Origin of the sequence: Kerstersia sp., from assembly GCF_052103615.1 — a bacterium.
Taxonomy (GTDB): domain Bacteria; phylum Pseudomonadota; class Gammaproteobacteria; order Burkholderiales; family Burkholderiaceae_B; genus Kerstersia.
On record NZ_JBQEKA010000002.1, the window covers coordinates 56,327 to 111,497 of the forward strand.

At 62.6% G+C, this 55,171-nt stretch carries 50 protein-coding genes and 1 pseudogene (1 of these 51 only partly in view); 27 read left to right on the forward strand and 24 right to left on the reverse strand.

Translation table 11 applies throughout. The annotated features are described in order from the left end of the window. Together tsaB and ACTJGZ_RS00980 are read left to right on the forward strand one after the other, a co-directional pair. On the forward strand, positions 1-908 hold the 3' portion of the coding sequence (gene tsaB / locus ACTJGZ_RS00975) for a tRNA (adenosine(37)-N6)-threonylcarbamoyltransferase complex dimerization subunit type 1 TsaB (RefSeq protein ID WP_441661087.1). The gene continues 325 nt to the left of window position 1, outside the view; only the last 908 of its 1,233 coding nucleotides appear in the window; the start codon falls outside the window, past its left edge; it ends in the stop codon at positions 906-908. Next, positions 908-1,876, forward strand: coding sequence for a uracil-DNA glycosylase (locus ACTJGZ_RS00980; protein ID WP_441661088.1), 969 nt, complete (start codon positions 908-910; stop codon positions 1,874-1,876). Before tsaB ends, ACTJGZ_RS00980 begins: the two co-directional genes overlap by 1 nt. A gap of 183 nt (positions 1,877-2,059) precedes the next feature. On the opposite strand, the gene lplT is transcribed toward ACTJGZ_RS00980, so the two are convergent. Further along, positions 2,060-3,364: a lysophospholipid transporter LplT gene (lplT, locus tag ACTJGZ_RS00985; protein WP_441661089.1), complete on the reverse strand. Its 1,305-nt coding sequence runs from the start codon at positions 3,362-3,364 to the stop codon at positions 2,060-2,062. A gap of 489 nt (positions 3,365-3,853) precedes the next feature. On the opposite strand from lplT, the gene smc reads away from it, so the two are divergent. From smc to ACTJGZ_RS01015, 6 genes are all read left to right on the forward strand, one after another. Beyond that, on the forward strand, positions 3,854-7,384 hold the full coding sequence (gene smc, locus ACTJGZ_RS00990; RefSeq protein ID WP_441661090.1) for a chromosome segregation protein SMC: 3,531 nt from the start codon (positions 3,854-3,856) through the stop codon (positions 7,382-7,384). Between the two features lie 97 nt (positions 7,385-7,481). Beyond that, positions 7,482-8,621: a cell division protein ZipA C-terminal FtsZ-binding domain-containing protein gene (locus tag ACTJGZ_RS00995; protein ID WP_441661091.1), complete on the forward strand. Its 1,140-nt coding sequence runs from the start codon at positions 7,482-7,484 to the stop codon at positions 8,619-8,621. Further along, complete coding sequence (gene ligA / locus ACTJGZ_RS01000; protein WP_441661092.1) at positions 8,618-10,777, forward strand: NAD-dependent DNA ligase LigA; 2,160 nt, start codon at positions 8,618-8,620, stop codon at positions 10,775-10,777. Before ACTJGZ_RS00995 ends, ligA begins: the two co-directional genes overlap by 4 nt. Before the next feature lie 121 nt (positions 10,778-10,898). Beyond that, the gene (locus tag ACTJGZ_RS01005; RefSeq protein ID WP_441661093.1) at positions 10,899-11,528 is read left to right on the forward strand and encodes a LemA family protein; all 630 of its coding nucleotides are present in this window, start codon (positions 10,899-10,901) and stop codon (positions 11,526-11,528) included. Between the two features lie 2 nt (positions 11,529-11,530). Continuing rightward, on the forward strand, positions 11,531-12,430 hold the full coding sequence (locus ACTJGZ_RS01010; protein WP_441661094.1) for a TPM domain-containing protein: 900 nt from the start codon (positions 11,531-11,533) through the stop codon (positions 12,428-12,430). After that, entirely contained in the window at positions 12,411-12,911 is a 501-nt protein-coding gene (locus ACTJGZ_RS01015) for a TPM domain-containing protein (RefSeq protein ID WP_441661095.1), read from the forward strand. The genes ACTJGZ_RS01010 and ACTJGZ_RS01015 overlap by 20 nt, the downstream gene beginning before the upstream one ends. 98 nt (positions 12,912-13,009) lie before the next feature. Here the strand turns inward: ACTJGZ_RS01015 and ACTJGZ_RS01020 are convergent, their stop codons facing one another. Genes ACTJGZ_RS01020 through msrB form a run of 4 tightly spaced genes read right to left on the reverse strand, consistent with a single transcriptional unit; the run spans position 13,010 to position 15,068 of the window. Continuing rightward, entirely contained in the window at positions 13,010-13,786 is a 777-nt protein-coding gene (locus tag ACTJGZ_RS01020) for a peptidylprolyl isomerase (protein WP_441661096.1), read from the reverse strand. A 10-nt stretch (positions 13,787-13,796) separates the two neighbouring features. Next, positions 13,797-14,081 carry a BolA family protein gene (locus ACTJGZ_RS01025; protein WP_441661097.1) on the reverse strand — a complete coding sequence of 95 codons (285 nt, stop codon included), beginning with the start codon at positions 14,079-14,081 and terminating at the stop codon, positions 13,797-13,799. Then, positions 14,065-14,646 (reverse strand): septation protein A, encoded by a 582-nt coding sequence (locus ACTJGZ_RS01030; protein ID WP_441661098.1) that lies wholly within the window; start codon positions 14,644-14,646, stop codon positions 14,065-14,067. Before ACTJGZ_RS01030 ends, ACTJGZ_RS01025 begins: the two co-directional genes overlap by 17 nt. 17 nt (positions 14,647-14,663) lie before the next feature. Next, the gene (msrB, locus tag ACTJGZ_RS01035) at positions 14,664-15,068 is read right to left on the reverse strand and encodes a peptide-methionine (R)-S-oxide reductase MsrB (protein ID WP_441661099.1); all 405 of its coding nucleotides are present in this window, start codon (positions 15,066-15,068) and stop codon (positions 14,664-14,666) included. A 76-nt stretch (positions 15,069-15,144) separates the two neighbouring features. On the opposite strand from msrB, the gene ACTJGZ_RS01040 reads away from it, so the two are divergent. The 3 genes from ACTJGZ_RS01040 (at position 15,145) to ACTJGZ_RS01050 (ending at position 17,238) form a co-directional block, all read left to right on the forward strand. Further along, positions 15,145-15,822 (forward strand): energy-coupling factor ABC transporter ATP-binding protein, encoded by a 678-nt coding sequence (locus ACTJGZ_RS01040; protein WP_441661100.1) that lies wholly within the window; start codon positions 15,145-15,147, stop codon positions 15,820-15,822. 64 nt (positions 15,823-15,886) lie between these two features. Further along, positions 15,887-16,498 (forward strand): energy-coupling factor transporter transmembrane component T family protein, encoded by a 612-nt coding sequence (locus ACTJGZ_RS01045; protein WP_441661101.1) that lies wholly within the window; start codon positions 15,887-15,889, stop codon positions 16,496-16,498. Between the two features lie 191 nt (positions 16,499-16,689). After that, positions 16,690-17,238 carry a biotin transporter BioY gene (locus ACTJGZ_RS01050; RefSeq protein ID WP_441661155.1) on the forward strand — a complete coding sequence of 183 codons (549 nt, stop codon included), beginning with the start codon at positions 16,690-16,692 and terminating at the stop codon, positions 17,236-17,238. 47 nt (positions 17,239-17,285) lie between these two features. On the opposite strand, the gene ACTJGZ_RS01055 is transcribed toward ACTJGZ_RS01050, so the two are convergent. From ACTJGZ_RS01055 to fdxA, 5 genes are all read right to left on the reverse strand, one after another. Beyond that, a complete protein-coding gene (locus ACTJGZ_RS01055; protein ID WP_441661102.1) occupies positions 17,286-18,002 on the reverse strand; it encodes an ABC transporter ATP-binding protein in 717 nt (238 codons plus the stop codon). A 113-nt stretch (positions 18,003-18,115) separates the two neighbouring features. Continuing rightward, a complete protein-coding gene (gene nth, locus ACTJGZ_RS01060; protein WP_441661103.1) occupies positions 18,116-18,751 on the reverse strand; it encodes an endonuclease III in 636 nt (211 codons plus the stop codon). Continuing rightward, entirely contained in the window at positions 18,748-19,419 is a 672-nt protein-coding gene (gene rsxB / locus ACTJGZ_RS01065) for an electron transport complex subunit RsxB (RefSeq protein WP_441661156.1), read from the reverse strand. Before rsxB ends, nth begins: the two co-directional genes overlap by 4 nt. A gap of 53 nt (positions 19,420-19,472) precedes the next feature. Beyond that, the gene (locus ACTJGZ_RS01070) at positions 19,473-20,249 is read right to left on the reverse strand and encodes a ferredoxin--NADP reductase (protein ID WP_441661104.1); all 777 of its coding nucleotides are present in this window, start codon (positions 20,247-20,249) and stop codon (positions 19,473-19,475) included. Positions 20,250-20,287: 38 nt separating this feature from the next. After that, positions 20,288-20,611: a ferredoxin FdxA gene (fdxA, locus tag ACTJGZ_RS01075; RefSeq protein WP_441661105.1), complete on the reverse strand. Its 324-nt coding sequence runs from the start codon at positions 20,609-20,611 to the stop codon at positions 20,288-20,290. Positions 20,612-20,742: 131 nt separating this feature from the next. Here fdxA and pncB point away from each other — a divergent pair. Beyond that, positions 20,743-21,924, forward strand: a pseudogene (gene pncB / locus ACTJGZ_RS01080) (nicotinate phosphoribosyltransferase); the annotation flags it as partial. 35 nt (positions 21,925-21,959) lie between these two features. Further along, positions 21,960-22,313, forward strand: a complete 354-nt coding sequence (locus ACTJGZ_RS01085) for a RidA family protein (protein WP_441661106.1) — start codon at positions 21,960-21,962, stop codon at positions 22,311-22,313. On the opposite strand, the gene ACTJGZ_RS01090 is transcribed toward ACTJGZ_RS01085, so the two are convergent. After that, a complete protein-coding gene (locus tag ACTJGZ_RS01090; RefSeq protein WP_441661107.1) occupies positions 22,276-23,142 on the reverse strand; it encodes a zinc-dependent peptidase in 867 nt (288 codons plus the stop codon). The two genes, ACTJGZ_RS01085 and ACTJGZ_RS01090, sit on opposite strands and share 38 nt — an antisense overlap. A 269-nt stretch (positions 23,143-23,411) precedes the next feature. On the opposite strand from ACTJGZ_RS01090, the gene ACTJGZ_RS01095 reads away from it, so the two are divergent. After that, the gene (locus ACTJGZ_RS01095; RefSeq protein WP_441661108.1) at positions 23,412-25,613 is read left to right on the forward strand and encodes a RelA/SpoT family protein; all 2,202 of its coding nucleotides are present in this window, start codon (positions 23,412-23,414) and stop codon (positions 25,611-25,613) included. A gap of 79 nt (positions 25,614-25,692) precedes the next feature. Here the strand turns inward: ACTJGZ_RS01095 and ACTJGZ_RS01100 are convergent, their stop codons facing one another. Further along, positions 25,693-26,469, reverse strand: coding sequence for a coniferyl-alcohol dehydrogenase (locus ACTJGZ_RS01100; RefSeq protein ID WP_441661109.1), 777 nt, complete (start codon positions 26,467-26,469; stop codon positions 25,693-25,695). Positions 26,470-26,636: 167 nt separating this feature from the next. Further along, the gene (locus ACTJGZ_RS01105) at positions 26,637-28,091 is read right to left on the reverse strand and encodes an aldehyde dehydrogenase (protein ID WP_441661110.1); all 1,455 of its coding nucleotides are present in this window, start codon (positions 28,089-28,091) and stop codon (positions 26,637-26,639) included. 442 nt (positions 28,092-28,533) lie between these two features. Between ACTJGZ_RS01105 and ACTJGZ_RS01110 the strand changes: the two genes are divergently transcribed. From ACTJGZ_RS01110 to ACTJGZ_RS01130, 5 genes are all read left to right on the forward strand, one after another. Continuing rightward, positions 28,534-29,508 (forward strand): helix-turn-helix domain-containing protein, encoded by a 975-nt coding sequence (locus ACTJGZ_RS01110; RefSeq protein ID WP_441661157.1) that lies wholly within the window; start codon positions 28,534-28,536, stop codon positions 29,506-29,508. Between the two features lie 282 nt (positions 29,509-29,790). Next, positions 29,791-30,990 (forward strand): tryptophan synthase subunit beta, encoded by a 1,200-nt coding sequence (gene trpB / locus ACTJGZ_RS01115; RefSeq protein ID WP_441661111.1) that lies wholly within the window; start codon positions 29,791-29,793, stop codon positions 30,988-30,990. Positions 30,991-31,001: 11 nt separating this feature from the next. Beyond that, positions 31,002-31,835 (forward strand): tryptophan synthase subunit alpha, encoded by an 834-nt coding sequence (gene trpA / locus ACTJGZ_RS01120; protein WP_441661112.1) that lies wholly within the window; start codon positions 31,002-31,004, stop codon positions 31,833-31,835. 25 nt (positions 31,836-31,860) lie between these two features. Beyond that, on the forward strand, positions 31,861-32,733 hold the full coding sequence (gene accD / locus ACTJGZ_RS01125) for an acetyl-CoA carboxylase, carboxyltransferase subunit beta (protein ID WP_441661113.1): 873 nt from the start codon (positions 31,861-31,863) through the stop codon (positions 32,731-32,733). 258 nt (positions 32,734-32,991) lie between these two features. Then, complete coding sequence (locus ACTJGZ_RS01130) at positions 32,992-33,540, forward strand: acyloxyacyl hydrolase (protein ID WP_441661114.1); 549 nt, start codon at positions 32,992-32,994, stop codon at positions 33,538-33,540. Between the two features lie 272 nt (positions 33,541-33,812). Here the strand turns inward: ACTJGZ_RS01130 and ACTJGZ_RS01135 are convergent, their stop codons facing one another. Then, on the reverse strand, positions 33,813-34,718 hold the full coding sequence (locus tag ACTJGZ_RS01135) for a LysR family transcriptional regulator (protein WP_441661115.1): 906 nt from the start codon (positions 34,716-34,718) through the stop codon (positions 33,813-33,815). A 97-nt stretch (positions 34,719-34,815) separates the two neighbouring features. On the opposite strand from ACTJGZ_RS01135, the gene ACTJGZ_RS01140 reads away from it, so the two are divergent. Genes ACTJGZ_RS01140 through ACTJGZ_RS01150 form a run of 3 tightly spaced genes read left to right on the forward strand, consistent with a single transcriptional unit; the run spans position 34,816 to position 37,402 of the window. Next, positions 34,816-35,799, forward strand: a complete 984-nt coding sequence (locus tag ACTJGZ_RS01140) for an aldo/keto reductase (protein WP_441661116.1) — start codon at positions 34,816-34,818, stop codon at positions 35,797-35,799. After that, complete coding sequence (locus ACTJGZ_RS01145; RefSeq protein ID WP_441661117.1) at positions 35,796-36,215, forward strand: carboxymuconolactone decarboxylase family protein; 420 nt, start codon at positions 35,796-35,798, stop codon at positions 36,213-36,215. Before ACTJGZ_RS01140 ends, ACTJGZ_RS01145 begins: the two co-directional genes overlap by 4 nt. Beyond that, positions 36,212-37,402, forward strand: a complete 1,191-nt coding sequence (locus ACTJGZ_RS01150; protein WP_441661118.1) for an MFS transporter — start codon at positions 36,212-36,214, stop codon at positions 37,400-37,402. The genes ACTJGZ_RS01145 and ACTJGZ_RS01150 overlap by 4 nt, the downstream gene beginning before the upstream one ends. Before the next feature lie 472 nt (positions 37,403-37,874). Here ACTJGZ_RS01150 and ACTJGZ_RS01155 read toward each other — a convergent pair whose 3' ends face one another. After that, on the reverse strand, positions 37,875-41,243 hold the full coding sequence (locus ACTJGZ_RS01155) for an Rne/Rng family ribonuclease (protein WP_441661119.1): 3,369 nt from the start codon (positions 41,241-41,243) through the stop codon (positions 37,875-37,877). A gap of 525 nt (positions 41,244-41,768) precedes the next feature. Here ACTJGZ_RS01155 and ACTJGZ_RS01160 point away from each other — a divergent pair. The 4 genes from ACTJGZ_RS01160 (at position 41,769) to ACTJGZ_RS01175 (ending at position 45,700) form a co-directional block, all read left to right on the forward strand. Continuing rightward, positions 41,769-42,758: an RluA family pseudouridine synthase gene (locus ACTJGZ_RS01160; RefSeq protein ID WP_441661120.1), complete on the forward strand. Its 990-nt coding sequence runs from the start codon at positions 41,769-41,771 to the stop codon at positions 42,756-42,758. 11 nt (positions 42,759-42,769) lie between these two features. Beyond that, the gene (locus tag ACTJGZ_RS01165; RefSeq protein WP_441661121.1) at positions 42,770-43,426 is read left to right on the forward strand and encodes an HAD-IA family hydrolase; all 657 of its coding nucleotides are present in this window, start codon (positions 42,770-42,772) and stop codon (positions 43,424-43,426) included. Between the two features lie 41 nt (positions 43,427-43,467). Then, a complete protein-coding gene (locus ACTJGZ_RS01170) occupies positions 43,468-44,400 on the forward strand; it encodes a DMT family transporter (RefSeq protein ID WP_441661122.1) in 933 nt (310 codons plus the stop codon). 91 nt (positions 44,401-44,491) lie between these two features. After that, entirely contained in the window at positions 44,492-45,700 is a 1,209-nt protein-coding gene (locus ACTJGZ_RS01175) for a benzoate/H(+) symporter BenE family transporter (RefSeq protein WP_441661123.1), read from the forward strand. A 25-nt stretch (positions 45,701-45,725) separates the two neighbouring features. Here ACTJGZ_RS01175 and ACTJGZ_RS01180 read toward each other — a convergent pair whose 3' ends face one another. From ACTJGZ_RS01180 to ACTJGZ_RS01205, 6 genes are all read right to left on the reverse strand, one after another. Further along, positions 45,726-47,183 (reverse strand): amidase, encoded by a 1,458-nt coding sequence (locus tag ACTJGZ_RS01180; protein ID WP_441661124.1) that lies wholly within the window; start codon positions 47,181-47,183, stop codon positions 45,726-45,728. Positions 47,184-47,249: 66 nt separating this feature from the next. Beyond that, positions 47,250-48,434 carry an ABC transporter substrate-binding protein gene (locus ACTJGZ_RS01185; RefSeq protein ID WP_441661125.1) on the reverse strand — a complete coding sequence of 395 codons (1,185 nt, stop codon included), beginning with the start codon at positions 48,432-48,434 and terminating at the stop codon, positions 47,250-47,252. 75 nt (positions 48,435-48,509) lie between these two features. Further along, positions 48,510-49,223 carry an ABC transporter ATP-binding protein gene (locus ACTJGZ_RS01190; protein ID WP_441661126.1) on the reverse strand — a complete coding sequence of 238 codons (714 nt, stop codon included), beginning with the start codon at positions 49,221-49,223 and terminating at the stop codon, positions 48,510-48,512. Beyond that, positions 49,217-49,984 carry an ABC transporter ATP-binding protein gene (locus tag ACTJGZ_RS01195; RefSeq protein ID WP_441661127.1) on the reverse strand — a complete coding sequence of 256 codons (768 nt, stop codon included), beginning with the start codon at positions 49,982-49,984 and terminating at the stop codon, positions 49,217-49,219. Before ACTJGZ_RS01195 ends, ACTJGZ_RS01190 begins: the two co-directional genes overlap by 7 nt. 1 nt (position 49,985) lies before the next feature. Beyond that, positions 49,986-50,912 carry a branched-chain amino acid ABC transporter permease gene (locus ACTJGZ_RS01200; protein ID WP_441661128.1) on the reverse strand — a complete coding sequence of 309 codons (927 nt, stop codon included), beginning with the start codon at positions 50,910-50,912 and terminating at the stop codon, positions 49,986-49,988. A gap of 15 nt (positions 50,913-50,927) precedes the next feature. Further along, entirely contained in the window at positions 50,928-51,800 is an 873-nt protein-coding gene (locus ACTJGZ_RS01205; protein ID WP_441661129.1) for a branched-chain amino acid ABC transporter permease, read from the reverse strand. Between the two features lie 155 nt (positions 51,801-51,955). On the opposite strand from ACTJGZ_RS01205, the gene ACTJGZ_RS01210 reads away from it, so the two are divergent. After that, positions 51,956-52,882 (forward strand): LysR family transcriptional regulator, encoded by a 927-nt coding sequence (locus tag ACTJGZ_RS01210; protein ID WP_441661130.1) that lies wholly within the window; start codon positions 51,956-51,958, stop codon positions 52,880-52,882. Here the strand turns inward: ACTJGZ_RS01210 and ACTJGZ_RS01215 are convergent. From ACTJGZ_RS01215 to ACTJGZ_RS01225, 3 genes are read right to left on the reverse strand one after another with little or no spacing between them, the layout of a single operon-like run. Next, positions 52,879-53,724: an N-acetylmuramoyl-L-alanine amidase gene (locus ACTJGZ_RS01215; RefSeq protein WP_441661158.1), complete on the reverse strand. Its 846-nt coding sequence runs from the start codon at positions 53,722-53,724 to the stop codon at positions 52,879-52,881. The genes ACTJGZ_RS01210 and ACTJGZ_RS01215 overlap by 4 nt on opposite strands. Before the next feature lie 9 nt (positions 53,725-53,733). Further along, positions 53,734-54,459, reverse strand: coding sequence for an SAM-dependent methyltransferase (locus tag ACTJGZ_RS01220; protein ID WP_441661131.1), 726 nt, complete (start codon positions 54,457-54,459; stop codon positions 53,734-53,736). Beyond that, entirely contained in the window at positions 54,456-55,073 is a 618-nt protein-coding gene (locus ACTJGZ_RS01225) for a Maf family nucleotide pyrophosphatase (protein ID WP_441661132.1), read from the reverse strand. Before ACTJGZ_RS01225 ends, ACTJGZ_RS01220 begins: the two co-directional genes overlap by 4 nt. Between the last annotated feature and the right edge of the window lie 98 nt (positions 55,074-55,171).

Genomic DNA, 55,171 nt, shown 5'->3' on the forward strand with positions numbered 1-55,171 from the left:
GCGGCGCGGCGCCAGGGCAACTGGTCATAACGGCGCTGGATGCGCGCATGGAAGAAGTCTATCTGGCGGTTTACCGGGCGCCGGGGCAGGCGGGCGCCGCCTGGCAGGAACTGCTGGCGCCCCAACTGGTGGCGGGCCGGGATGCCTTGCCCTGGGTGGAAAGCCTGTTGCCGGGTTGGCAACTGGATGACGCTGACCCGGTACCGCCGCTCTGGGCCGGTGACGGCTGGTTGCTGGCCGGGGAAGATGCGCGCTTTCAGCCGACATTGCTGGCCTTGCGTCCAGATGCCGATGTCGTGGCGCGCCTGGGCCTGGAAGCCCTCTGGCGCGGCGAAGGCAAGCCCGCGCAGGAAGCGATGCCGCTCTATGTACGTGACAAGGTGGCGTTCACGACCGCTGAGCGCGCCAAGGGCGATGGCGGCAATCCCAGGGCGACTGTGCCGATTTATGCGCAGGCTATGACAGCCGGGCACCTGGAAAGTGTGGTGGATCTTGAGGCGCAGGTGCAGAAGCATCCCTGGACACGCCGTAATTTCGAGGATGCGCTGGCTGCTGGTTATGACGCCTGGGTGCTCTGCGAAGGCGAAGCGGTGGTGGGCTTTTATATCGCCATGCTGGCGCCGGATGTGTCGCATTTGCTGGCGGTTGCTGTGGCGCCGGAACGTCAGCGGCAGGGCTGGGGCTGGCGGTTGCTGGAGCATTTCGCGCAGCGCGCCGCCGAGGCCGGGCTGGAAGGGCTGTTGCTGGAAGTCCGGCCCTCCAATGCGGGCGCGCTAGCGCTGTACCGCCGTTTTGGTTTTGAACAGATTGGCGTGCGCAAGGAGTATTACGAAGCTGGCGCGCAGCGGGAAGATGCGTGGGTGTTTCAGAAACGCCTGCCTGCCGCTGCGCCAGGGAGTGTGGCGTGATGGCGGAACGGACAGCGCCGGTATCGGCCATGCAGCGGCTCTGGCTCAAGGAAATGGGCGTGGGCCGCGCGCTGTTGCCGGAACCGCCGCGGCCTTTGGCACGGGCGGTAGCCGCGGATGATCAGGCCGCGCCTGCGGCGGATTTGCCCAAGCGGGCAGCTGGCGCGGAGGATGTCTCGCCGCGCAGCGCAGTTAGCGATGCGCTCGCGGCATTGGCGGCAGGGCGGCCCGGGCAGGCCTCGGCAGGCCGGCGCCCGTCAGCCGGGGCTCAGCCCGCAGTGCGGCCCGTGCCTGGCGCTGCCGCCTTGCCGCCGGCGCAGACTGGGGGCGCCGCTGCCCAGATAGCGGCGCCGCCTGAAGCGGCGGCGCCAGTTGCGGTGGCCGTGCGCGGGCCATTGGCCCAGGATATGGCGGGCTTGCGCGAGCAGGTGCTGGCCTGTACGGCATGTGATCTGTGCCAGACGCGCCGGCAAGCGGTCTTCGGCGATGGCGCTTTCCCGGCACGCTGGATGGTGATAGGCGAAGCGCCGGGTGAGCAGGAAGACCGCCAGGGCTCGCCTTTTGTCGGCCGTGCCGGGCAATTGCTGGATGCCATGCTGGCTGCGGTCAATCTGCAACGCGGCCGGGAAGTGTTTATCGCCAATGTAATCAAGTGCAGGCCGCCGGCCAACCGGAATCCCCGGCCGGAAGAATTGGCTGCCTGCAGCCCATATCTGATGAAGCAGATCGAACTGATCCAGCCCGAGGGCATTCTGGTACTGGGCCGTTTTGCGGCGCATACCTTGCTGCAGACAGAGGCTTCGATTGGCAATTTGCGCGGCCGCATCCACAGCTGGCGCGATGGCCAGGGCAGGGAAATTCCGCTGGTGGTCAGCTATCACCCGGCCTATTTGCTGCGCAGCCCGCATGCCAAGGCAGCGGCTTGGCAGGATCTGCGTTTGGCCGCTGCCCAGACGCAAGCGGTTTAAACAGGGCAGTTGAAACACTAGGCTGGGCGTATGCCCGCCTGAACGCGGGGCCGCTGCTGACGCCGCTCAGGCTGGCAGGGCATGCTGATGCCCTTGCGGCTCTGGGGGCCCCAGGGCCCGGTTAGGGCGGCGGCAGCGGGCGCGTTGGCGGCCTTATCGTTGGCAGCCGTATCGTTGGTGGCCTTATTTCAGGGCCTGGCCGTGGCCGGTCTGGCCGATCTGGGCTTCCAGCGTCGGGTCGCGGCGCAGCATCAGCTTGCAAGTCACGATAATCAGCGTCATCAGGCCGAAGACGGCCAGGCCGAAGATGGTGATGATGGTGTTGATGTGCAGCTGCAGTTTCAGCAGCAGGGTATAGAGCGCCACCATGCAGAGAATATTGATCTGCTCGTTGAAGTTCTGGACGGCGATGGAATGCCCGGCAGACAGCAGCACATGGCCGCGGTGTTGCAGCAGGGCATTCATGGGCACTACGAAATAGCCGGCAGCCGCGCCGATCAGGAACAGCAAGGTATAGACGGTGTAGGGGGCGCTGACCATGGGCATGCACAGCACCAGCAGTCCCATGATGGCGCCCAGCGGCAGCACGACCAGCGATTTCTGCAGCGGCAGGCGGCCCGCCAGAATGGCGCCCACTACGGTGCCAAAGGCGGAAACCCCCATCAGAATGGATGCCTGATCCAGGCGCATGCCCAGGTGGGCCGCGCCCCATTCGATCACGATCAGTTGCAGGGTGGCGCCGGCGCCCCAGAATAAGGTGGTGATGGCCAGCGAAATCCGCCCCAGTTTGTCACGCCAGAGAATGCCCACATAACCGAAAAAGGTGCGCAACAGCACGGAAACCTGGCGCGGCTGCTTGGGGTAGTAATAGCCGGTGTGCGGGATCATCATGTTGCAGCAGGCGGCGCCGATATAGATGAAGACGATACAGAAAATGGCCGCTTCGGCAGGCGTGGAAAGAAAGCTGCCCAGCGGCGTCTGTGCCAGCAGCAGGCTGGAAACATGAGGGGAAATCAGGGCGCCGCCGAGAACCGTGCCAATGATGATGGACGTGACGGTCAGGCCTTCGATCCAGCTATTGCCTTTGACCAGCAGCGAAGGGGGCAGCATTTCGGTGACGATGCCGTATTTGGCCGGCGAATAGGCGGCAGCGCCTATGCCTACCAGCGCATACGCGCCGCAGATCAGCCAGGTTTGCTGCACCGAGGACAGGCCGAAACAGGTATAGGCCAGCATGATGATGCAGCCGACTGTTTTGAGCGCATTGGTCAACAGCATGACCCGGCCCTTGGGAATGGAGTCGGCGAAAGCGCCGACGAAAGCGGCCAGCAGAACGTAAGCCAGGGCGAACCACCATTTCAGCATGGGGGCCATCCAGTCTGGGCCGGACAGTTCCTGAATCAGGGCAAGGGCGGCAATGAAAAGCGCGTTGTCGGCCAGCGATGACAAAGCCTGTGCGGCCATGACCAGATAAAAGCCTCTTTTCAAGCAACTGCTCCCAGATGTGTAAAGTAGTGGTGCCAACGAACGTCAAAGTGTAAACAAATGCTGGTTTGCCCGTCGCTGGTTTTTACGGTAGCGGGACATTTTCGCTGGCTTGCCTCGGGAAGAAAATGCGTCCGGGCGGGCAGGCCGCCGCGCTGGCATCAGGAATTTTTCTGTTCTTTCGGTGAGGGAGTATAGCCCCCATAAAGCGTACGGGTTTTGTCCTTAGGGTCATCCGCAGGCAGGGGCGGCAGACAGGCGGGGCAGCCGTTTTTCAGCCGTCTGGGGCTGGCGGGCTGGGGAGCAGAACGCGCCTGTGTTTCCGGTGGCGTAATAATCCGGTAAAAGAGCGTAAATGTAAGGGGGCGTGTGAGATTTGACGCGGGGGCATGAGGGGCTGCGTTATCATTGCAGATTGGTTCCAATCCCCCTGTGCCACTGCGTGGCGCCGGGCGCTGGAGAACACTATGACCTGCTCCTGGCTTTCATAACGTGCGTCTTACGCAGATCAAGCTCGCCGGCTTCAAATCCTTCGTTGATCCGACGGTGATTCCGGTGCCCAGCCAACTGGTGGGCGTCGTCGGGCCGAATGGCTGTGGCAAATCCAATATCATCGACGCCGTGCGTTGGGTGTTGGGCGAGACTCGCGCCTCTGAATTGCGCGGTGAGTCCATGCAGGACGTCATCTTCAATGGTTCGGGGCAACGCCGCCCGGCCGGCCGCGCCTCGGTTGAACTGGTTTTCAGCAACGATGCGGGCCGAGCGGCCGGGCAATGGAGCACCTACGCCGAGATTGCCGTGCGCCGTGTGCTGACACGCGACGGGGCCAGCAGCTATTTCATCAATAACCAGCAGGTGCGGCGGCGCGACATTCATGATCTGTTCCTCGGGACAGGCCTGGGCGCGCGGGGTTACGCCATCATCGGCCAGGGCATGATTAACCGGCTGATTGAAGCCAAGCCCGAAGAGCTGCGGGTGTATCTGGAAGAGGCCGCCGGGGTGTCGCGCTATAAAGAGCGCCGCCGGGAAACGGAAAACCGTTTGTCCGATACCCGCGAGAATCTGACGCGGGTGGAGGATATCCGCCGCGAACTGGATACCCAGCTGGAAAAGCTGGAGGCGCAGGCCGAGGTGGCGCGCCATTACCGCGCTTTGCAGGAAGAAGGGGAGCGCAAGCAGACCTTTCTTTGGTATGTGCGCGAACAGGCGGCGCGGGAAGAGCAGCGCGGCAGGGCCCGTGAGACCGAGCAGGCCCAGAATGAGCTGGAAGCCGCCATCGCGGCATTGCGCGCGGGTGAAACCGACCTGGAAAGCCGGCGTCAGGCGCATTATGCCGCCAGTGATGCCGTGCATACGGCGCAGGGCAAAATGTATGAAGCCAATGCGCAGGTCAGCACCTTGGAGGCGGAAATCCGCCATGTTGTCGATTCCCGCAATCGTTTGCAGGCCCGTCAGGCGCAATTGCAGGCCCAGATGGGGGAATGGCAAGCGCAGCACGAACATTGCCAAAGCCAGATAGCGGCCACGGAAGACGAGCTGGAAACCGGGGCTGCGCTGGCGGAAGAGGCGCAGATCGCTGCGGTGCAGGCGCAGGATGAATTGCCCGATATCGAGCGCCAGGTGCGTGAAGCGGCTGTCCGCCGTGACGGGCTGCGCGTTGAATTGTCCAAGCTGGAGCAGCAACTGGCCTTGTCGGCGCAGGCGCAGCGCGACGCTGACCGCCAATTGCAGGATCTTGCGGTCCGCCGTGAGCGGCTGGAGCAGGAGTCACGCGGCCTGGAACGGCCTGACCCGCAGCGGCTGGAACAGTTGCGCGGCGAGTGCGAGGTGCTGGAGGCTAGCCTAGAAGAAGCCCAGGCGGTGCTGGCTGAGCTGGAAGTGCGCTTGCCCGAAGCGGATGGGGCGCGTATTCAGGCGCAGGCGGGGGCGCAGCATGAAGCCCAGGCGCTGGCGCGTCTGGAGGCGCGTCATGCCGCCCTGGGCAAACTGCAGGAAGATGTCGAAAAGCAGGGGGCGCTGGCGCCCTGGCTGGCCAAACACGAACTCGATAGCCTGCCGCGCCTGTGGCGCGACCTGAAGGTGGCGCCAGGGTGGGAAACCGCGCTGGAGGCCAGTTTGCGCGAACGCATGGCAGCCTTGCCTGTCAGCCGTCTGGATTGGGTGCGGGCATTTGTGAACGACCCGCCGCCTGCCCGGCTGGCTTTCTATCAGTTGCCAGCCTCGCCGTCGGTCCCGGCCGCCGCAGCAGGGCTGACGCCTTTGGCTTCTTTGTTGCAACTGTCAGACCCGCTGCTGCGGGCCTTGCTGCAGGACTGGCTGCAAGGGGTATTTACGGCAGAGGATATGGAGCAGGCGCTGGCCCGGCGTGGCTCTTTGCCGCCGGGCAGCGTGCTGGTGCTGCGTAGCGGCCATATCGTCGATGCCCATGGTGTGCGTTTCTACGCGGCCGATTCCGAGCAGGCCGGCATGCTGGCGCGGCGCCAGGAATTGGAAAACCTGCAGAAGGAAGCGCGGGCGCAGCGTTTGCTGGCCGATGCCGCTAAAGATCGTGTGGCGCAGGCAGAAGCGGTCTGGCGTCAGGTGGGCGAATCCATGGGGCCGGCGCGGCAGCGCGCCGCGGAAGTGACGCGCCGTCTGCATGACGTGCAGCTCGAATACACGCGCATGCAGCAACTGGCAGCCCAATCGGGCGAGCGGGCCGCGCGTTTGCAGGAAGATTTGGAAGAATTGGCTGCGCTGCAGGAAGAATGGCGCGGCGCGCGGGCGCAAGCCGAAGAGCGTTTCGAGAGTCTGGACGAGGCGCTTGGAGAGCAGCAGTCGCGTTATGCCGACCTGGAAATTGCGGATGAGGGCTTGGCCGCGCGGGCTGACGCGGCGCGCGCGCGGCTGCGCGAGCTCGATAGGCGGGCCCAGGAAGCCCAGTTTGCCGAGAAGGGCCTGAAGGCCCGTCTGGACGAATTGCGCCGCAATTTGCAACTGGCGGTCGAGCAGGTGCGGCGGGCAGGGATAGAACAGGAACAATTGCAACAGGATCTGGCCGTGCTGGATGCGTCCGCGGCCCAGGCCGGTCTGCAGGATGCGCTGGAAGCGCGCGCCGCTGCCGAGGAGGAACTCACCCGGGCGCGGATTGAACTGGACAACCTGGCGGGCATGCTGCGCTCTGCCGATGAACAGCGCATGGTGCGCGAGCGGGCGCTGGACCCTTTGCGCGAAAAAATCACGGCCTTGCAGTTGCAGGAGCAGGCGGCGCGGCTGGCGGTCGAACAATTTGCCGAACAGCTGGATGCGCGCCAACTGGTGCGTGAAGCGCTGGCGCGAGAACTCGATGCGCTGCCGCCGGATTGGCGTAAGGGCAACTGGCTGCAAAGCGAGGTACAGCGCATTTCGCGTCAGGTCGAAAGCCTGGGGGCAGTCAATCTGGCCGCGCTGGAAGAATTGACGACGGCACGTGAGCGCAAGACCTTCCTGGATTCACAGCATGCGGATCTGCTGGAGGCCATCGACACCCTGGAAGATGCCATTCGCCGCATTGACCGCGAGACGCGGCAACTGCTGCAGGAAACTTTCAATATCGTGAATGGTCACTTTGGAGAGCTGTTCCCGCGCCTGTTCGGCGGCGGCGAAGCCAAACTGACCATGACCGGCGATGAAATCCTGGATGCCGGCATTCAGGTGATGGCGCAGCCGCCGGGTAAGCGCAACAGCACGATTCATCTGCTGTCCGGCGGGGAAAAGGCCTTGACGGCGACGGCGCTGGTGTTTGCGCTCTTCAAGCTGAATCCCGCGCCGTTCTGTCTGCTTGATGAAGTGGATGCGCCGCTGGATGACGCCAATACCGAGCGTTATGCCAATCTGGTCAGCAGCATGAGTGATCAAACGCAGTTTCTTTTTATTTCACACAATAAGATTGCAATGCAGATGGCAAAGCAGTTGGTCGGCGTTACCATGCAAGAACAAGGGGTATCGCGTATTGTGGCGGTAGATATCGACTTGGCGGCCAAGTGGGCCGATGGGTCGGCATAGCATACGGACGCAGCCCGGCGGTGCGGGGCGGGAATGAATCAGGTCCGGTATCGGTACCGGATGCGGGATAGACGCCGGAACAGGCGTGGAGTTTGGAATGAGTGATTTACAGATTGGTTTGATTATCCTGGGGCTGCTGTTGATCGGCGTGCTGCTGGCGTTCAACTGGTGGCAGGATCGCCGTGTGCGCCGCCGTATGCAGCAGCAGTTTCAGCCGCCTGCGCACGATCCTTTGCTGGATGCTGAGCAGGGCGCGCGGCTGTCACAGACGGCCGAGCCAGGCATGGGCCAATCTGCCGCAGCGCCAGGCGCCGAGCGGCGTGAACCGGGCATGGGCGGCGAAGCGCCTGCCGGAGAGCAGGCCGCGCCGGCAGCCCCCGCAACGGCGGCGGTGACAGAAGCCGCGGCTGCCGCAGTCATGGCGCGCGGCGCGGCCGATGTGCCGGCAGATAGCGCGACGGAAGCCTTGATTTCCATCAGCTTTGCCACGCCGGTGCCGGGCGCCGATTTGCTGGGGGCCGTGCATCCGCTGCGTCAGCAGGCGCGCAAGCCGCTGCGTTTCTTTGCTTTTTCGGCGCAAGGCACCTTGCGTCAGCATCTGACCACTCAGGATACCTATGCGTCGCTGCACATAGCCGTGCAGCTGGCCAACCGGACGGGCGCCATCAGCCCGGCGGAATGGCTGCAGATCTGGTCGCGTGCCCAGGATGTGGCCAAGCGCTGCAATGGCAAGGCGACCGGGCCTGAGCAGGTGGCGGTACTGGAGCAGGCGGCGCAATTGGACCGTGTGGCGGCCGCGCTGGATGCGGAGCTTAGCGTGACTCTGGCGCTGGCCGAACCGCGCCCGGCGGCAGAAGTGCTGGCCGTAGCGCATGAATTGGGGTTCCAGTCCGCAGGCGGCGTGCTGGCCTGGATGTCAGAGCAAGGCCTGGTGCGTTTCACACTCGCGCGCGGCGATGGCGCCATGTTTGAAATGGGGCAGGCGCCGCTGGCGCATTTGAGCCTGCTGCTGGATGTGCCGCGCAGCCCGGCGGATGAACACGCCTTTGGCCGCATGGTGAAAGTGGGCCGTGACCTGGCGGCGCGTCTGGATGCGCACCTGATCGACGATAATGGCCGGCCGCTGGCGGAAGGCGCCGAGCAGGTGATAGACCAGCAATTGGTGCGTTTGTATATGCAATTGGATAAGGCCGGCCTGACGGCAGGAAGTGCGCGGGCGCTGCGGGTGTTTTCGTGAGTCTGGGTTTGACCTTGGAAGCAGCGCGTGAGCGTGCTGCGGTATTACGCAGGGAAATCGAAGGGCACAATTACCGTTACTACGTTCTGGATGATCCCAGTGTGCCGGATGCCGTCTATGACGGCCAGATGCGTGAACTCGAAGCCCTGGAGGCCGAGTGGGAAGCGCTGCGCACCCCGGATTCTCCGACCCAGCGCGTGGGCGCCACGCCTTCGTCGGCTTTCGGCAGCGTGCGTCATGCGCTGCCTATGCTGTCGCTGGGCAATGCGTTCAATCAGGCAGAGGTCGAGGCTTTTGACCGGCGTGTCACCGATACGCTGCGCGATGCCGGGCAATTGGGCCTGGCGGAAGAACCCGAATATTTCTGTGAAATGAAGTTCGATGGCCTGGCCATCAGCCTGCGCTATGAGAAAGGCGTGCTGACGCAGGCGGCGACGCGCGGCGACGGCTATGAAGGCGAGGATGTGACGCACAATGTGCGCACCATACGCGCCATTCCCTTGCGCCTGCGCGCCAAGGATCAGCCGGTACCCGACGTGCTGGAAGTGCGTGGTGAAGTCCTGATGTTCAGAGAGGATTTCGAGCGCCTGAACCAGGCGCAGCAGGCCCGCAATGAAAAAATCTTCGTCAACCCGCGCAATGCGGCCGCAGGCAGTTTGCGCCAGCTGGATTCCAGCATTACCGCCAAACGCAATCTGCGGTTCTATGCGTACGGTTGGGGCGAGTATCGTGGCGCTGCGAGCGCGGCGGCTATGCCGCCGCAGGGGGATGGGGCGCCTGCCGGCCACAATGGGGATTTGTTTGGCGCCGTGCCGGCCGCGGTGGCCGCGCCCGGACAGGAAACCCTGCCGGCCAGCACGCATAGCGGCATGCTGACCTGGCTGGCTGAACTGGGCTTGCCGGTCAATCAGCGTTACAACCGCACGGCGCGCGGCGTGGCTGGCCTGATGGCGTTCTATGAAGAGATCGGAAACCAGCGCGCTGGGTTGAAATACGATATCGACGGCGTGGTTTACAAGGTTGACAGCCTGCGCAGCCAGCAGACTCTTGGTTTCGTCGCACGCGCCCCGCGTTTTGCGCTCGCGCACAAGTTTCCAGCGGAAGAAGCGCAGACCCGCTTGCTGGATATTGAGGTGCAGGTAGGCCGTACGGGCGCCATCACGCCGGTTGCGCGCCTGGCGCCCGTGTTTGTGGGCGGGGTGACGGTGACCAACGCCACTTTGCACAATGAAGACGAGATCCGCCGCAAAGACGTCATGATCGGCGATACCGTGATCGTGCGCCGCGCGGGCGATGTGATTCCCGAGGTAGTACGGGCTTTGCTGGAATTGCGTCCGGCCGAGGCGCGCGCCTTTGTCATGCCCACGCATTGCCCGATCTGCGGTTCGGCCATAGAACGGCCGGAAGATGAAACCATTGCCCGCTGCTCTGGCGGCCTGTTCTGCGCTGCCCAGCGCAAGCAATCCCTCTGGCATGCCGCCAGCCGCAAGGCGCTGGATATCGGCGGCCTGGGGGAAAAGCTGATCGAGCAGCTGGTGGATGACGATCGCGTGCATTCGCTGGCAGATCTGTTCAGCCTGCGTGCTGAATTGCTGGCCTCTTATGATCGCATGGGCGCCAAGTCCGCCGCGAATCTTGTGGCGGCCATCGACGCCGCGCGGCGCCCCACCTTGGGGCGGTTGATCTATGCGCTGGGCATTCGCCATGTCGGCGAAACGACAGCCAGGGATCTGGCGCGTCATTTCGGCAGCATGGAAGCGCTGGCGCAAGCCGATATCGACGCCTTGCAAGGGGCGCCGGATGTCGGGCCGGTGGTGGCGGCATCCGTGCGCCGTTTCTTTGACGAGCCGCATAACCGCGAAGTGCTCGAAGCGCTCAAGCGTCATGGCGTAGAGCCTCAGCCAGAGGCAGCGCCTGCGTCAACGGGCCTGACAGGCAAGACCTTTGTCCTCACTGGCACCTTCCCGCGCTGGACGCGAGAAGAAGCATCGCAGCGCATTATTGCGGGGGGCGGCAAGGTCAGCGGTTCGGTGTCACGCAAAACGGCTTATGTCGTGGCTGGTGTGGAAGCGGGCAGCAAGCTGGTCAAAGCCAGGGAACTGGGCGTGACGGTGCTGGACGAAGACGAATTGCGTGCCATGCTGGGCGAGCCCTGAATTTTCGCTACATTTTTTTGCGGTGCTTCCGTGTCAATGGGGCGGCCTGGGCCGCCCTTGCGCGGAAATTACCGAATATGATCTTGATATGGGGCCGGTCTTCGGCGCGCAAGGAGTCAAAATGAAACGCATCGTGGCTTTGTGTTCGGTGCTGCTGAGCGCGTTGCTGCTCAGCGGTTGCGGCTATAACGCCATTCAGGCAGCGGACGAAAAGGTCAATGCGGCCTGGTCGGAAGTGCTGAACCAGTATCAGCGCCGCGCTGACCTGATTCCCAATCTGGTCAGTACCGTGCAGGGCTATGCCACGCATGAGCGCCAGGTGCTGACGGAAGTGACCCAGGCACGCTCGCGTGTCGGCTCCATGCAGATCACGCCGGAAATGCTGGAAGACCCTGAGCAAATGGCTCGTTTCCAGGCAGCGCAATCTGAATTGACGTCCTCTTTGTCACGCCTGCTGGTCGTGGCCGAGAACTACCCAGATCTGAAGGCAGACGCGGCGTTCCGTGATTTGCAGGCACAGCTCGATGGTACGGAAAACCGCATTGCCGTTGCCCGTAACCGCTATGTGCAGGCGATCCAGGATTACAACGTGCTGGTGCGCCAGTTCCCGGCGGTCATCACGGCCAAACTGTTCGGCTACAACACCAAGGCCAATTTCAGCGTGGAAAACGAAGCCGAGATTTCGCGCGCGCCTAGCGTGAACTTTGGTTCGGCCCCGGCCACGGAGCCTGCCCGCGGAGCCGCGCAGTGAGCATGCTGGCGCTTCAGGCCGCAGGCGGCGTGCTTAGGCGCTGGTGCGCCGTGTGGCTGCTGTTGTTTGGCAGTCTGCTGCCGGCGGTCGCGCCCTGGGCGGACGAGGTCGCCATCCCTGCGCTGACTGGCAGGGTGCTGGACCGCGCATCGGCCTTGAGCGCTGAACAGCAGCGCAGCCTGGCTGCCAAACTGGCGGCGCTGGAACAGGAAAGCGGCGCCCAGATTGCTGTCCTGATCGTGCCGACGACCGGTGATGACAGTATCGAGCAGTATGCCGCCAGGGCATTCGAGACCTGGAAGCTGGGGCGCAAAGAGGTGGATGACGGCATTCTGGTCGTCGTGGCCAAGGATGACCGCAATATGCGGATTGAAGTCGGCTATGGCCTGGAAGGTGTGGTGACGGACCCGCGCGCCAGCCGCATCATTCGTGAACAGATGGCACCGCGTTTTGCCCAGGGCGACTTTGCTGGCGGCCTGGATGCGGCAGCCGATCAGCTGGCTGTGCTGGTACGGACGGGTGAACTGCCTGCGCCCGCTGCAGCGGCTGAATCATCCGGCGCGGGTGCGGAAGACGGTTCATGGGGCGGTTTGGGTCTGCTGGAAGGCCTGATTCTGTTGGTGGTGCTGATTTTCAAGGCGGTGCCTGGCCCGATTGCCGGCATTGTCATTTATTTCCTGACAGGCAATCTGTGGGTGGCCTTGGGGGCGGTGGTGCTGGTCATGGCGCTCAATCAGGTGCTGCATCGTTCGCAAGGCGCGGCCGTGCGCCGGGGCGGCGCCAGCCGTGGGGGTTTTTCCTCGGGCAGCTGGGGCAGCCGTTCCTCTGGCTCAGGCCGTAGCGGCGGATTTCGGGGCGGCGGTGGCCGCAGCGGAGGTGGCGGTGCATCCGGTCGTTGGTAAATCCCTGCGTGCCCTGGGCTGGAACAATCTGCACGGCCGCTGGCTGATGTCCCGGCATTTCCCGCCGGCGGTGATTCAGCAGCTGGAAGAACGTATCACGGCCAGCGAAGCCCGCCATGGCGGGGAACTGGTGCTGGCTGTGGAACAGGCTTTACCGGATTCCCAGCCGGACGGCGCGGCGCGGGCGCTTGAGATCTTCGGCCGCTTGCGTGTCTGGGATACGCCCCGGCGCACGGGCGTGCTGCTGTATCTCTGCCTGGGTGACCGCCATATCGAGCTGCTCGCCGACCGGGGCGTGAGCGTGACCCGGGAAGACTGGGCCATGTTATGCGCCAGCCTGCGGGCCTATTTGGCGCGCGGCGACTTTGCCGCTGGCCTGGAGCGAGCAATCGCCGGTATCGAAACGCGGCTGGAATATTGCTGCCCGGTCGCGGAACGTGATGACAGCGAAGGTTTGCCTAATAAGCCTGTGATGCTGTGAGGCTGTTAGGCTGTTAACAGCAGGGCCGGGCCTGGCATGAAAAAACCCGGTTGCGGGCTAGCCGCAACCGGGTTTTCAGATCAGGACCGGATCCGGTCTTACTGAATCTTGGCCTTTTCCACCAGGTCTTGCTGGTACTTGGAGAGGGCTTGCTGACGCAGCATTTGTTCGATCTGCGGGCGCACTTGCTCCAGCGGCGGGAATGCCACCGGGCGCACGTCTTCCAGTTCGATGATGTGCCAGCCGAAGTCGCTCTTGACCGGCGCAGCGCTCATTTGGCCCTTTTGCAGGGCGGTCACGGCGTCAGCGAAGGGCTTCACGTAGTTGGTGGCGGCACCCCAGCCCAGATCACCGCCGCGCTGGGCGCTGCCCGGGTCACGCGAGTGCTTCTTGGCCAGATCGGCAAAGCTGCTTTTCTTGTCTTTCAGTTGCTTCAGGACATCCTGGGCGGTCTTTTCGTCTTCGACCAGGATGTGGCGCACCTTGTATTCCTGCTGGTTGCCCTGTTCGGCCTTGACCTTGTCGTACTCAGCCTGGATGGTGGCATCCGTGACAGGGTGCTTTTCCAGGTAATCGTCCATCAGGCCGCGCACCAGGATACCCTGGCGTGCCAGTTCGATTTCCGTCACGATTTCGGGCTTGCTGCCTACCTTGGCGTCCTCGGCAGCTTGCACCAGGACCTGGCGGTTGATCAGTTCTTGCTTGACCTGGTCACGCAGTTGCGGGGAATCCGTCGCGCCCTGGCCGACCAGCAAGGTGATGAATTGGTCGAAGTCTTTCTGGGAAATGGGTTTCCCGTTGACGGTTGCGATGTTCTGGGCATAGATCGGCGCCGAAATGGCGGCTGCTGCGAGCAGTACGGCAAAGCGTTTCATGAAGATCCTTTCAGGAGGCCTGCGTTTCCAGCGCAAGCGCGTGGATAGGGTGCGGAATCAAATCGCGTAGGCGATCATACACGAGGCGATGGCGCGCCACATGGGAAAGCCCGGCAAAAACGGAAGCTGCGATTTTGACCCGCAAATGCTTAGCGCCGCCCTGAGCGCCGGCATGGCCAGCGTGCAGATGCGACTCATCGAGTATGACCAGCTCAGAGGGGCTCAGTTCCTGCAAACGTTCCGTGAGCAGCGCCTGAAGTGTTTCAAAATCCGCCATATCAATAATTCTCGTCATTGGCCGCGCCCTTGCCGTCGCTGGCGGCGCCTTCCTGCATATGGCGGCCCAGCCAGACGGACTGGATGACGACAAAGACCAGCATCAGGATCATCAGGCCGAAGACCTTGAAGGTGACCCATTGTTCTTCGGAAAAATGGCCGGAAAACGCCACATACAAATTCAGCGCGCCTGCTGCCAGGAAGAACAGCACCCAGCTGGCGTTCATTTTGTCCCAGGCGTGATCAGGCATGGACACCTTCTCACCCAGCAGTTTTTTCAGCAGGTTTTGTCCGCGTATCAGCCTGGCGCCCAGCAATGCGGCGGCAAATAGCCAATAAAGCGCCGTCGGTTTCCATTTGATGAAAGCAGGCTCATTGAGCCAGAGCGTTGCGCCGCCGAACACGACGATGATGCCCAGCGTCAGCCATTGCATCATCTCGATAGGCTGGCGCCGCGCGCGCATCCAGAGAATCTGCAGCACCGCGGCGATGACCGCGACGGCCGTGGCAGTCTGGATATCGGCAAAGCGATAGGCGACGAAAAACAGCAGCAGCGGGAAGAGATCAAACAGGAATTTTTTCATACGGAAGCACCGTGCGTTCAGCGGGCGTCGGTTTCGGGTTCGAAGGTCAGCGCCAGAGAGTTGATGCAATAGCGCCTGCCGGTGGGCGGCGGGCCGTCAGGGAACACATGGCCGAGGTGGGCGTCGCAGATATTGCACAGCACTTCGGTGCGCACCATGCCGTGGCTGGTATCGACTTCTTCGCGCACATATTCCGGCACAATAGGGTCGAAATAACTGGGCCAGCCGCAGCCTGCATCGAACTTGGTGTCCGAGGCGAACAGCGCGGTGCCACAGCAGACGCAGCGATAGATACCCGGGGTGGCCGTATCCCAATAGCGGCCGGTAAAGGCGCGTTCAGTGGCCTTGCGGCGGGTGACGGCGAATTCCTCGGGGCTGAGCTGCTCGCGCCACGCTTCCTCGGTTTTATGGACTTTCTGCATAAACAATGAGTATCGGCCTGATAAATGAAAGCCGCCGGGACGGCTTTGGGGAAGGCTTGGTGCATAATCGCCTCCCATGTTAATCGAGTTTGAAAACGTCAGCGTCGAAACCCCCTCCGGCTGTGTGCTGGATCGTCTGGATATCGCCCTCTCCGAAGGCCGTATCGGTATTGCCGGCCCCAACGGCGCGGGCAAAAGCACTTTCGCGCGCTTGCTCAATGGCCTGCGTTTGCCGACAAGCGGCCAGGTCCGCATTGACGGGCTGGACACGCGGCGCCACACGGCTCAGGTGCGCCAACGGGTCGGGTTCATGTTCCAGAACCCGGAGAATCAGATCGTATTTCCGGTGGTCAGTGAAGACCTGGCATTCAGTCTGCGGGCATCAGGGCTGGATGCGGCGCAGCGTCAGGCGCGCATAGACAGTCAGTTGGCGGATCTTGGCATCAGCCATTTGCTGGAGCGTCCCGCGCATGCGCTGTCTGGCGGAGAGCGGCAGTTGGTGGCGCTGGCGGCGGTCTTGCTGATGCAGCCGGCGCTGCTTGTGTTTGATGAGCCGACCACGCAGCTGGATCTGCGGCACCGCAATCGTTTTTCCCGCTTGCTGGAGCGCTTGCCGCAGCAGGCGGTGGTGGTCAGCCATGACCTGGATTTGCTGGCAGGCTGCGAACGCGTGCTGGTCATTGTGTCTGGCCAGATTGCAGCGGATGACACGCCGCAGGCGGCGCTGGCCTGGTATCGCAGGCATTGCGGCTGATGCGCGGGCAGAAAACGTATGCCGGCCGGCACGGCGCCGCCCTTGGCGGCTGGCGGGGGCGGGCATGATGCTATCGCTGTATGTGCCGGGCAATAGCCTGTTGCATCGTTTGCCCGCCGGCTGGAAGCTGGGGGGGCTGTGTCTGGCCGGTTTGCTGGTGTATCTGTTGGCTCAAACGGTATGGTTGCTGGCGGCGGCGGCGCTGGCGGCGCTGCTGCTCTGGCGTTCCGGTGCCGGCTGGCGCCGGATCTGGCGCCAGGGCCGGGCATTGTTGTGCCTGATCTTGCTGTTGTGCGCTTTCATGGCAATTTTTGATAGTCCGGCGCGTGCCGGGGTGGCTGCCTTGCGGGTAGGAACCGTGTGCATGCTTGGCATGGCGGTGACATTCACCACGCGCAGCGGGGATCTCTTGCAGGTGGTGGAGCGTGTGCTGCAGCCGTTGCAGCGTCTGGGCTGGGTGGATGCGGGCCGGGTAGCGCTGGCCATCGGGCTGGTGCTGCGTTTCGTACCGGAAATCCTGCGGCAGTACGGTGAACTGCGCGAAGCCCAGCAGGCGCGCGGCCTGAAGGCCCGCGGGCTTGCGCTTTTGGTGCCTTTGATTGTGCGAACCTTGCGCCGGGCAGAAGAAATTTCGGACGCCATTGATGCCCGGGATGGCGGCGGCAGGCAGCTCTAGGCTGGCAGCTCCAGGCAGGCAGCTTTGAAGAGGGGCGGCAACTGGCTGGCAGCGGCTTCGGCGCCAGCCGCCTGCCAGCCATATGTCAGTCATATGTTAGTCACCTGCCAGCAGCATGTGCGCCGCGCGGGTTCTTCACTAAAATGCGTCAGCCGGCAGGCGCTTGCCGGGGATACGGAGAAATTGCTGTGCTGAAGACCAAAGATCTTGTGCTGGTGGCGCTCTTTGCCGCCATCATCATTGTACTGGGCGTCATGCCGCCCATTGCCTTGCCCCTGGTGCCTGTGCCGCTGACCCTGCAGACGCTGGGGGTGATGCTGGCAGGTTTGATGCTGGGGCCGTGGCGCGGCTTGCTGGCGGTGGCGCTGTATCTGCTGCTGGCCGCTGCCGGTTTGCCTGTCTTGACTGGGGGGCGCGGCGGCCTGGGTGCGTTCATGGGCCCCAGCAGCGGTTTTCTGCTGGGGATGCTGGTCGGCAGCTGGGTGGTGGGTTACCTCGCGGAGCGGGCGGCCTATCAGCAGAAAGCATTGCTGCATGCCGTGTCGGGCTATGCGCTGTCCGCATTTATTGGCGGCGTGCTGGTGGTCTATCTGTTCGGCGTGCCGGGCATGGCGCTGACACTGGGCATGAGCTTGCAGCAGGCCTTGATGGCAGCCCTCATGTTCTTGCCTGGCGACATTATCAAAGTGCTGATTGCGGCCTGGCTGACATTCCGCGTACGCCGCATCTACCCGCTGTAAACGGAAGCGGCGGCTATCCTGTCCGCTGCTGGCCGGCGCTTGGGCGTTTAGACGCCCAGGCGCTGCAGTAGTGCTGTTTCGCGCGAGCTGAGTTCTGCCGCGGTGAAATGATCGGTAATGGCGCCGTTTTCCATGACATAAAACCGGTCAGCCAGGGCGGCGGCAAAAGGAAAATTCTGTTCGATGAGCAGAATGCTGTAGCCCCGCGCTTTCAGTGCGGCAATGCTGTCCGCCATGGCTTCGATAATGACGGGTGCCAGGCCTTCGGAGACTTCATCGAGCAAGAGCAGATTGGCTTGCGTGCGCAGAATGCGCGCCAGCGCCAGCATCTGCTGTTCGCCGCCGGATAGGCGGGTACCTGGCGTCTGGCGCCGGGTTTCCAGATTGGGAAACAGTTGATAGATCTCTGCCACTGTCATGGCCTGCCCGCCGGGGACAGGCGTTGCGGGCGGCAGCATCAGGTTTTCCTCGCAGCTCAGGCTGGCGAAGATGCCGCGTTCTTCAGGGCAATAACCTGCGCCCAGGCGCGCGATACGGTGAGGGGGCAAGTGAATGGTTTCGGCGCCGTTGACCTGCACTGAACCGCTGCGCTTCACGCCCAGGCCCATGATAGCGCGCAAAGTGGTCGTGCGGCCGGCGCCATTGCGGCCCAGCAGCGCGACAGCTTCCCCTTTGGGAACAGCAAGATTCACGCCCCGCAGGACATGGACGTTGCCATACCAGGCGTGCAAATCTTGCAGAACGAGGGCGGGGTTGTCTGTCATGATCATTCCTGGGCCGGCAGCAGGCCCGGCGCGTCAGGCATCATAGACGGAAACTGGCGCAGGCCGCAGGAGAGCGGCGGGGCTGGCGTGCTGCCGGTTTGGCTGTTTGCCGTTTAAGCGGCGGTTTTTTCCTTGAAGTCACACAGATCGGAAACCCCGCATTGCGGGCATTTCGGTTTGCGCGCCACACAGACATAGCGGCCATGCAGAATCAGCCAGTGGTGCGCATCCTGCTTGTACTTGCGCGGCACGACCCGTTCCAGCCGCTGCTCGACAGCGACCACATCCTTGCCAGGCGCCAGGCCGGTGCGGTTGGAGACGCGGAAAATATGCGTGTCAACGGCGATCGTGGGCATGCCAAAGGCGGTATTGAGAACCACGTTGGCGGTTTTGCGGCCCACGCCGGGCAAGGATTCCAGCACGGCGCGGTCGGGCGGCACGTCGCCGCCGAAGCGTTCCAGCAGAATGCGGCTAGTGGCGACGGCGTTTTTCGCCTTGGTGCGGAACAGGCCGATGGTCTTAATGTATTCCGCCACGCCTTCTTCCCCCAAAGCGACCAGCCCGGCGGCGGTGCCGTGTTCCGGGAAAAAGCGCCGGGTGGCGATATTGACGGATTTATCGGTTGCCTGAGCGGACAGCAGAACGGCGATCAGCAACTGGAAGTTGCTGCCGTATTCAAGTTCGGTCGTGGGGTGAGGATTGGCTGCCTGGAAGCGGGCAAACATTTCCTCGCGCTGGGCCTGGTTCATGGCGTGTCGCTGCCTGACGCGGCATCCGCGCCACGCCGCGCCCGCGCGCGCGCCAGCACATCGGCAATGACTGCCCGCTTGCGCGTTTCCGCGCCGCCGCCTTCGGCCGCCGGGGCTGCTGCCGCTGTCTGTGCGGCAGGCGCTGGCGGCAGGGCAGGCGCCTGCAGGCTGGCTTGCCGCAAACGCTGGCGGCGTGCTTGGCTTGCCTGGTGCCGCTGGCGCGCCACATCGGCATCATTGCGTTGCCAGTCGCGCCCGGCAGGGATCATGGTGATGCAATCGACCGGACAGGCGGGCAGGCACAATTCGCAGCCGGTACACCAGTCTTCCAGTACCGTATGCATGCGCTTGTTGGCGCCGATGATGGCATCGACCGGACAGGCGGTGATGCACAGCGTACAGCCGATGCAATGCTTTTCTTCGATGACGGCGAGATGGAAACCGTTGAAGTCGCCACAGGACGGATCCAGCGGCAGGACCGGCCTGTTCAGCAGTTGCGCCAGCGCTTCCACGCCAGCGCTGCCGCCGGGCGGGCAGCGGTTGATGGCTGCTTCGCCGGCGGCAATGGCGTCGGCATAGGGGCGGCAGCCCTCATAGCCGCATTGCGTGCATTGCGTTTGCGGCAGCAGGGCGTCAATACGGGGCGCCAGCCGCGCGGCGGACAGGATATCTGACATAGTGGGGCCAAAAAACGGCCTGGCGCCTGACGGCGCCAGCAGGATTACCAGTAGTTTTCGACGGCAAGATTGCCGGCATTGCCGCGGCGCCCGGGCGCGAAGCCCCGCGCCGACAGCAGTTTTCGGGTGTCGGACACCATGTCCGGGTTGCCGCACAGCATGATGCGCGAACGGGCTGGGTCCAGGCTGATGCCGGCCAGTTGCTCCAGCCTGCCATCTTCGAATAGCTGGGTCAGGCGCGCTTGCGGGTGATCGGCATAGGCTTCGCGTGTGGGCAGCGGCAGATAGCGCAGGCGGCCCTCATACTGGCGGGCCAGCGCTTCAATTTCTTCGCGGTACGCCAGTTCGGCGGTTTCACGCACGCCATGGGCCAGGACAACCCGCGGAAAGCGTTGCCAGAGCACTGGGTCGCGCAGCATGGACAAATAGGCGGACAGGCCGGTGCCCGAGGCCACCAGCCAGATATCTTCGCCATCGACAAAACGGTCCAGGGTCAGGAAACCGAAGACGGTGCGGTCGATGTAGAGCCTGGCGCCAGGGGCTAGCCCGGCCAGCCGTGTGCTGAAATCGCCCTCGGGCACAACGACGGAATAGAACTCCAGTTCATTTTCGTCGGGCGCCGACACCATGGAATAGGCGCGCCAGATGGTAGGCGCGGCATCGCTGGTGTCATCGGCGGGCAAACCCAGGCGGGCAAACTGGCCCGGCAGGAACTGAAAACCTTCCGGACGGCTGACCCGCACGGAAAACAATTTGCCCGGCATCCATTCGGTGCGGGACAGCAAGGTTTGCCGGGTGTATTTGTCAGCGTCGGTGGTCATGGCTTTCCTGGTTGGACAACGCCTGGAATACGCCAGGTTCAGCGTTCCAGGTATTGAAGTTTATCGGGCTTGCCGTTCCATTCTTCGGCGTCCGGCAAGGGTTCCTTGGCCCGGCTGATACTGGTAAAGACCGGGGTCAGCTCGGCATTCAGTTCAATGAACGCCTGTTGATCCTCGGGCACGTCTTCCTCGGCGAAGATGGCATTGGCTGGGCACTCTGGAATACAGACGGCACAGTCGATACACTCGTCCGGGTCGATGACCAGGAAATTGGGCCCTTCACGGAAGCAGTCGACAGGACATACGTCAACGCAATCGGTGAATTTGCATTTGATGCAGTTTTCGGTAACGACGTGAGTCATGCTGGCAGATGCGCTCTAGGCGCGTAAAGTATCGGCAAATAGGGCACAATTTTAGCGAATTGTGGCCGTAACCGCCGTAATTACCCCTACCTGCACATGGTACTTGTGCTAATGTTGAGAAAAATTCTCATGCAGCCATGATTATTAAATCTTTACTCGATACCGACTTATACAAATTTACTATGATGCAGGTCGTCCTGCACCATTTCCCCGCCGCTCAGGTCGAGTATCGCTACAAGTGCCGCACCCAGGGTGTGGACCTTGTGCCATATCTGGATGAAATTCGGGAAGAAGTACACGCCTTATGCGCGCTACGCTTCACTGAGAACGAACTGGCCTATCTCAGCGGCCTGCGTTTCATCAAGAGCGATTTCGTCGATTTTCTCGGTTTATTCCATTTGCCGGAACGCTGCATTCATATCGAAAAAGGCGAGCAGCCGGGCGAAATCGCCATTACGGTGCGGGGGCCGTGGCTGCATACCATCCTGTTTGAAATTCCGGTGCTGGCGATTGTCAATGAGGTGTATTTTCGCAACACTCGCCAGCAGCCGGATTGGGAAGAAGGGCGCCAGCGCCTGAAAGACAAGATCAAACTGGTGAATGAAGCGAAGGATTTGCCGCATTTCCGCGTGGCGGATTACGGGACGCGGCGCCGCTTTTCACGCGTATGGCACGAAGAAGTGCTGCAAACCCTGCAGGCCGGTCTCGGGCGCCATCTGGTGGGCACCAGCAACGTTGATCTGGCCATGCGCAACGGCATGACGCCGCTGGGCACCATGGCGCATGAGTATCTGCAGGCTTGCCAGGCCTTGGGCCCGCGTCTGCGCGATTCTCAGGTGTTTGCGCTGGAGACCTGGGCGCGCGAGTATCGTGGCGATCTGGGCATCGCGCTGTCTGATGTCTATGGCCTGGAAGCATTCCTGCGTGACTTCGACATGTATTTCTGCAAGCTCTTCGATGGCGCCCGCCATGATTCGGGGGATCCATTTGAATGGGGCGAACGCCTGCTGGCGCATTACCAGGCCAACCGTGTCGATCCGCGTGACAAAACCCTGGTGTTTTCCGATTCACTCGATTTTCCCAAGGCCATTGAGCTGGCCCGGCGTTTCGAGGGGCGCTGCAAGGTGTCCTTCGGCATCGGTACCAATCTGACCAATGACCTGGGTTACGCGCCTTTGCAGATCGTCATGAAAATGGTGCGCTGCAATGGCCAACCGGTTGCCAAGGTCTCTGATGCGCCGGAAAAAACCATGTGCGATGATCCTGCCTATCTGGCGTACCTGCGCCAGGTATTCAATTTGCCGCCGGTCTGATCTTGCGCGGCCGGTTTTTCTCTAGGAAATAAAAAATGTCGGATATCAAGCGATTCAACGTGGGCAAGCGCCTGTCGGATATGGCGGTTTACAACGGCGTGGCCTACCTGGCCGGCCAGGTGCCGGATGATACGACGCAGGACATCGTGGGCCAGACCCACCAGGTGCTGGCGACCATCGACAGCCTGCTCAAGGAAGCGGGCACCGACAAGTCGCGCATTCTGTACGCTCAGGTATTCGTGGCCCACATGAAGGAATTCGAAGGCATGAATCAGGCGTGGGAAGCCTGGGTCAGCGGCATTGAAGCGCCCCCCCGGGCGACGATCGAGGCGCGTCTGGCCAATCCCGATATCAAGGTTGAAATCGTTGTGACGGCAGCGGTGAAGTAAAACGGTGGCGCGGGTCCTGCCGGTAGTAGCGGCTGAGCTGCTCATACCAGGCCGGCATGGCCTGCGCCAGACGCCAGGGATCCACGAAGAACACTTCGGAACTGACGGCGAAGAATTCCGCTTCGTCCGTCGCGGCGTAAGGGTCCAGCGGCAGGGCGGCATACCAGGGGTCGGCGTCCGGGCTTTCCGGGTCCAGGCCTGGCGGCAACGCGGCTTCGATCTCATCGAGCTGGCACCTTAGCGCTTCCAGCGCTTCTGCCAGAATCTGGCGCCACCTGCGCGGCGCCAGTCCTGCGTGCCCTTCCAGCCAGGGGGTGCCATCGGCATCGCCCGCGTACAGATCGAGTTTGTGCGCGAATTCATGAATGACCACATTGAAGCCTGGGCTGTCAGGCGCGACCGTATCGTCCCACGACAGCAAAACCGGGCCGCCATCCCAGGCCTGGCCTGCGGCTTCTTCCATATATTCATGCACGACGCCAATGGCATCGGCGTCCTGGCGCGGGATCAGAAAACCGCTGGGGTAAACGATGATTTCGTCCCAGCCGGCATAGAGCTCCACCGGCAGATGCAGAATCGGCAGGCAAGCCTGGGCGGCAAGCGTCAGGCGGATCTGATTGTCTATTGCCAGGCCCTGGGCGCCATTGATGGTTTTGCTGGCCAGCAGCCAGGCGGCGCGCTGCAGCAGCTGAGCGCGCTCCTGTTCGTCCAGCGCGGCGAGGTAGGGGGCGGCATGCAAGGTGGCTTCCCACAGCTCGGCGGGTATTTTGGCCTGCATGCGTGCGGTGGCGCTGCGTGACGCGCCGGAGCCGGTGAGCCAGCGGAACATGGGCAATAGGTCCTGATTGAATGTCAACAGAGCCGGGTCATGCGCCCGGGCAGCCGCCGGGCGTCCGGGAACAGCGATAGCGTGGGCATGACGATGGCCGCAAGCCGAATTGTGGCATGCTTGGCCGCCATGGCGCGCTAAGCGCATCATGATGGTGCATATACCGTTTTCCCGTTTGAATGTCGATTCCGGCTGGTGTAGAGTGTCTGCTCCGATAATGGCCCGCGAGCTTCGCGGGCTTTTCGTGTTCCTTGCCGCGATGGCGCCCTATGAAGTTATCTGACGATCCGCCCGCCGATTCTCTCTCTGATGCCGCCTGGCAGGAACGCGTGTGTGCCGGTCTGGACGAGGCCGGGCGCGAGCTGGTGTTGCGCGCGCGGGATTGGGCCTTGCCGCATCTGCAGGGCGAGATCGCAGTTTCTGGCGAACCGGTGGAGCATCATGCCGCAGGAGCGGCGCGTATTCTGGCCGATCTGCAGACGGATGCCGAAGTGCGTGCTGCAGCCATGCTGGGGGCGCTGCCGGATACCAGCGCGACGCGTGATGAAATGGTCGTCAAGGCATTTGGCCCGGCCATCGGCCGCCTGGTGCAGGGCAGCCGCGCATTGCTGCGGCTGACGGCCGCCACACGCGAATCCAGCGACAGCGCGGCCGATAGCGGCGTGCAGAAAGAAATGCTGCGCAAAATGCTGCTGGCCATGGCCGCGGATTTGCGTATCGTGCTGATGCGGCTGGCATCGCGTTATCAGACCCTGCGCTGGCATGCGGCGGCCAAGCAGCCCTGCACGCGGGACTTCGCTCGGGAAACGCTGGATATCTATACGCCGCTGGCCAATCGGCTAGGCATTTGGCAGATCAAATGGGAAATGGAAGATTTGGCCTTCCGTTTCCTGGATAGTGATAAGTACAAGGAAATCGCCAAGCTGCTGGAAGAAAAGCGCACCGAGCGCGAGGCTTTCATCCGTAATGCCATCGAACGTATCCGCGCGGCCTTGACGGCGGCGGGCGTGGACGCGGAGATCAGCGGCCGGCCCAAGCATATTTACAGCATCTGGAACAAGATGCGCGTGAAGCGGCTGGCCTTTTCCCAGCTTTATGATTTGCGCGCCCTGCGCGTGATCGTTGAGGACGAACGCGCCTGCTATACCGCGCTGGGTGTCGTGCAGGCGCTGTGGCCGCCCTTGACAGATGAGTTCGACGATTACATCTCGCGTCCCAAACCCAATGGCTACCGGTCTTTGCATACCGTGCTGCTGGATGATGACGGCCGGCCGTTCGAAGTCCAGATCCGCACGCGGGAAATGCATAACCATGCCGAATTCGGCATGGCGGCGCATTGGCATTACAAGGAAGCCGGCAAGCGCGGCGGGCAGGTGGCGGCATCCAGCACGGAAGACCGGCAGGTGTCGTGGTTGCGTCAGTTGCTGGCCTGGAATGCGGATGTTTCGGCAGCCGGGCCTGAAGCTCCCGATGCCGTGGGCAAGGGCGGCGGGCGGATTTATGTCCTGACGCCGCAGGCGCGCGTGATCGAATTGCCGGAAGGCGCGACGCCCGTGGATTTTGCCTACAACCTGCATACGGATCTGGGGCATCGCTGCCGTGGCGCGCGCGTCAATGGTCAGATGGTGCCGCTGCTGACGCGCCTGGCGACCGGCCAGACGGTGGAAATCATTGCAGCCAAATCGGGCGGCCCGTCGCGCGATTGGCTGAATCCCCAGCTCGGGTATCTGGCCAGTCCACGCTCCCGCAGCAAAGTGCGTTTGTGGTTCAACGCCATTGAATTGCAGCAGCGCATCACGCAGGGCCAGGCGCTGGTGGAAAAGGAATTGCAGCGTCTGGGCAAGACGGCAGTGAATCTGGAACAGCTGGCGCAGCAGCATGGGTTCGCCAAGGCCGATGATTTGTATATCGCGGTGGCCAAGGATGAGTTCAGCCTGCGCCATCTTGAGGCCGGTTTCAATGGCCCGGTCGAGCGCGAAGAGCCCGGCATGGTGGCCAGCGGCAAGTCCACGCACGCGCCGGGCGATAAAACCGGCGTGCTAGTGGTGGGGGTGGATTCCTTGCTGACCCAGCTGGCGCGCTGCTGCCGTCCCGCGCCGCCGGATCTCATCCGGGGGTTTGTCACGCGCGGCCGGGGGGTGTCCATTCACCGCCAGGATTGCACCAGTTTCGCGGCGCTGGCAGCGCGTCATCCTGAGCGGGTGATTGAAGTGGCATGGGGCGGACGAGCCGACGATGCGCGTTATCCGGTGGATATCAGCGTGCGCGCGCAGGACCGTTCCGGCCTGTTGCGGGATATCTCGGAGGCGTTCTCCAAGCTGCGGCTCAATGTCATAGGCGTGAACACGCAAAGCAGGCAGTCGCTGGCGCACATGATCTTCACCATAGAGGTTGTGGATGGCGAGCAGCTGGGGCGCGCCATCCACGTTCTGGGCGAGGTGCCGGGCATCCTGTCGGTGCAACGCCGCTGATGCCGCTGCGCGGCCTGCCCGGAATGAAGGGGCGGCCGCTGCGGCTGGGGCGCCCCTTCAGGCAGTTGTCGCCTGCCGTTCAGACCAGGCCGTGCTGTTGCACCAGAATGTGCGATTGCATGCCGCCATCCACGGGCACATTGACGCCGCGCATCCACACGGAACCGCTGCTGAGCAGGAAAGCGACGACCGGGGCAATGTCAGACGGACGGCCCGGGCGGTCCATGGTTTTCATGTCTTCTTCTGCCCGTGCGCCCAGGGTTTCGATAAAGTCGCCCAGAATCGGCGTATCGACAGGGCCGGGGCTGACGGCATTCATGCGGATGCCGCGGTCACGCCAGGTCCAGCGGTGTTGCATGGTCCAGGCGATGAGGGCTTCCTTGGAAAAGAAATAGCTGCGCGCGCCGGTAATGTCATGCTGTTTGCAGAACTCGGCGACGCCGCCGAAATCCAGGGTTTCGCTGGCGCGGATGGCGGGAATAGCCTCGGGCCAGCCAATACCGGCCAGCGAAGCGAGATTGACGATGGCGGCATCTTTGGCCAGCTTGGGGCAGATGCCTAGCGTCAGGTATTTCAGGCCGACGAGGTTGACGCGCAGGACTTGCTCCGCAGGCCGTGTGGGCGGCAGCCCGGCGATATTGGCCAGCCCGTCGAGCTGATCGGGCAACTGCGCCAGCAGGGCATCTATGGAGGCCTTATCCCCGAGATCGGCCTGGATGAATTGCGCAACATCCACTTTTGGCGGATTGATGTCCACACCAATCACGCGTGCTCCCTGGGCCGCCGCGACTTTGGCAGTCTCTGCGCCGATTCCGGACGAAACGCCGGTGATCACGAGGGTTTTGTTTTGCAGCATAACGGTTCCTTTTGACAGTGTTGCCCGTACAGGCGTGGCGCCGGCTGAGGCCGGGCCAGGCCGCACGACAGCAGGCCGCGCTTCACGGGAAGCAGCGGCCTGGGGAGTGAGCTGGCGGAACAGCGGCCTTTGCGCTTGCCGCGCACAGGCCGCCGGGTGCGCAGCGTTTAGAAAGGATAATGGCGCGGCGTGGTTTGCACCGTGATCCAGCGCAATTCAGTGAAAGCTTCGATGCCGGCCTTGCCGCCAAAGCGGCCATAGCCCGAGTTTTTCACGCCGCCAAAGGGCATTTGCGCTTCGTCGTGCACCGTCGGGCCGTTGATATGGCAGATGCCTGCTTCGATGCGCGCGGCGATTTGCCAGGCGCGGGCGACGTCACGGCTGAAGATGGCCGACGACAGGCCGAACTCGTTGTCGTTGGCGGTGGCAATGGCTTCTTCGTCGCCATTGACGCGCACAATGGCTTTGACCGGGCCGAAGGTTTCTTCGCTGTAAATGCCCATTTCCGGCGTGACGTGATCGAGCAGAGTGGCCGGAATCAGGGTGCTGTCGGCTTTGCCGCCGCACACCAGCTTGGCGCCCTTGGCCAGCGCGTCGTCAATCAGCGCGTTGCAGCGATCTACCGTGCTTTGGTCCACGACCGAACCCAGGACGGCCGGGCCTTTGCGCGGGTCGCCCAGCGGCAGGGACTGCGCCTTGGCCGCAAGGCGGGCCACGAATTCGTCGCCGATGGCATTGTCCACAATAATGCGTTCGGTGGACATGCAGATTTGCCCGGAATTGGCAAAGGCGCCGAAGCTGGCGGCCTGCACGGCGGCGTCGATGTCGGCATCGGCCAGCACCAGGAACGGCGCCTTGCCGCCCAGTTCCAGCACGGCAGGCTTGAGGTACTTGGCGCAGGTTTGCGCAATGATGCGGCCCACACGGGTGGAGCCGGTGAAGTTCACGCGGCGCACGGCAGGATGGGCCACGATGGCTTCGACGACGGCGCCAGCATCGGCCGGCGCATTGGTGACGAAGTTCACCACGCCATCCGGCAGACCGGCTTCCTGCAGCGCCTCAATGATCAGGCCGTGCGTGGCCGGGCTGAGTTCCGAGCCTTTCAGGATGACGGTATTGCCGCAGGCCAGCGGGGTGGCGATGGCGCGGACGGCCAGAATGATAGGCGCATTCCAGGGCGCGATGCCCAGAACGACCCCGGCGGGCTGGCGCACGGCCATGGCCAGGCTGCCCGGCACATTGGAAGGAATCAGCTCGCCATTGATTTGCGTGGTCAGCGCGGCGGCTTCTTGCAGCATGCCGGCGGCCAGGTGGACGTTGAAGCCGGCCCACATGGCCGAAGCGCCAGTTTCGCTGGCCATGGCGCGGGCAAAGGCTTCGCCCTTGGCTTCCAGGGAAATGGCGGCCTTCAGCAGCAGGTCGCGGCGGTCGCCCGGCCCCATGGCGGCCCAGGCCGGGAAGGCGCGGGCAGCGGCTTCGGCGGCGGCGTGGGCGTCCTCGGCGGTAGCGGCAGGGGCACGCGTGGCAACGCTGCCGTCCAGCGGGTTGCGGCGCTCAAAGGTGGCGCCGTTGGCGGCGCTGCGGCGCTGGCCGCCAATCAGCATCTGGATGTCAGTGGTCATGGCTTGTTCCTTTTCTCTCTGTAATGGCGCAGCCGCCTGTCGGGCTGGCTGCGCCGATGTCTCGCTCGGGGATAGCGGGGGCAGGGGCATCAGCCGGGGCGTCACCGCCATGCTGCCAGCCCGGATTGCCTGGGCAATCGTGACTATCCACGAGCTATCGTAAAACGGGACTTCGCCGTGTGCTTGCCTGAAAGTGCAGCAGAGCGTTGCCGGATGATGCAAGGAAATCAGTGTTTTCCCTTGGTTTTGACCGGAAAGCCGGCAGGCAAGCCCAGACAGGAATGCGATGCCGGGCTGGCGGGGGCAAGAGGGAAGCCAGGACCGGAGTTTTGGGGGGATAATGAAAGATCCACTCAGATCCGGGAGTTTCGTCATGGCATCCAGTCCGCTTGCCAGTCGTTCAGGCGCTCCATTGCTGCCGGCCGCCGCCGCAGCGGGGGCGATGCCGCCGCGCCAGGCCGGTGCGGCGCCAGGAGTGATCCTGAGCACGGAGGGTTTGCGCGCCGCCGAAACAGCGCCAGCCTGGACGGAATGGATGGGCAGGCTGTTCCATGGGATCGAGTCCGATATTTATGGCGACGCCAGTTTCGAAGGGCGCGTGGCGACGGGTTGCGCGGGCGATGTGGTCTTGACGCGCCTGCAGGCCAACCGCCATCGGGTACGGCGGCGCGGCAGCGTGATTTGCCGTCCTGAGGCGGACTATCTGAAAATTGTGGCGCCATGGCAGGGCGAAGCCGTGGTCGAGCAGTACGGGCGTCAGGCGCGGGTGCGTTCGGGCGGCTGGGCGATTTATGACATGACGCACAGCTACGATGTGTCCAATCCCCAGTATTCCGATCATCTGATCGTGATGGTGCCGCGTGCGGCATTGGCCGAACGCGGCCTGGCGCTGGAGCATTTGATGGGGCGCGGTACCGGCGGCAGCGGGATCGCCAGGGTGGCGCTGGAAACCATGCGCAGCACCTATCAGGAACTGCAGCATATGGGGCCAGGGGCGGCCAGCGGTGCGGGCGCTGCCATTGCTGAGCTGGTCAGACTGTGCCTGCTGGAAATGAGCGGCGAGCAGACATCTGTCAGCCGCCAGGAAGCCTTCCGGGACAGCGTGCGCGAATATATCGGCCGCCATCTGCGTGACCCGGGGTTGAGCCTGGATCAAATCGCGCAGGCATCAGGGTGCAGCAAACGCCATTTGCACCATGCGTTCGCGGGCGAATCACAATCGCTGGCGCATTACATCCAGCAGCGCCGCTTGCAGGCCTGCATGCGCGATCTGCGTGATCCGGCGCTGGCAGGGCAGACCATTACGGACATTGCCTTTGCCTGGGGATTCAGCAATGGCGCGCATTTCAGCCGTGTCTTCCGCGACCATGCGGGCATGTCACCTAGCGATTTCCGGCGCCAGCACCGCAGTCTTTGACCCCAGGGGAACAGCGCCGCCAGGCGGCGGGTCTGCGCGCGCTTGACCCGCGGATTGTCAACGGCCCAGCGCCATCAGTGAGCGGTGTTGAGCCTTGGTTCAGACGCCACAGAACCGCCACTGAGCCTTCACGGCATCCTCTCCAAACCGGCTTTGAGCGGGCCTGGGCAAGCCGTTACAGCAGGCAGGCGCTACAGGTCGGTTCAGCTCGGGTAAAATGGCCGATTGCTTATCGGATCCCGCCCTGTGTGGCGGGATATTGTTACAGGCGGGAGAATCCTGGTGAAACCTTACGATCTGCCGGATGCTGCGGGTCATTTCGGTACTTTTGGCGGCGTATTCGCTGCGGAAACCCTGCGCTTCGCGCTGGATGAATTGACCGTGGCCTATGAGCACTACCGCCGGGATCCGGCGTTCCTCAGTGAGTTTCAGGACGAGCTGGCGCACTTCGTCGGCCGTCCCACGCCGGTGTACCATGCCCGGCGCTGGTCGGAACGCTTGGGCGGCGCGCAGATCTGGTTCAAGCGCGAAGACCTCAACCATACCGGGGCGCACAAGGTCAATAACTGCATTGGCCAGGCCTTGCTGGCCAGCCGCATGGGCAAGCGCCGTGTCATCGCCGAAACCGGCGCTGGCCAGCATGGCGTCGCCACGGCAACCGTTGCGGCGCGCTATGGCATGGAATGCGTGGTCTATATGGGCAGCGAAGACGTGCGCCGCCAGGCGTCGAATGTCTATCGCATGAAGCTGCTGGGCGCGACAGTCGTGCCGGTCGAATCCGGGACGCGCACGCTCAAGGATGCCTTGAACGAAGCCATGCGGGATTGGGCCACCAATGTCGATCACACGTTCTACATTATTGGTACGGCTGCCGGTCCGCATCCCTATCCGATGCTGGTGCGTGATTTCCAGACCGTCATAGGCAAGGAGTGCCGCGAGCAAATGCCCCGCGACGCCGGCCGCCAGCCTGATGTCGTGGTGGCGGCGGTAGGCGGCGGATCGAATGCCATAGGCATCTTCCATCCTTATATCGACGATGCCGCGGTACAGCTGGTTGGCGTCGAAGCCGCTGGCGACGGGCTGAACAGCGGCCGCCATGCGGCATCGCTGGCGCGGGGATCGGTTGGCGTGCTGCACGGCAACCGCACCTATGTGCTGCAGAACGATGACGGCCAGGTGCTGGGCACGCATTCGGTGTCTGCTGGCCTGGATTACCCTGGGGTCGGCCCGGAACATGCCTGGCTCAAAGATAGCGGCCGCGCCAGCTATACGGCAGTCGATGATGAAGCCGCCTTGCAGGCGTTTCATGATTGCTGCCGCATCGAGGGCATCATGCCCGCGCTGGAGTCGTCCCATGCCATCGCGCATGCCGTGGCGCTGGCGCCGACGCTGCCCCGCGATAAGATCATCCTCGTCAACCTCTCAGGCCGGGGTGACAAGGACATGCATACTGTCGCCGAGCGCGGCGGTATTCAACTGTGATGGACCCAATCATGCAGAGTCATTCGCGTATCGACCGGGCCTTTGCCCGGACCCGGGAAGCGGGCCGCGCCGCCCTGATTCCCTACATTCCTGCTGGTGACCCCGATGCGGACAGCATTCCGGCGCTGATGCACGCGCTGGTGGAGGCCGGGGCTGATGTCATCGAGCTGGGCGTGCCATTCTCCGATCCGACGGCCGATGGCCCGGTGATCCAGCTGGCGGCGGAACGCGCCATCGCCCAGGGGGTGGGCCTGCGCCGCACGCTGGAAATGGTGGCGCAGTTCCGTCAGCGCGATCAGGAAACGCCGGTCGTGCTGATGGGCTATGCCAACCCGATCGAACGTATGGGCGAAGCCGAGTTTGTGCGTCAGGCGCAGGCGGCTGGCGTGGATGGCGTGCTGACGGTGGATTACCCGGCCGAGGAAATCGGTACGCTGGCGCAGGCGCTGGAAACGGCAGGCATTGCGCCGATCTTCCTGTTGGCGCCGACTTCCACGGAAGCACGCATCCGTTCCGTGGCCCGTGTCGCCCGCGGATATGTCTATTATGTTTCGTTGCGCGGTGTGACGGGGTCGGGCGGGCTGGATGTGGCGGAAGTCGAATCCAGGCTGGCGCAAATCCGTCGCGATGTGCAGATTCCCATTGGTGTCGGCTTTGGTATCCGCGATGCGGCGACCGCCAGCCGTATCGGCAGTTTCGCTGATGCGGTGGTCATCGGGACCAAGATCATCGAGGTCATGCAGCAGGCGCTGCGTGACCACCCCGGCGACAAGCAGGCGGCAATTGCCGCTGTGGCGGACTGGCTGCGCGGCATTCGTCGCGCGCTGGATACCGCACGTCACTGAAACCTTCATTCCGGATCAACCGAATATGAGCTGGATCGAGAAAATCCTTCCCCCGCGTCTCTCTAAATCCCAGGACTCCGGCGCCCGCCGGGTGCCGGAAGGGCTGTGGGTCAAATGCCCCTCCTGCGAGGCGGTGCTGTATAACGAAGACCTGGCTGCCAGCCTGAATGTCTGCCCCAAGTGCTCCTATCACATGCGTCTTGGCGCGCGTGCCCGTATAGATTCCTTGCTGGATCTGGGCGGGCGCATGGAAATCGGCCAAAACACCCGCTCGGTGGATACGCTGAAATTCAAGGACAGCCGCAAGTACCCGGAGCGCCTGCAAGAAGCGATGAAACAGACGGGTGAAACCGATGCTTTGATCGTGATGAGCGGCAGCATTCATGGGGTGGCTGCTGTCCTGGCCTGCTTCGAGTTCTCCTTCATGGCGGGTTCGATGGGATCGGTGGTGGGCGAGCGCTTTGCCCGTGGCGTGCAGGCGGCGCTGGACCAGCGCACCCCCTTCATCTGCGTGGCCACTTCTGGCGGGGCGCGTATGCAGGAAAGCCTGCTGTCGCTGATGCAAATGGCCAAGACCAATGCCATGCTGACGCGCCTGTCGGAAGCGGGTTTGCCTTTCATCAGCGTGCTGACGGACCCGACTATGGGCGGGGTGTCGGCGAGTTTCGCCTTCATGGGCGATGTCGTGATTGCCGAACCCAAGGCCTTGATCGGTTTTGCCGGTCCCCGTGTGATTGAGCAGACGGTGCGTGAGAAGCTGCCGGAAGGTTTCCAGCGCTCCGAGTTTCTGATGCAGAAAGGCGCGATAGACCGCGTGGTGGACCGCCGTGAGTTGAAAAAGGAACTGGCGGATCTGCTGAGTTTGCTCACCGGCGTGGCGGTCGCGGACAAAGCCTGATTCACGGCGATTCTGATGGGGGCGGCCGCTTCGGCAACGAAGGCGCCGCCCCTTGTTTATGATATCTGTCTGTCAGCGTCCCCTGGGGATGCCACAAAATGTTTCTTTTTTGAAAATGCTTTGAACGCAACTCAGGACGCAGCATCTGTCCGTTTGGCGAGCCTTGTGTTTTCATTATGCTTTTACGCGCGCTGCGCGAGGTGCCGCTGTGCATCCGGGCGTGCATGGCTCCGCAATAGCTGGGGAGGAGGAGAAATCATGCAGATTAAGCAAGCTTTGGCGCGCCGTTGGCGCTATGCGTTGGCGGCTATGCCCGCCGCTTTCCTGGCCTGTGCGCCGGCTGCCCAGGCGGCTGATGGCGGTTTGGGGCTGCGTGCTGGCATGGGGTCCGAGGCCTATCGCGCTGAAGTGTTCTACCAGACCGAGCCTTTCTGGTCGTATGACTTTGGGGGCAACTGGGGGAAGTTGACGCTGGACGGCGAAGTTGGCGTTGCCTACTGGAAAGCGCGCCATAACGATGAATCCGGTAATGCCTGGCAGTTCACGGCAACGCCTATGCTGCGTTGGTGGATGACACCTTCTTTCTATCTGGAAGGCGGGATAGGCGCCAGTGTTTTCAGCACGACCCATGTGGCTGGCAAGCAGATCAGCACGGCGTTCCAGTTTGCTGATCAGATTGGCATCGGTTTCAGGCCTGCGCTGGGACACGATATCAGTTTGCGTTTCGCGCACTATTCGAATGCCAGCATCAAACGGCCCAATCCCGGCCTGAATGCGCTGCAACTCAATTATGTTTACCGCTTCTAAGAGCAGGCGCTGAGGCAGGGCGGCGCACGCCGCGCAGGACATTGCCGCCGGAATAGGTCGGAAACATCGGCCTATCAACCTATCAACCTATCGGCTGATGGCTAAACGTGCGGCCAGCCTAGCCCGAGCGCGCGACGCGATGCCGGGCTACGGTATGGGTTCGTTCTTGTGCTGTGACGGCCAGTGATTGAGCAACGGCTAGGGCAACAGATCGCCGCGACGGTGCGCGGCGGGGTGTCGTGGGATGTTGGCAAGCAACGTGGTCGAAGTATCTAACGCTCGGGCACACGCCCATCGAGTTCTGATCGTTGTTCTTCGAACAAATGGATTAAATAATCGGCGACTGCTCGGACTCGCCTTGAGTGCGCCAAGTTGGAATGGATGGCCAACCAGATTGGCTGATCCGCCCCCAGTTCAGGCAGCAGGCAGACAAGACCCGCTTGTCGGGCCAGAAAGTGCGGGAGTACCGCCAATCCAATGCCTGCCGTCGCGGCAGCCATCTGTGCTGACAGCGTGTTGGCTTCCATTTGGCACGGCCGTCCTCGCAACATGCGAGCGATCCATTTTGCGGCCGGTAGATGGCTATGGGACTCCGCCCAGCCAATGAAACTATCGTCATCGAAGGTGGCCGCATCAGCCCCGGCGCTACGTGCATTGACGTATCCACGAGCGCCGTAAAGGCCAAATCCCAGGCTGCCCAAGCGCTTGATCGTGACGTTTCCCGCTTCTGGTTTGACCATCCGCACAGCCAGATCGGCATCCCGCCGGTGCAGGTTCACGGTCTGTACACCGCTGACGATCTCCACGCGCAGCTCAGGATGGGTGGCAAACAGCTTCGGCAGCGAGGGAACGATGAGCGCGTTGGCCAGGTTCTCTGCCGTGGCAAGGCGCACGCATCCAGCCACTTGCCCTTGCTGCTGCGCGGCTTCTCCGAAAGCCTGCCCGGCATGTTCCAGTGCTTCAGCATGCTCCAGCAGGGCTTCACCATCATCTGTGAGGCTGTAGCCACTCTGATGTCGGCTGAACAGTGGTACGCCTAGTGCCGCTTCCAGGCGATCCAGTCGCCGTGACACGGTAGCAACGCCCATATCAAGCTCGGTGGCAGCACCGCTCAAGGTGCCCGCACGCGCAATGGCCAAAAAGATACGGGCGTCATCCCACTGGATTTGAGTATTCATTTGTTTTCCAAATGTGGAAAATAGGATTCATTTTTTATCTATGTTCCAATCTTTTTTGGAAGATCATACTTCCCCCCATCTTGTAAGGGGAAGTGCAATGCAAAAACGAAAGCTTGGATACGATCTGGAGGTTTCCGCCCTCGGCCTTGGCTGCATGGGCATGAGCGAGTTCTATGGCCCGCGCGACGATGAGCAGGCGCTACATCTGCTGGATCAGGCGATCGGCGTGGGCGTGGACTTCCTCGATACCGCCGACATGTATGGCCCACATCACAACGAAGAGTTGATAGGCCGCTTCCTTGCGACACGCAAACCGGAGGTGCAGATTGCAACCAAGTTTGGCATCGTGCGCAGGCCCGGCGAATATCGACGCAGTATCGACAACAGCCCGGATTACGCACAGAAATGCTGCGAAGCCTCGCTGCAGCGGCTTGGTGTCGAGCAGATCGACCTGTACTACGTCCATCGCATAGACCCTGCGCAGGCGATTGAAGAAACGATGGAGGGCCTGGCCCGACTCGTACAGCAAGGTAAGGTCGCACGCATCGGCTTGTGTGAGGTCAGCGCGGCCACCCTGCGGCGTGCGCATGCCGTTCATCCGGTGGCAGCCGTCCAGACTGAATACTCGTTGTGGACACGGGACGTGGAAACCGAGGTTCTCCCGACCTGCCGCGAACTGGGTATCGGCCTGGTGGCTTATTCGCCATTGGGGCGCGGTTTTCTGACGGGGCGGTTCCAGCAGAATGCGACCTTCGAGGAAGGCGACTTCCGCGCCAGCCTGCCGCGTTTTCAGCCAGAGAACCTCACCACCAACCGTTCCCTGGTCGATGTCATTTCATCCATCGCCGTGCGCAAGGCGTGCACGACGGCACAAATCGCTTTGGCATGGCTATTGGTGCAAGGCGATGACATCGTGCCCATTCCCGGTACGCGGCGCGTCACGCATCTGCAGGACAACCTGGGCGCGTTATCGGTACGCCTGGAGCCAGACGATCTGGCTGAACTGGGGCGTGCGCTCGACACAGTGCCAGTCGCAGGAGACCGTTATTCCGCAGAAGGGATGAAAGGGGTCAACGCATGAGCAGCCCTCGTTCTGAGCGGCGCGAGCAGGCTTTTGCGTTGCTGGCCCAACTTGACCCGCAGGCACCCGAAAAGGTCGCCAAAAACCTCGACGAACTGTCTGACGACTTTGCCGAGCTGGTGCTGGGGTTCGCGTTTACCGATGTGGTATCGCGCCTAGGCATTGACTTGCGCACCCGTGAAATGCTGACCGTCGCCGCACTGATGGCGATGGGCAACGCGCCAGGGCAACTCGAATTTCATATCCGGGCCGCACTGAATGTCGGTGTCAGCAGAAACGAAATCGTGGAAATCCTGCTACAGATTGCCGTCTATGCCGGTGTGCCGGCGTGTATGAATGGCATCAGTGCGGCTAGGAAAGCATTTGCCTCACATGCGCAGGGCCAGCAGAGACCAGCAACGGGAGGGACAGCATGAATCAGTTCGCGTCCCCTCCCAATCAGGAGAGCATTCCTTGGCGCACTTGGCTGGCTGTCGTTGCGCTTGGCATGAGCGCATTCGCCATCGTGACGACTGAACTGGCCCCGATTGGCTTGCTTTCGCCTTTGGCGACTGAGTTTGGACAAACTGAAGGCCGGGCAGGATTGATCGTGACGGCGTATGCCTGGATAGCAGCGCTTGCTGCGCTGCTATCCGCCATGTTCCTGGGGCGAGTGCCACGCAAACCACTCTTGGTCGGCCTGATGCTGGTTTTGACCGTCTCTTGCACGATCGCAGCTTTCAGTGCACAGTTTTCTATGCTGCTGGGCGCGCGGATGATGGGGGCGCTGGCACACGGCGCTTTCTGGGCCATGATTGGCTCCATTAGTGCGCAATTAGTGCCCGCACGGCAGGTTGGGTTGGCAACGTCGATTATTTTCGGTGGCGTGTCCGTTGCCAGCGTGCTGGGTGTGCCACTGGCCAACCTGCTGGCTCAACTCGATGGATGGCGAACAGCATTCACGGTGATAGCGGCACTGTCTCTGGTCGCGACCATTGCCATCGCTTGGCGCGTGCCACGCTTGTCGGCATCAACATCCATCGGCCTGGATGCACTGACCAACGTTCTCAAAAACCGAACATTCCAGGGAATCTATTTGGCGACGGCTTGCGCAATCACCGCTCACTTCGCTGCCTTTACGTTTATCGAGCCTTTGCTTTCGAGTGCTCTGCGCATTCGTGTCAATCTCATCAGCACGCTACTGCTGGTGTTCGGCATCGCAGGCATCGTGGGTAATTTGATTTCCGGGAAGTTGATTGACCGTCATCTCAAGCGTCTGGTTCTGATCTCCTTGGCACTGATGACCGCAAGCGTCCTCGCAATCGGATGCCTACCCGTTGGAAGCTCTGCCTTCATCGTCGGTGTGCTGCTGCTGGGATGGGGTGCTGGCGTCGCGATCGTCTTTGTCGGCTTTCAAACCTGGATATTGAGATTGGCCGGATCGTCAGCGATGCCCGCCTCAGCCATCTATGTCGCCATTTTTAACGCGGCGATTGGCGCAGGTGCGCTGCTGGGAGGAATAGTGCTGTCCGTGACGAGCCTGAGTGGACTGATGATCATTGTTGCCATGGCAATGGCAGCCAGCCTTATCCCGGTCATGCTGATAAAAGCACCCACTTCTTAACTCGGCGGGTCTTTATGAAAAATTGAAAGAGGGCTGGCCTATGGCGCTACGTCATTTGCGCTGTTTTCTCGCCCCCGAGGTCGATATCCATTTGGTCGAGGTACTACTATCGCAGTAGATCAAGGGGCTGCTCGATGATCTGTACGACGTGGGTTTCGCGCAGTCCGATGAAGCGGATGCCGCCGCGTTTGCACTTGTGCCGCCGCTCATCGGCAAACCGAACTTTGCGCAGCCCTCCCGTGCCCTAGGTAACTTCGGCGTAGTCCAACGGAATGCTGCACTGGCGTCATGATGAAATGAAAAATCCCCCGGCAGGAGCTTCCTGCCGGGGGATTTCTTTATGCTGTTGTGCCACATGCAACGAAGGCCGGGCGGGCCATCTGCGCAGGGCCTTGTAGAGGCCTTGATGCGTTAAAGGCCTAAGCCTTAAGCGCCGCGCAGACAGCGGTCACACAGCCTCAGGAGTGACGGTTTAGTCAGCCTGGGGCGCGTCTGCCGTTTCTACCTGTTGCAGGGAGACCGGCGCCGGCGCAGCCGACGCTGCCTTGCGCGGCCGGCCCAGCTTCACGGCTGGTGCGTTGCTGGCAGCCGGTGCGGCGGCATTGCTGCGGGTTTCGACCCATTGCAGGCCTGCTGCCGCGATCACGGATTCCAGGGCCTGGGCCTTGTCACTGCCATTGCTGGCAGGGGCGCTGCTGGCAACAGGCACCTGGATGGCCTGCTCAACCACGGTTTCCACCGTGGCAGTGACGGCTTCCGCTTGTTCCGGCGCTTCGTCCTGCGGGGCGTCAGCGCGGTCTTGCGCGTCGGCAAGAGGCTGAGCCTCAGCCGCAGCAGTGCTGCTCGCGGCCTCTGCCGGGGCGGCAGGTTCTGCGGCGGCGGCTGCTGCATCAGGCGCAGCGGTCTCTGCGGCGCCGAGGTCTGCGCCGGCCGCCGGGGAGGCGGGGACGACGGCAGCAGGTGCCACTGCAGCGGGAGCCGTTGCATCCGCAGCGCTCTCAACAGGAGCGGCAGCAACGGGGGCAGCAACAACGGGGGCAGGCTCGCTGGCCGGCGTCAGCGGGGCTGACACATGGGCCGTAGCGGCTTGCTCTTGTTGCAGGGCCGGTACGGCAGCGGCGGGCGCGGCGGTATCCGGCTTGGCCTGGACAGGGGCCTGCGCATCGCGGTCCGCGGCAAACGGCGTTTCGCTGGCGGCGCTGGCAACAGCGCTTGTCTCGGCAGCAACGGATGTTTGCTGGGCGCGTTGCGGCTCGGCAGGGGCAGGCGTGACGGCCGTGGTCAGGGCGTCTTGCGTGACCTCAGCGGCAGCCGGTACGGCGGCAGGCGCGGTATCAGCAGCGATGGCATCGGTGGTGACAGTGTCAGCGGCGCTGGTTTCGACGGCAGCGGCGGCAACAAAAGCGGCTGGTATGGCGACGTTTTCCTCGCCTTCAGCATCACCTGCTGCGTTGTCGTCATTGCTGTCGCTATCGAGTTGCGTGCCGGTTTCGTCACCACCCTGGCGGCGGCCGCGGCGGCTGCGGCGGCGGCGGCGCTTGCGCTCCGGATCGGCTTCACCGTTATCGTCGCTGCCGTCCTGACGCAACGTATCCAGATCCTGGTTCTCGTCGCCTGCATCGGCGGCGTCAGCGGCCGGGTGCGGCATGGCGGGCGCGGCAGCTTCCGTCATAGCGCTGGCGGTAATGGCGCTGGCTGCTGCGGGCAGCGTGCTGTTCAGGGTATCGGTCGCCAGCGCTTCGCCATTTTGCGTGAGCTCATCACGGCGGCCGCCACGGCTGCGGCTGCGGCGGTTGCGCGAATTGCGCGGCGTGCCGTCATCGCTGTCGGTGGCGGGCGCCTGGGCCGCAGGCGCGTCCTGGTGGCGGGTGGCAACTTGGTGCTGGCGTACGGCATCGCGCGCGTCGGCATTGCGCGGCGTGCGCGGCTGGCGGCGATCCTGCTGCGTGGCGGTGTTGCTGGCGGCGTCAGCGGCTTCCGGCGCGCGGCGCTCGTTGCCATTGCGGCGGTTGCGCTGGCGGTCGCCGTTTTGCTGGCGGGAATCGGATTGGCGGCGCGAGGCAGAGCCTTCGCTGCGGGCACCGGCAGGTTTGGCGTGGCTGGGCTGGACGGCCGGTTTGGTTTCGGCAGGGCTGCCGCTGAACCAGGCGGCAATCCGCTTGAAGAGGCCGGACAGGCCTGTGCCTGCCGCGCTGCCTGGCGCTGCTGCCGCGGGACGCGGCGTATGCAGCGGCGCGGGGGTTTCCGGGGTCACACCTTTGACCAGCGCTTCCTGGCGCGGCTTGGTGTTTTCTTCGCGGGCCTTCCAGACCGAGGCTTCGGCAGGGGCTTCGGCCAGCGTGAAGCTGGGCTTGATTTCTTCCAGGCGCGGGTCGTCGTGGCGCAGGCGCTCCAGGCTATGGTGCGGCGTTTCCAGGTTCTTGTTCGGAATCAGGACGACGTTAACCTTCAGGCGGGCTTCCAGCTTGGCGATATCGCTGCGCTTTTCATTGAGCAGGAAGGTCGCGACATCCACCGGCACCTGCGCATGCACGGCGGCAGTGTTGTCCTTCATGGCCTCTTCCTGGATCAGACGCAGGATGTGCAGCGCGCTGGATTCGGCGTCGCGGATCACGCCAGTGCCATTGCAGCGCGGGCAGGTGATGTGCGAGCCTTCATTCAGGGCGGGGCGCAGGCGCTGGCGCGACAGTTCCATCAGGCCGAAGCGCGAAATCTTGCCCATTTGCACGCGGGCGCGGTCAAAGCGGAGGGCATCACGCAGGCGCTGTTCAACGGCGCGCTGGTTCTTGCTGTCCTCCATGTCGATGAAGTCGATGACGATCAGGCCGCCCAAGTCGCGCAGGCGCAACTGGCGGGCCACTTCATCAGCGGCTTCAAGGTTGGTGCGCAGCGCGGTTTCTTCGATGTCGGCGCCGCGAGTGGAGCGGGCCGAGTTGACGTCCACGGCCACCAGCGCTTCGGTGTGGTCAATGACCACGGCGCCGCCGGAAGGCAGCTCCACGGTGCGCGAATAGGCGGTTTCGATCTGGTGTTCGATCTGGAAGCGCGAGAACAGCGGGATATCGTCACGGTAGCGTTTGACGCGGTTGACGTTGTCCGGCATCACGACGCTCATGAAGGCCGTGGCCTGATCGGCGATGTCATCGGTGTCGATGAGGATTTCACCGATATCCGGCGAGAAATAATCACGGATGGCGCGGATGACCAGGCTGGATTCCAGGTAGATCAGCACGGGGGCGGTGTTGTCGCGCGCGGCCGTGTCGATGGCATCCCAGAGTTGCTGCAGATAGGACAAGTCCCACTGCAATTCTTCCACACTGCGGCCGATGCCGGCGGTGCGGGCGATGACGCTCATGCCTTGCGGAATATTGAGCTGGTCCATCGCATCGCGCAGTTCCTGGCGCTCTTCACCTTCGACGCGGCGCGAAACACCGCCGCCGCGCGGGTTATTGGGCATCAGGACCAGATGACGGCCTGCCAGGGAAATAAAGGTGGTCAGTGCCGCGCCTTTATTGCCGCGCTCTTCCTTTTCGACCTGAACAATCAGTTCCTGGCCTTCGGCAAGCGCGTCCTGAATGCGGGCGCTGCGGACTTCGATGCCGTCCTTGAAATAGCTGCGGGCGACTTCTTTGAAAGGCAGGAAGCCGTGGCGTTCTTCGCCGTAGTTGACGAAGCAGGCTTCAAGGCCGGGTTCGATGCGGGTGATAACGCCTTTATAGATGTTGCCTTTGCGCTGTTCGCGGCCGGCGGTCTCTATGTCGAGGTCGATGAGCTTCTGTCCATCGACGATGGCAACGCGCAGTTCTTCCTGGTGCGTTGCGTTGAACAGCATGCGCTTCATGAGTGATGTTCTCCGTTGTATGGCGAGCCGAAATCGACTCGTCACCTCGGGTCACTGGCGCAGCGGGCTGAAACGGGGGGCAGGCGGCACCGCGCGAACGGCACCGCTCTTTGGCGGTCAGGCCGGCACGGCACGCCTTGTAGGGGCGCGGGGTTCTGTTAGCAGTCGGGAGGTCAGGGGCACAATGGTATGTGTTGACGGATGGCGGTTGCTTTGGAACACAACAGCCTCCAATTCAAGAGTGGCGGCTGGTGCAGGAAATGACGACTTGTTTTGCCTTTTCGCTTCAGGACGCATACGGATGCAACGGGCGCTCGTGCAGGGGCAGCCTTATAGGCTTTCCCGAGCGGCGCCTCGGTTGGATCGGCGGCCATGTGACCCTAAGGAGTGCCTGCTCTGGCAGTACAATGGTTTCACCGACGGAGACGCGGTTTCGTATCTCTACGTCGAGTGGCGGCAGGCACACCTTTTTTAGGGTGAAACGATTATATGCCGCTTTTCGCAATGCGCAAACAAATATAAATAATGTCAGAATTACCTGTGGTACGCCTCGTTGAAGTGGCCGAAGAACACGCGGGCCAGCGCCTGGACAACTTCCTTTTGCGCCTGTGCAAAGGAGTGCCGAAAAGCCATCTCTACAAGGCGATTCGGGGAGGTCAGGTGCGCATTAACAAAGGACGGTGCAGTGCAGACAGCCGCCTGGAAATTGGCGATGTCGTGCGCATTCCGCCTTTTCGTTTGCCGGCGGCGCAGGAACAGCCGCCTGTGCCCGGTTGCGAGTTCCCTATCGTCTATGAGGATGAGGCCTTGCTGGTGGTGGATAAGCCTGCTGGCGTCGCCGTTCATGGCGGCAGCGGTGTTTCCTTCGGCGTGATCGAACAACTGCGCGCGGCGCGGCCGCAGGCGCGTTTTCTGGAGCTGGCCCATCGTCTGGACCGGGATACCTCCGGCCTGCTGCTGGTGGCCAAGAAGCGCAGCGCCTTGCTGGGGCTGCATGAAATGTTTCGCGAAGGCCGGGGCCGCAAGCATTACTTTGCGCTGGTGCATGGCGATTGGGTCAATGGGCGCCAGCATATCCGGCTGCCTTTGCTGAAGTGGCTCACGCGTACCGGCGAGCGGCGGGTGCGGGTGGATGAAGCGGAAGGGCAGGCGGCGCATACCATCATCAGCCTGGAGCGCCGCTATGGGCAAGTGTCCTTGGTGGACGCCGAGCTGCGTACTGGCCGCACCCATCAGATCCGCGTGCATTTGTCGGCCAGCGGCTTTCCTATCGTTGGCGACGATAAGTACGGCGATGAGGCGGCTGACGCAGCGCTGGTCGCGCGAGGGTTCAAACGCATGTTCCTGCATGCGCATCGTTTAGATATTCCGCATCCTGTAACGGGTGAGTCACTGCACCTGGTAGCTAAATTGCCACCAGGATGTGAGAATCTCCTTCGTGGGCTGGACAAAACGTCCAGGGGGGAAGGCGGGGCTGGCGAGGGCCAGCGGGACCGGCCTTCCCGGAAACCTTAAGGAGTTGCGGGATGCAGTATTCGGTGCTTGTGTTTGATTGGGATGGGACATTGATGGATTCCACCCCCAGCATCGTGACGGCTATTCAGAATGCCTGTCGCGATCTGGATTTGCCGGTGCCGCCGGCTTCCAGCGCCAGCTGGGTCATCGGCCTATCGCTGGATACGGCCTTGAGCAAAGTTGTGCCGGATCTGCCGCCATCGCTGTTGCCGCGCTTTATTGAGCGCTACCGTATTCATTATTTGCTGCGAGATCCGGATTTGCGCTTGTTCGAGGGCGTGCCGGAGTTGCTGGCGCAATGGGGCGGCCAAGGGGTGCGGCTGGCTGTGGCGACTGGCAAAAGCCGGGCGGGCCTGGACCGGGTGATCCGCGGTTTTGGCCTGGAAGGTGTGTTCGAGGCCACGCGCTGCGCCGACGAAACGCATAGCAAACCGCATCCGGCCATGTTGAATGAGCTGATGGATGAGTTGATGGTGCCGCCGGAAGAAGTGCTGATGATCGGGGATACCTCGCACGATATGCGCATGGCCAATAACGCCGGGGTGCATGGCCTGGGTGTGACTTATGGCGCGCATCCCCTGCCTGAACTGCTGGCGGGCGAACCCTTGCATGTCGTCGATAGTGTGTCCGCCATGCGGGACTGGATACAGCCGCGCTTGAGGGCGTGAGCCACTGGCCCGGCGCGGCCGGGCCCTGAACTGAGGTATTTATGGCTGTTGTTTCTGCTGCGCCTTCTGGCGCAGTTGCCGCTTCCCCGGCGATGCGCGGCATTCTCTGCCTGTTGTCGGGCATTTTCTTCCTGACCATCAGTGATTCCCTGGCGAAATGGCTGGGCGGCACCTACGCGCCCGTGCAACTGCTGTTTTTGCGTGGCTCGCTGGCCGTGCCCATCATGCTGGTACTGATTCTGGCGGTGGCCGGGCGACCGGCGTTGCGCACGCGTTATCCTCGTTTGCATTTGTTCCGGGGCTTCCTGAACGTGGTCTCGGCCAGCTTCTTCTACTATGGGCTGACGCGTTTGCCCCTGGCGGAAAACACGGCCATTGCTTTCTCCGCACCCTTGTTCGTCACGCTGCTGTCGGTGTTCTATCTGAAAGAACATGTGGATGCCCGGCGCTGGGCGGCGGTGATCGCCGGTTTCGCGGGCGTGATGATCGTCGTGCAGCCTGGCGGCCCGGCCTTCCAGCCGGCTGCTTTGCTGCCCTTGGCCACTGCGTTCGGTTATGCGGTCATGATGGTCAGCGCGCGGGGCATAGGCCGGGAAGAGGGCTTGCTGACAACCATGTTCTATATCGCGCTGGCGCAGGTCATCGTGGCCGGGGCCGTCGTGGGATGGGTGTGGCAGCCTGTCGAGCAGGGGGTTCATTGGGCAGGGCTGACGGGTATGGCAATCTGCAGCACAGCAGGGCTGGGCCTGATTACGCAGGCGTTCCGAATTGCGCCGGCATCGGTCGTGGCGCCGTTTGATTACAGCGGTTTGCTGTGGGCGGGGATATTCGGCTGGCTGTTCTGGGACGAGGTGCCAGGTTGGGTGGCCTGCCTGGGCGCTGTCTTGATTGCCGCCAGCGGCATCTATATTGCCTGGCGGGAATCCCGCGCCAGCAGCAGCGATGCCGGGCGCGGTGCCGGGTCAGGTGCATGACGGCTGCAATCTGTCTAGTGGCCGGAAAACCCGGTCTGCCGGCGGGGCGCGCAGACGCCTGCGTGGCATGATGCGGAAGGAGACATAGAGGATGGAGAACGGTATGTCCGCGCAGGGGCAGGATGAGGAAGTCGGGCGGAACTTCTGGAAAGACGTATCCCCCCCGAGCATTGTGGCTGGCGCGGTGGCGGTACTGGTGGGTTTCGCCAGCTCTGCGGTGATTGTTTTCGAGGCCGCGCGCGCCAGCGGCTATGACGAGGCAGGGATTGCTTCCTGGATCTGGGCCTTGTGCCTGGGATGCGGCCTGACGGGCATCGGCCTGTCCTTGCGCTACCGCCAGCCGGTCGTCACGGCCTGGTCCACGCCAGGCGCGGCTTTGCTGGCAACGACATCTGGCCTGACGCCAGAACTGGCAGCAGGGGCGTTTGTTATCTGCGGCGCCTTGATCTTTGTGTGCGGCATTACCCGCTGGTTTGAGCAGGCCATGTCGCGCATTCCATTGTCTTTGGCGGCCGCCATGCTGGCAGGCGTCTTGCTGCGCTTTGGCATGGATTTGTTTCTTTCCATGCAAAGCGCATTCGGGCTGGTCGGGCTGATGTTCCTGACATTTTTCATCGTCCGCCTGATATTGCCGCGCTATGTCATTCTGGTCGTTTTGCTGGTGGGCGGCGTCTGGGCCAGCTTGCAGGGGGGCTGGCATTGGGAAAAAGTCAGTCTGACGCTGGCCATGCCGCAATGGACAACGCCGTCCTTCAGTCTGGCGACGGCAATCGGTGTGGCGGTGCCGCTTTTCATGGTGACGATGGCCTCGCAATATGTGCCTGGCATTGCGGCGCAGCGGGCCTCGGGTTACGACACGCCGATCTCGCCTCAGGTCAGTCTGACCGGGCTGACAACCTTGCTGCTGGCGCCTTTTGGCGGCTATGCCATAGGCCTGGCCGCGATTACGGCTGCTATTTGCATGGGTAGCGATGCGCATCCCGATCCGCGCCGCCGCTATACGGCAGCTGTCGCATCGGGCGCGTTCTATATTGTTGTCGCCCTGCTGGGGGCGACCGTGGTGTCATTTCTGGCGGCGCTGCCCAGGGAAATGGTGCTGGCAGTGGCAGGGCTGGCGCTGTTGGGAACCATGGGCAATAGCCTGGCGCTGGCCATGCGTGATGAATCCCGCCGGGATGCCGCCATGGTGACTTTCCTGGCCACCGCATCGGGCGTGACGCTTTTTGGCATCGGCTCGGCATTCTGGGGGCTGGTGGGCGGGGGCGTCGTCATGCTGTTGAACCGCCGCCGGCGGCTGTAAGCCGCCAGCGCTGGGCCACTGGTGCTCAGAGGGAATGGGCGGGCGCGGATGCGGCCCGCAGGCTGTCCGGCCGCCGGTGGAACCAGGGGCGGGCGGCTTCCAGCTGGCTGGCCAGGCTGAATAACAAGGCTTCTCCGCCCAGGGCGGCGGCAAATTGCACGCCAATGGGCAGTCCGGCTTCATTCCAGTACAGCGGGACCGACATGGCAGGCTGGCCGCTGGCATTGAAATAAGGCAGGAAGGCGGTGTATTTCAGGGTAGCGCTGCGGTGCGCGACATACTCCTTGTCGGCGGCGTAGCGCCCCAGTTCGACTGGCGGTTCCGTCAGGGTCGGTGTCAAGAGGACATCGTACTGGCGCATCAGGCGCCCCAGCGAGCGGCCGATGCTGTGCATCATGCTGATCGCGTCGAAGTATTCCACGGCGGAGTGGCGGCGGGCGAATTCTACGGCGCTGAAAACCGACAGTTCCAGATCGTCTTGGGTGGCAGCGCGCCCCAGCGCCAGTTCGCGGGCGCGGATGGCTGACGCCGTGCCGGAAGCGACGATCAGACGCATGGCATGGCCGAAGCGTTCATAGTCAATGTCCGGCGGAAAAGCGGCCGGTTCGACCATATGGCCCAGCGACGCGCAGAGCGCGGCGGCGTCTTCTGCCGCGGCTAGGCAATCCGGGTGCACGGCCTCGCCCGACGGGGAGCGGGTAATCAGCCCGATGCGCAATTGGCCAGGGGCCCGGCCGGCGGCCTTGAGGAAGGAGCCGCTGAATGGGGGAGCGGCATAGGGGGCGCCAGGATCCATGCCATGGCTGAAGTCCAGCATGGCTGCGCTATCGCGTACGGAGCGCGAAATGACGTTATCGCTTGCCAGACCGCCCCAGCCCTCTCCGCCATTGGGGCCGGTGGGGTTGCGCATGCGCGAGGGCTTGAAGCCGAAGAGGCCGCAGGCCGAGGCCGGAATGCGCAGCGAACCGCCGCCATCGCCGCCATGCGCGACCGGAACGATACCGGCTGCGACTGCCACGGCGGAGCCGCCGCTGGAGCCGCCGCTGGAGCGGTTCAGATCCCAGGGATTGCGTGTCGGGCCGCCGTATGCCAGGGCTTCTGTGGTGCAGTTGGCGCCGAATTCAGGCGTGGTTGTCGTGCCGAAAATCACCAGGCCGGCGCGGCGGTAGCGCGCGATGAGTTCCGAGTCTTCCGCCGAGCGTTCGCCTTGAAAAAAGCGTGAGCCGTTGCTCAGCGGCAGGCCCGCGGCAGCGGCCGACAGATCTTTCAGCAGGAAAGGGACACCGTAAAAGGGGCCATTGGGGCAAGCCTGGCCGATGCTGCCGCGCCCAGCCTGTTCGTCGTAATGCGCAATACAGTTCAGCAGCGGGTTGAGCGCCTGGATCCGGGCGATGGCTTCCTGCAGCAGTTCTTCGGCAGAGACTTCAGCACGCCTGACGGCGGTGGCAAGATCTATGCCATCACAATATTCGTATGTATCCATGACTTTGGAGTGAGCGGAAAAGAAAAGCGGGCAGGCCGCCGCCTGCGGGCGGCCTGGAACGGGGAGTTATTGCTGGGCGGGAACAATCTGGCCGTTTTCGAAACGGGCCAGCAGCACCTTGCCGTCATTCTGATGATTGCTATCCCATTGAATCGGCCCCAGCAGGGTTTCCGAGCCATTGAGCATCGCCAGGCCTTTCTGGATATCCGCCGCGCTATTGCCGCCGCCGCGCCGCGCGGCTTCGGCAATGGCTTCGACTGCCGCGAAGGCGGCTGCGTCGAAGGCGCTGGCCTGCGTGCCATATTTGTTTTTGAATGCCAGTTCAAAGGCCGCGTGGCGCGGGTCTGAGCCGGCTGCCCAGTTGGTCGGGAAAATGACGCCTTCGGCGGCATTGCCAGCCAGTTCGGCGAACTTGGGCACGCCCTGGCCCATATTGACGACCAATTGGCCGTCTATGCCCAGCTCTTTGACCTGGCGGGCAATGATGGAACCTTCGGTGTAGTAGCCATGCACCAGAAGCACCTCCGGGTTCTGCTTCCGGATATTGGTCAATTGCGCCTTGAAGTCGGTTTCTCCGCGGTTGTATTCTTCATAGGCAACGACTTCTCCGCCCAGAGAACGGATCAGCTCGGCAGCGCCCTGGGTTGGCGGTTTGCCGTAGTCGGAGTTTTCAGCCAGAAAGGCGAAGCGGCGCTTGCCATGGTCTTTAAAGAAATGTTCCATCGCCTTGGCATCCAGCTGATTGTCCGTCACGTTGACGCGCCAGACGTAGTCGTAGCCTTGATTGGTAATGGTGGGCGAGCCCGCCACGCCAACGACCAGCGGAATCTTGGATTTTTCGTTTTCGCGGGAAAAGGCGATGGTGACCAGGCTGGCCGAAGAACCGGCGATAACATCAACATTGCGCTGCGAAATCAGTTTTTTGGCGGCATTGATGCCGGCCGTGGGGTCGCTCTTATCGTCTTCAGCGAAGATTTCGATGGTCTGGCCATTGATGCCGCCTTCGGCATTGATCAGATCGACGGCCAGGCGGGTGCCTTTGTAGTGGGCTTCGCCATAGGCGGCGCCGGGGCCGGTAATGGATTCGATGAACCCCAGGCGCATGGCCTGCGGGCTGCTGCTTGCGCTGGGCGCGCCATTGCTGCTGGCCTGGGAGGCCTGCGTATCGTTGCGGTTGCAGGCGCTCAGCCCGGTCGCAAGCAGTAGGGCGGCCAGGATGCCCAGGCGTAATTTGGGTTGATGGCTTGTCATGTCTCTCTCCTTGTTATCAAGATAATTGCCCGCGCAGCGGCTGTATCCGAAGCGTCCTGGCGGGCGGATCCCTGCTTAATCTTCTATGCCCAGATAGGCCTTTCTGACGGTATCGCTGGCCAATAGCGCGGCCGCACTATCGGCGCCGACGATGCTGCCGGTTTCCATGAGGTAGCCGCGTTGCGCCGTTTGCAGCGCCAGGGTGACGTTCTGCTCCACCAGGAAAATGGTGGTGCCGGCCTGATGAATTTCCTTGAGTTTTTCCATCAGTTCCGCCACGACCAGCGGTGCCAGCCCCAGGGAGGGTTCATCCAGCAGCAGCAAGCGGGGGCGGCTCATCAGCGCGCGGCCGATGGCGACCATCTGCTGCTCGCCGCCGCTCATGGTGCCGGCGCGCTGCTGCCAGCGTTCCTTCAGGCGCGGAAATTGCGTGACGATCCGGTCCAGGTCCGCGTCGATTTCGTCTTTGGACGCCTTGCGGATCTGGGCGCCTATCATGAGGTTTTCGGCAACCGTGAATTCAGGGAAAATACGCCGGCCTTCCGGCACGATGCTGATGCCGCTGCGCACAATGGTTTCCGTCGATAGGCTGGCCAGGTTCCGGCCCTCGAATTCAATGCTGCCCTGACTGGGCCTGACCAGGCCCAGAATCGCCTTCAGCATGGTGCTTTTGCCTGCGCCGTTCGCACCGATGAGGGTGACGAATTCACCGGCGCCGATTTCCAGCGAACAAGCCTTCAAGGCTTCGATGTGCCCATATCTGGCGCTGAGGTTATGTAATGTCAGCATGCTTGCTTTGCTCCTTCACCCAGATAAGCGGCAATGACCTGAGCGTCCTGCTGGACGACTTCAGGGGTGCCATCGGCGATTTTGGTGCCGTAATTTAGAACGACGATATGGCTGCATAGCTCCATCACGAGCCGGATGTCGTGTTCGATCAGCACCACCGTGTAGCCCTTGCCGTGCAGGCGGCGCACCAATGCCTTGAGCGCGAGGCGCTCTTGCAGATTGAGTCCGGCGGCGGGTTCGTCCAGCAGAATGATGCGCGGGTCTGTGGCCAGGGCACGGGCGATGTCGAGCTGGCGCTGGTCGCCATAGGGCAGGCTGCCTGCCAGCTCGTCAGCTTTGCCGGCCAGGCCGACATCTTCCAGCAAGGCCAGCGCATGCTGGCGGGTGGCGTCGCGTTCCCGGCGCTCGCTGGGCGTGCGCAGGATGGAGGCGAAGACGCCGGCGCGGGTGCGGGCCTGGCGGCCTATCATGACGTTTTCGGCGAGTGTCAGCTCTGGAAATACCATGACATGTTGAAAGGTGCGGGCCACGCCCAGGCGGTTGATCTGGTGCAGCGACAACTTGCTGATCTCATGTTCGCCGAAATGCACCGAGCCGCTGGTGGGGGTGTAAATGCCGCTGACGACATTGAACAGCGAGGTTTTGCCCGCGCCATTGGGGCCGATCAGGCCGGTGACAGTGCCGGGCTGAATAGAGAACGAGACATCCGTAAGCGCCCGGACGCCGCCAAAGGCCAGGCTGACTTGATTGACGGTCAACATCTTATTTTGCCTCCCGGCGGGTGATGCGCGATATCAGGGAAATCAGGCCTTTGGGCATGAACAGAATGACCAGCGCCAGCATGAGGCCATAGACCAGCACGTTGTATTCGCCGAACTCCTGCGCATACTCCTCCATGATGGTGAGCGAGAAGGCGCCCAGCAGCGCGCCAGGCAGGCTGCCGATTCCGCCGACGAAAGCCATGATGAGGAACAGGATGGAAACATTGGTGCTTAGCCGGTCCGGGTCGATGAAGCCGTCGTAATGCGCCAGCAGCGTGCCGGCAAAGGCGGCGAACAGGACGCTGATGGTGAAAGACAGCACCTTGTAGCGGAAGACCGGAATGCCCAACGATTGCGCGGCCAGCTCGTTATTGGCGATAGCCTGCAAAGCGTCACCGGTGCGGGAGGCCACCACGCGTTGCAGAATCAGCAGGCCCAGGGCCATGATGATTAGCACGTAGTAGTAATAGCCCAGTCCGCCATCCAGTTCGAAACCCCAGAATTCAGGGGCGGGAATGGCGGTCAGCCCGGACGGGCCGCCGGTGATGGCAGCATTCTTGATCAGCGTCTGGATGATGACGGCGACAGCAATACTGGCCAGCGCCAGGTAGTGGCCGCTGGTGCGCAGGACGATCATGCCCACCAGGGCGCCGACCAGTCCGGTCGCCGCCGTGGCGCCCAGCGCCGCCAGGATGTAGGGCATGCCAGCCTTGGCCAGGATGCCGGATATATAGGCCGCCAGGCCGAAGAAGGCGGCATGCCCCAGGGAAATCTGTCCGGTGCAGCCGACGAACAGGGTCAGGCCCATGACAACAATGGCATAGGTGGCAGCGCGTATTGAGAGATGGGTAATGAAGGGATCGTTCAGCAGCGCGGGCACGCACAGCAGCAGGATGGCCGCGAAGGCGGCAAGGTATTTGCGATTCATGGCAGGCGACTCCGCTCAGACTTTTTTCACGACTTTCTTGCCCAGAATGCCGTTGGGCTTGAGCAGAATGATCAGCAGCAGGATCGAGAACGACACCATGTCCTTATAGGCGGAGCTGAGCGCCAGGGTGCCGAACTGTTCGATGATGCCCAGGGCGTAGCCGCCGAAGACCGCGCCGGATACCAGCCCCAGGCCGCCCAGCAGCGCTGCGGTAAAGCCTTTGAGCATGATGAGGTTGCCCATGTCGAAGCTGAGGACGGCAATGGGCGCATAAACCGTGCCTGCCACGGTGCCCAGCAGGGCGCTGAGCGCATAGGTGAAGCAATTGATGCGGGAGACGTTGATCCCCATCATGCGGGCTGTCGTTTTATCCTGAGCCACAGCGCGCGCGGAAAGGCCGATTTTGGTTTTTGTGAAGAGCCAGTAGAGGGCGGCCATCATGATCAGGCTGACGGCAATAATGATCAGGTATTGCATGCCGATCTGCACGCCGGCGAGTTCTATCACCCGGTCGCTGAACGGGGGGAAGCGATAGGCCGAGGAACCGAAAATCAGTTGGGCGGCGCTGCGCAGCAGGATGAAGAGTGCGACCGTCATCATGAACAGGGTCAGCGGGCTGGCGCTTTCGATGCGCCGCAGGAAAACGCGCTCCAGCGCCGCGCCCAGCGCCAATGAGGCAATCATGGCGCAAGGCAAGGCCAGCCAGATGGGTAAGCCGATATCCACATGGAAGACATAGCCCATGAAGGCGCCGGCCATGAAGAGTTCGCCCTGGGCGAAATTGATGAGATCCATGCCCCGGTAAACCAGGGTGATCCCCAGTGCGATGAGCGCATAGGTACTGCCTACGGATAATCCATAAAGCAGTTGTTGCAGAAACTCTGTCATTCAGTTTGTCTCCGAAGGGAAAGCGAATCACGCCACGCAGGGAGGCGTTCGCCATGTTTTATGTTTTGTGGGGGCTAGCGTATCCAATGGTGGTATAAAAAAGAAGTGCTAAATTTTTTAGGTATTGATGCATTTAATGCATACCTGGGGGTGTCATGGAGTTGCGTCATTTGCGTCATTTTGTGGTGACAGCGCAGCAGGAAAACATTGCGTCGGCTGCGCGTATCCTGTGCATGGTGCAGCCTGCGCTGACGCGGTCCATTCAGGCGCTGGAAGACAGCGTGGGCGTGAAGCTGTTTGTGCGGCATGCGCGGGGTGTGAAGCTCACGCCCGCCGGCCAGCAGTTCTATCAGGATGCGGCGCGTATTCTGCAGCAGGCCACCCAGGCCTGTAATAACGCGATTCAGGCCAGCGAGGGATTGCTGGGGAATTTACGTCTGGGCGTGAGCCCGCAGCACGTCTGGCTGCCCTTGATACGCGGCATGCTGGCCAGTTTCCGGAATGACCACCCTCAGGTGGCGCTGGCGCTGAACATGCTGCAATCCGGCGGCCAGCTCGATGCCATTCGGCGCGGTGAGCTGGATGCCGGTTTTATGTTCATGCGGCCCAGGGAAGACACTTCGCTGTCAGGCTTGTTGATCCATGAGGAAAGCCTGGTGCTGGCCGTGCCGGAAAACTCCCGCTATGCGGCGGCGCCGCCCGCGCGTTTGCGCGAGCTATCGGATGAGCCGTATATCGGCACGCCCAAGGAATCGTCGCTGCACTTCAATGACTATGTGGAAAATGAATACCGGCGCCTGAATTTCAAACCCAGGGTGGTGCAGATGGGGAATAACTTTCTGGTCATGCTCGGCTTGGTCGCTGCGGGAATGGGTATCGCCATCGTGCCGGGCGTCAGCCGGGTCATGCACCCTAACGGCATCGTGTTTCATAAAGTCCCGGATCTGGATACCCAGCTTGATCTGGAACTGGTCTGGCGCACCGACGACGACTCGCCGGTGCTGGCGCGCTTTCTGGATGTTGCGTATGCCGCTGATCGTCCTGTACCGAATGGCCGCCAGGACGTGCCGCGCCACGCTTAGCGCAAAGCCTGCAAGATCGCCGCTGTTTCCGCATCCGGCAGGCCGTCGCTGCGTTCGGGGCGGTAGTGCATCTGGAACGCGGCGAGTGTTTTGATGGTGGGTTCGTCGAATTTTCCGGTATGTTCGATGCCGTAGCCGACGCGGGCCAGGTTTTCCTGGAACCAGGCGGCATCAGGCAGCCCTTTTTCCTCGAAAATGCGGCGGAAGTCGGCAGCCAGGGCTTCGTTGTACCACCGGCCCAGGCCTGCCTGGGCCAGGCGTTTCCAGGGGAAGAGCGGCCCCGGGTCCTGTTTGCGGGTCGGGGCGATATCGCTATGGGCCACAATATTTCTCGGCTCCACGCCATGGCGTTTGGCGATATCACGGACCAGCGCAATCACGGCCTCGACCTGGGTTTCGGTGAAGGGGTAAGGCCAGGCGCGGCCGCCGCGTCCGTCATCCACCCAGCCCGGGTTGACGATCTCAATGCCGATGGAACTGCCATTGAGCCAGGTATAGCCATACCAGCTGCTGGCGCCCGCATGCCAGGCGGCGCGGTTTTCATCGACCAGGGCATAGACCTTGCCTGGTGTTTCGTCGCTGACCAGATAGTGGCTGCTGACGGCGCCCTGGCTCAGCAGGTGCAGCGAGCGGGCGCGGTCGGCAGCGGTGTAGTGCAGCACAATGAAGCGTGCGCGGCTGCTGTGGCTGATTGAGCGCTGGCTATCGTCCAGGGTATAGGGCGCAGAGGGCGGCGTGGCGCAGCCAGCCAGGGCCAGCAGGCCCAGCAGCAGCGCGGCGGCGCCAGGACGGCGCAGTTTGCGGTGCCAGGAGGCTACGGCAGACGGGGCGGGGCCAGGCATCATGGTGATTTATTTTCCGTGGGCCAGGAAAAGAAACAGCGTCGGGTGCTTGCCGAGATCCGGCAGCGGCGTCTGGCGCCATTCTGTAATGGTTTTGGTGCAAACCCATTCATCGCTGGTTGTCAGCGCGCGGGCCAGACACAGCCGGGTATCCGGGCGCAGCGCCTGCAGCAAGGCATCGACCATGGCGGCGTTGCGGTAGGGGGTTTCGATGAATAGCTGGGTCTGCGACAGCTGCGCGGAGTTGCGCTCCCATTGCTGCAAGGAGCGCGCGCGCGACGGCCCATCCTTGGGCGGATAGCCGTGAAAGACGAATTGCTGGCCATTCAGGCCGCTGGCCATCAGGCCCAGCAGCAAGGAAGACGGGCCCACCCAGGGACGTACCCGCATGCCCAGCTCGTGCGCGACGCGCGCGGCATTGGCGCCGGGGTCGGCCACGGCCGGGCAGCCGGCTTCAGAGACCAGCCCGATCTCGCCGCCAGCCTGAAATGGTTTAAGCCAGGCCGTGATCGCGGCCGCACTGGTGGAGGCGTCTATGGCATGGATGGTGATATCGCGCAGCGGCTTTTCAGCGCCTACCAGTTTGAGGAAGGCGCGGGCGGTCTTGGCATTTTCGGCGATATAGGTGTCCAGCCGCGCTGCCAGCGCCCGGGTATCCTCGGGCAGCCAGGCGGACAGCGGCGCGTCATCGCCCAGGCCGACGGGGATCAGGTGCAGAGTGCCTTTGCCGCTCATGCGCTTGTCCTTTGCGTGGCGGAGAGGCCGAAATGCCGCAGCATGCGGCTGAGTGAAATCAGCGGCAGGCCGATGATCGCTGTCGGGTCATCGCTGCGCATGCGTTCCATCAGTGTGATGCCCAGGCTTTCGGCCTTGGCGCTGCCGGCTGTGTCGTAAGGCTGGTCGGCCAGCAGATAGGCGGTGATTTCCGCGTCATCGAGTTCACGAAAATGGCACTCTGTGATGACGTCGTCATGCAGCACGGTTTGGCCATCCGTGACGGCCAGGGCGGAGTGAAAGGTCACGATCTGGCCGGAGAGGCGGCGTAACTGGACCAAGGCGCTGTCAAAATCGCCAGGCTTGCCGATAGGCTCTTCACCCAGGGTCGCCACCTGATCCGAACCGATCACGATGCAGCCGGGCCGCTGTTGCGCCACAGTTCGGGCTTTGGCAATGGACAGACGCAGGGCCAATGCAGCCGGCAATTCGTCCGGTTGTGGCGTTTCGTCCACATCAGGCGAAAGCGTATCGAAAGGCAGGGCAAGCCGCTCCAGCATGGCGCGGCGGTAGCGCGAAGAGGAGGCCAGGACCAGCGTGGGCTGGGCGGAATGAACGGGGGCGTTGGAAGGCATAAGCAAGTCTGGAATTGACGGTCAATCGGCAATCACGGTATTATCGCCCGTTTCGCTATGTTTTGTTCCGCCGCCGCACGCCTACGGGCGGGCTGCCT

Coding starts and splice junctions, on each gene's coding strand:
- ACTJGZ_RS01020 (WP_441661096.1), bottom strand. CDS start 13,786: ATGAAACGCTTTGCCGTACTGCTCGCAGCAGCCGCCATTTCGGCGCCG.
- ACTJGZ_RS01145 (WP_441661117.1), top strand. CDS start 35,796: ATGAGCAGCCCTCGTTCTGAGCGGCGCGAGCAGGCTTTTGCGTTGCTG.
- ACTJGZ_RS01040 (WP_441661100.1), top strand. CDS start 15,145: ATGTTAATCGAGTTTGAAAACGTCAGCGTCGAAACCCCCTCCGGCTGT.
- ACTJGZ_RS01095 (WP_441661108.1), top strand. CDS start 23,412: ATGAAGTTATCTGACGATCCGCCCGCCGATTCTCTCTCTGATGCCGCC.
- ACTJGZ_RS01135 (WP_441661115.1), bottom strand. CDS start 34,718: ATGAATACTCAAATCCAGTGGGATGACGCCCGTATCTTTTTGGCCATT.
- ACTJGZ_RS01140 (WP_441661116.1), top strand. CDS start 34,816: ATGCAAAAACGAAAGCTTGGATACGATCTGGAGGTTTCCGCCCTCGGC.
- ACTJGZ_RS01110 (WP_441661157.1), top strand. CDS start 28,534: ATGCCGCCGCGCCAGGCCGGTGCGGCGCCAGGAGTGATCCTGAGCACG.
- ACTJGZ_RS01220 (WP_441661131.1), bottom strand. CDS start 54,459: ATGAGCGGCAAAGGCACTCTGCACCTGATCCCCGTCGGCCTGGGCGAT.
- ACTJGZ_RS01160 (WP_441661120.1), top strand. CDS start 41,769: ATGTCAGAATTACCTGTGGTACGCCTCGTTGAAGTGGCCGAAGAACAC.
- ACTJGZ_RS01215 (WP_441661158.1), bottom strand. CDS start 53,724: ATGCCTGGCCCCGCCCCGTCTGCCGTAGCCTCCTGGCACCGCAAACTG.
- ACTJGZ_RS00995 (WP_441661091.1), top strand. CDS start 7,482: ATGAGTGATTTACAGATTGGTTTGATTATCCTGGGGCTGCTGTTGATC.
- ACTJGZ_RS01225 (WP_441661132.1), bottom strand. CDS start 55,073: ATGCCTTCCAACGCCCCCGTTCATTCCGCCCAGCCCACGCTGGTCCTG.
- ACTJGZ_RS01090 (WP_441661107.1), bottom strand. CDS start 23,142: ATGTTCCGCTGGCTCACCGGCTCCGGCGCGTCACGCAGCGCCACCGCA.
- ACTJGZ_RS01155 (WP_441661119.1), bottom strand. CDS start 41,243: ATGAAGCGCATGCTGTTCAACGCAACGCACCAGGAAGAACTGCGCGTT.
- ACTJGZ_RS01030 (WP_441661098.1), bottom strand. CDS start 14,646: ATGAAAAAATTCCTGTTTGATCTCTTCCCGCTGCTGCTGTTTTTCGTC.
- ACTJGZ_RS01150 (WP_441661118.1), top strand. CDS start 36,212: ATGAATCAGTTCGCGTCCCCTCCCAATCAGGAGAGCATTCCTTGGCGC.
- ACTJGZ_RS01025 (WP_441661097.1), bottom strand. CDS start 14,081: ATGACGAGAATTATTGATATGGCGGATTTTGAAACACTTCAGGCGCTG.
- trpA (WP_441661112.1), top strand. CDS start 31,002: ATGCAGAGTCATTCGCGTATCGACCGGGCCTTTGCCCGGACCCGGGAA.
- ACTJGZ_RS01195 (WP_441661127.1), bottom strand. CDS start 49,984: ATGTTGACCGTCAATCAAGTCAGCCTGGCCTTTGGCGGCGTCCGGGCG.
- nth (WP_441661103.1), bottom strand. CDS start 18,751: ATGAACCAGGCCCAGCGCGAGGAAATGTTTGCCCGCTTCCAGGCAGCC.
- ACTJGZ_RS01190 (WP_441661126.1), bottom strand. CDS start 49,223: ATGCTGACATTACATAACCTCAGCGCCAGATATGGGCACATCGAAGCC.
- ACTJGZ_RS01070 (WP_441661104.1), bottom strand. CDS start 20,249: ATGACCACCGACGCTGACAAATACACCCGGCAAACCTTGCTGTCCCGC.
- ACTJGZ_RS01165 (WP_441661121.1), top strand. CDS start 42,770: ATGCAGTATTCGGTGCTTGTGTTTGATTGGGATGGGACATTGATGGAT.
- ACTJGZ_RS01175 (WP_441661123.1), top strand. CDS start 44,492: ATGGAGAACGGTATGTCCGCGCAGGGGCAGGATGAGGAAGTCGGGCGG.
- ACTJGZ_RS01210 (WP_441661130.1), top strand. CDS start 51,956: ATGGAGTTGCGTCATTTGCGTCATTTTGTGGTGACAGCGCAGCAGGAA.
- ACTJGZ_RS01130 (WP_441661114.1), top strand. CDS start 32,992: ATGCAGATTAAGCAAGCTTTGGCGCGCCGTTGGCGCTATGCGTTGGCG.
- ACTJGZ_RS01205 (WP_441661129.1), bottom strand. CDS start 51,800: ATGACAGAGTTTCTGCAACAACTGCTTTATGGATTATCCGTAGGCAGT.
- ACTJGZ_RS01170 (WP_441661122.1), top strand. CDS start 43,468: ATGGCTGTTGTTTCTGCTGCGCCTTCTGGCGCAGTTGCCGCTTCCCCG.
- ACTJGZ_RS01055 (WP_441661102.1), bottom strand. CDS start 18,002: ATGACAGACAACCCCGCCCTCGTTCTGCAAGATTTGCACGCCTGGTAT.
- ACTJGZ_RS01180 (WP_441661124.1), bottom strand. CDS start 47,183: ATGGATACATACGAATATTGTGATGGCATAGATCTTGCCACCGCCGTC.
- accD (WP_441661113.1), top strand. CDS start 31,861: ATGAGCTGGATCGAGAAAATCCTTCCCCCGCGTCTCTCTAAATCCCAG.
- ACTJGZ_RS01185 (WP_441661125.1), bottom strand. CDS start 48,434: ATGACAAGCCATCAACCCAAATTACGCCTGGGCATCCTGGCCGCCCTA.
- msrB (WP_441661099.1), bottom strand. CDS start 15,068: ATGCAGAAAGTCCATAAAACCGAGGAAGCGTGGCGCGAGCAGCTCAGC.
- ACTJGZ_RS01085 (WP_441661106.1), top strand. CDS start 21,960: ATGTCGGATATCAAGCGATTCAACGTGGGCAAGCGCCTGTCGGATATG.
- ACTJGZ_RS01010 (WP_441661094.1), top strand. CDS start 11,531: ATGCTGGCGCTTCAGGCCGCAGGCGGCGTGCTTAGGCGCTGGTGCGCC.
- ACTJGZ_RS01105 (WP_441661110.1), bottom strand. CDS start 28,091: ATGACCACTGACATCCAGATGCTGATTGGCGGCCAGCGCCGCAGCGCC.
- ACTJGZ_RS01005 (WP_441661093.1), top strand. CDS start 10,899: ATGAAACGCATCGTGGCTTTGTGTTCGGTGCTGCTGAGCGCGTTGCTG.
- fdxA (WP_441661105.1), bottom strand. CDS start 20,611: ATGACTCACGTCGTTACCGAAAACTGCATCAAATGCAAATTCACCGAT.
- ACTJGZ_RS01200 (WP_441661128.1), bottom strand. CDS start 50,912: ATGAATCGCAAATACCTTGCCGCCTTCGCGGCCATCCTGCTGCTGTGC.
- ACTJGZ_RS01100 (WP_441661109.1), bottom strand. CDS start 26,469: ATGCTGCAAAACAAAACCCTCGTGATCACCGGCGTTTCGTCCGGAATC.
- ACTJGZ_RS00980 (WP_441661088.1), top strand. CDS start 908: ATGGCGGAACGGACAGCGCCGGTATCGGCCATGCAGCGGCTCTGGCTC.
- ACTJGZ_RS01045 (WP_441661101.1), top strand. CDS start 15,887: ATGATGCTATCGCTGTATGTGCCGGGCAATAGCCTGTTGCATCGTTTG.